We start from the raw sequence: 57,318 nt of genomic DNA on the forward strand, positions 1-57,318 counted from the left end.
GGTAGAGAAACTCCGAACGCAACAGGCCGACACCATCGCCCCCCAGGCTGACGGCCTGCTCGGCCTCCGCCAGGCAGGCAATGTTGGCCGTGACCTCAAGGTGATGACCATCGAGGGTTACCGCCGGCAGCGCCGCCTGGGCCAGGTCCCGGTGCTGGCGCTGGCGTTGTTGTTCGCGCTGGGTAGCCAATTGCCGCAGCAACTGCGGCTCCGGGTCCCGGTGCAGTTCGCCACGGTCGGCATCCAGCAGTACCGGCGTACCGTCGGCCAGTGACAGTACCTGGGGCGACAGGCCACAGAGCGCCGGCAGCCCCAGGGCTCGGGCCAGGATCGCCACATGGCTGGTGGCGCCGCCGCCCACGGTGACAAAACCCAGCACCCTGGTGGTATCCAGGCTCGCGGTTTGCGAAGGGGTCAATTGCTCGGCCACCAGGATGGCCTGGTCCGGCAGGTCCAGGGCCTGTTCCTGCACGCCAAGAATCAGCTCCAATACCCGCTGGCCAACATCCGCCAGATCCACCGCACGCTCGGCCAAGAGGCTGCTGCCCAGGCTTTGGAACAGCTGGGCGGTGACCTCGATGGCGCGGTTCCAGGCAAAGGCGGCACTCTTGCCGCTGGCAATCAGCGACTCGGCCTGCTCCAGCAGGCTCGGGTCGTCCAGCAGCTCCTGGTGCGCGCGGAAGATGTTCTGTTGCGCTTCACCCGGGGCATCGTCCCGCAGCTGTTGCAGGGCACTGGCGGCCTGGCGCAGGGCCCGCGCCAGGACTTGGCGCTCCTGCTGCGGGTTGTCTGCCTGTTCAATGATCTGCAAACGCTGCGGCACCACCTGCAGTACCTGGCCGAAGGCCGAGCCCGGTGAAGCACAGACCCCACGCAGGATGGCCCCGGGTGCAGCATCCGATACAGCTGGGGATACGGCTTTGGGCAGCGCAGCGACCTGCTCCCCACAGCCGGAGGCCAGCAGCGCCACCAGGGCCTGGATCGCCTGCTCGGCATCCGCGCCCACGGCACTGACCTGCAAGGCATCGCCCTGGACCGTCTGCAACGCCATGATCGATACCAGGGACTTGGCGTTGGCCGAGTCGGTGCGCCGGTGCAGGCAGATGTTCGCGGCAAAACCCTTGGCAGCCTGGGCCAGCAAGGCCGCCGGGCGCGCATGCAGGCCCTGGGGGTTGCCCAGGATCAGCGGCTTGGAAAACAGCGCCTCACCCTCGGCCTCAGCGTCCTCGGCAGCGCCCAGGGCCGCTGGAGCGAGCTGCAGCAGCGGCTGGCCCTGCTCCACCAGCCGGCGATCGTCCACCAGCGTGGTCACCGGCTCGCCGCTGACCACCAGCATCAGGGTCAGCAGGCTGCGGGCATGCAGGGCCAGGTAGTCGGCGTCGAACTCGATCAGCGCCTGTCCCGCCACCACCTGCTGGCCTTCATGGACCAGGCAGGTGAATCCCTTGCCCGCCAGGTTCACCGTGTCCAGCCCGATGTGCATCAATACCTGCTGGCCCTGCTCGCCGGTAATGCTCACCGCATGGCCACTGTGCTGCAGGTTGCTGACCACCCCGGACAGGGGCGCGCAAAGGGTCTGGGAGGTTGGGTCGATGCACACGCCGTCGCCGATCACCCGGCTGGAGAACACCGGGTCCGGCACCTGCTCCAGGGGCAGCAGCACCCCGGACAGGGGCGCGAGCAATTGCAAGGGTTGGGTTATGGCCATGACGTCACCTGCTGTTGATTCCTTGAAGTGCCGATGGAGCGCGAGCCCCGACAGCATCGCTTATTTCCACCAGTACTCGACCTGCAAACCGACGTTCGCCCCATGTCGGGCGCTGCCGAACGCACCGCTGTCGGACAGCGCGGAGCCGGCCGCCAGTTGGTTGGCCGCACGCTGGGCCGCCTCGTTCCAGCTGGCATAGGTGTAATACAGGCGCACCTCGGGACGGGCCCAGAACTCCGGTCCCTTGGGCGACCAGGTCGGCGCGAAGGTGAACTTGCTGAGCTTGCGCGTGCCCCCGGGGGCCTCCACCTGATCGTGGCCGAACTCGGCCACCAGCTTGAACTGCTCGGTGATGGCATAGGCCGGACGCACGCCAAGGGAGATCCAGCTCTGGTCCTGGCCGTCGGGGCGAATGTCCTTCTGATAGACCGCCTCAAACTGACCGCCAAAGCGCGGGGTCAGTTGCCAGTCGAAAAACTCCACCAGGCGATAGCTCTTGTTGCTGTCATCCAGGTAGGAGTTGCCGGTATAGCCCAGGCCGGTGCCCGGGCCCTCGCCGTATTGCAGGGCGAGCTTGTTCTTGCCGCCCAGAAAATCCTGTTGCACATGCTGGGTGGTGATCGCCCAACCGTTGTGAGCACCACGGCGGTCGGGCTTTTCCAGGTAGCTCAGGCCCAGCTCCAACTCGCCGCCGGGATTGCTCTGGAAGCCGGCGACGTTGAAGTCATGACGGGTCACCGCCTGTTTCTGGTAGAGGTTGTCCTTGCGGGAAAAGGCATAGCTGTATTTCAGATCGCCGATGCGCACGTCCTCGACCCCACCGCCGGTGGCGCTCTGGTTCCAGTAGTAGAAGTCGGAAATATGGATGTCGTTACGCTTGTAGTAACGACGCCCGGCCCACAGCGAACCGCCATTGAGGCTGGGCAGCTTCGACCACTGGGCATACATCTGCGGCATGCGCGCCGAGCCGTTCTCCCCCTGGAAGGTCAGGTTGCGGTCGTAGCGGTTGTTGAGCGAGGCCATGCCATCGATGCTGAGCACCGAACCGTCCTCGAGGGTGTACAGGTCCTGGCGCAGCTCCAGCTCGGCGTACTGCTCGCACTCGTTGCCCAGGCGGTATTTGGATGGCGCGCCGGGAAGCTGGAAGCACGATTGCCCGCCACTGTTGACCGACGTGCCGAGGCCACTGCGCAGGTAGCCGGCAAACTCCAGGGCCTGGGCCGGATAAGGCAAGGCCAGGCACAGGCAGGACGCCGCCAAACCGCGATTGATCGTTGTTTTCATAAGCCACCCCATTATTTTTATTGTGATATCCGCAGGCGCCGGCAGGCCGGTGCGAGGCCCTGCGCGGGCTCCGGTACAGCGCAGGCCTGGCAAACGGCAAAAGCCACCTGGCTACTAGGTGTCGGCCAGGTACAGGACGAAGGACTCATAGGGCCGCAACAGCAACTGCCGGCTACGCACGGCATCGCCCAGGTAGTTGCTGATCAGCTGCCGCTGTTGCATGCCCGGCGCGATAATCTGCGGCGGCAATTGGACCTCGCACGGCGCGCCATAGAAGTTGTTCACCACCAGCAGGCGCTCGCCCTGCCCTTCGCGCACGTAGATCCAGAGCTGTGGGTGGTCGGGCAGCAATTGGCGGTAGATGCCGTGCTGGATCAACGCCTGTTCCCGACGCAAGGCGATCAGCCGACGATAGTGGTGCAACACCGACTGCGGGTCCTCTTGCTGCGCCTCGACATTGATCCGGTCGGCATTGGCCGCGACCTCGATCCAGGGCTCGGCGCTGCTGAAGCCGGCATTGGCCCCGGTATTCCATTGCATGGGTGTACGCCCGTTGTCCCGGGACTTCTGCTGGATCGCCGCCATGATCTGTTGCGGGTCTTCACCAGCCTCGCGCTTGAGGCGGTAGATGTTCAGGGTCTCGACGTCGCGGTATTGCTCGATGCGCTGGAAATGCGGATTGGTCATGCCCAGCTCTTCGCCCTGGTAGACGAAGGGCGTGCCCTGCAGCAGGTGCAAGGCGGTGGCCAGCATCTTCGCCGACACCGCCCGATGCTCGCCGTCATCGCCGAACCGCGATACCACCCGAGGCTGGTCGTGATTGCACCAGAACAACGCGTTCCAACCGCCACCAGCCTGCATGCCGCATTGCCAATCGGAAAGAATGCGCTTGAGCTCGAGGAAGTCGAAATCGGCCCGCAACCACTTCTGCTGGTTGGGGTAGTCCACCTTCAGGTGATGGAAGTTGAAGGTCATCGACAGCTCCTTCGACTCCGGGCTCGAGTAGCGGATGCAGTGCTCCAGGCGGGTGGAGGACATCTCGCCGACATTCACCAGGTCGTGGCCGGCGAACACCTCCCGATGCATCTCCTGCAGGTACTCATGGACGTTCGGGCCATCGGTATAGAAACGTCGGCCGTCGCTCTGGTCTTCGGGAAAATCCGCCGGCTTGGAGATCAGGTTGATCACATCCAGGCGAAAGCCGCCGACCCCCTTGTCCCGCCAGAAGCGCATCATCTTGAAGACTTCGGCGCGCACCTGGGGGTTGTCCCAGTTCAGATCGGCCTGGGTGTGATCGAACAGGTGCAGGTAGTACTGGCCGGTCTGCGCCTCGTACTCCCAGGCCGAGCCGCCGAACTTGGACTCCCAGTTGTTGGGCTTGTCGCGCCAGATGTAGAAGTCCCGGTAGGGGTTGTCCAGGCTGCTGCGGGCCTGCTGGAACCAGCTGTGCTCGATGGAGGTGTGGTTGACCACGATGTCGAGCATCAACTTGATGCCGCGCTTGCCGGCCTGCTCGATCAACAGTTCGCAGTCGGCCATGCTGCCGTAGCTGGGATCGATGGCGTAGTAGTCGCTGATGTCATAGCCGTTGTCGCGCTGCGGCGAGCGCAGGAACGGGGTCAGCCACAGGCAGTCGACCCCCAGCCAGTGCAGGTAGTCGAGCTTGTCTACCACGCCCAGCAGGTCACCGGTGGCCTGTCCTGAGTGGCTGTGAAAACTTTTCGGGTAGATCTGGTAGATCACCGAGCGCTGCCAGTCTTGCATGGGAAATTCCTTTGGAAAGTGCACAAGCATTCACCGCCCCCTGTTGGGCCGGTCAGGCCACTCGGTAACCGGGACGGATGATCTTCAGGCTCAGGCCGCAAGTGAGGACGAAGGGCACTACCAGCGCCACGACCATGCCCACGACGAACATCGGGATGTATTGGGGAATGATCGAGATGAACCCCGGCAACCCACCGACGCCGATGGCCGAGGCCTGGACCTTGTTCAGCGAAAGAAAGACGCTGCCCAGGGCCGAACCGGTCAGCGCGGCGTAGAACGGAAACTTGTAGCGCAGGTTGACCCCGAACATCGCCGGTTCGGTGATGCCGAAATAAGACGAGATCGCCGAGGTCGAGGCCATGCTGCGGTCCCGGGCGTTACGGCTCATGGTGAATACCGCCAGGGCGGCACTGCCCTGGGCCAGGTTGGACATGACGATCATCGGCCAGATGAAGGTGCCGCCCTGGGTAGAGATCAGTTGCAGGTCGACCGCCAGGAACATGTGGTGCATACCGGTGATCACCAGTGGCGCATAGAGCAGGCCGAAGATCGCCCCGCCCACCATCGGCGCCAGCTCGAACAGCGTGACCACGCCCTCGGTGATCAGGATCCCCAGGTGGCGGGTCACCGGGCCAATGATCGCCAGGGCCAGCACCCCAGTGACCACGATGGTGGTGATGGGTACCACCAGCAAGGTAATGGCGTTGGGCACCCTCGCCCGCAGCCACTTCTCGATCACGCTCATCACGTAGGCGGCCAGCAGGATCGGCAGGATCTGCCCCTGGTAGCCGACCTTCTCGATCTGGAACAGGCCAAGGATGTCGAAGTACGGCAGGCTCTGGCCATCCAGGCCGGCCACGGCCTTGCCGTAGTTCCAGGCGTTGAGCAGGTCCGGGTGGACCAGCATCAGGCCCAGGACGATGCCGAGAATCTCGCTGCCGCCAAAGCGCTTGGCCGCCGACCAGCCCACCAGGGCCGGCAGGAACACGAAGGAGGTGTTGGCCATCAGGTTGATCAGGCTCCACAACCCGTCCAGGTCCGGATGGGCCTCAAGCAAGGTCTTGCCTTCGATGAACATGCCCTTGGCAGCCAGCAGGTTGTTCACCCCCATCAACAGCCCGGCGATGATCAGGGCCGGCAGGATCGGCATGAACACGTCGGAGAAGACCCGCACCAGGCGCTGCATGGCGTGGGCCTTCTGCGCGCCCTTGTGCTTCACATCGGCAATGGTCGAGACGGCAAGGCCGGTCTGCTCGCGCAACGCCGCGTAGACCTTTTCCACCTCGCCGGGGCCGATCACGACCTGGAACAGGCCACCGGTGAAGAACGAGCCCTTGACCAGGTCGATCTGGTTGAGCGTGGCGCTGTCGACCCGGCTTGGGTCCTTCAGGGCCAGGCGCAGGCGCGTCACGCAATGGGCCGCCTGCTCGAGGTTGTCGGCGCCACCGAGGCTGTGCAGCAACTCGCTGGCGATCGTTGAATAGTCGTGGCTCATGCTCGTTCTTCCACCTGAGATTCTTGTTATTGGCAGCACGCCGGAGAGGAAAGCTACTCGTCTGTACGAGTTAAATCAACAACTCGTACAGACGAGTTTGTTTTTTCTTCGGGTCTCCCCACCAGATCCGCCTTCCAGGCTCGCTAGAGCCTGCGTCAGGCGCATGGACAAATGCCCCGCCCAGCCCTTAAGGTGCCTGCCTTGAGCACCGTCCGGCACAGAGCCATCCCATGAGCAAATACAACCGGATCTATAGCGATCTGCTTGCCAGCATCACCACCGAACGCCTGGAACGCGGCGCCCGCCTGCCCTCGGAAACCGAACTGATGGACAGCTACCAGGCCAGCCGCGGCACTGTACGCAAGGCCATCGAACTGCTGCAGGAACGCGGTTTCGCGCAGAAAGTCCATGGCAAGGGCACCTTCGTGCTCTCGTCCGCTCCCATCGAGTTCCAGCTGGGTGGCATCGTCAGTTTCCAGGAAACCTATCCACGGCTGGGGGACGACGTCAGCACCGAGGTGGTGGAGTTCAGCCAGTTTCCTCTCGAAGGATCGCTGCGGGCGCACCTGCTGGCAGAAGAAGGCAGCCTGGTCACCCGGATCAAGCGGGTACGGCGAATCGACGGCAAGCGGGTGATCCTCGACATCAACCACTTCGTCGCGGAGCTGATTCCCGGGCTGGACCGGCAAATCGCCGAACATTCGATCTACGCCTATATCGAACAGACCCTGCAACTGAACATCAGCTACGCCCAACGCACCATCGAGGCCAGCCCGCGCAGCAAGGACGACCAGCAGTTGCTCGACCTGGACGGCCAGAGCCATGTGATCGTGGTCAGCAACCAGACCTTTCTCCAGGACGGCCGGCAGTTCGAGTACACCGAATCACGCCATACCCTGGACAAGTTCTACTTCTCCGATATTGCGCGGCGCTGAGCCGGCGAGCGTAGCGCCAGGAGCCCGGCCAAAGGCCAATCGAGCCAACACGGCACAATGGCGCCGGCGCCGTAGACTCAACTCAGCAAACATTGCAAGGAACAGCGATGAAACGACCGTCTCTGGCTGCAAAGATCACCTCAGGCCTGGCCGGGTGGCACCAGCTTCAAACCGCCCAGAACCTCAACGACCTTTCCGGAGAAGACACCGCCCGGTCCGTCGTTGCCCAGATTATCAACGCACAGGGGCAGTTTCTTCCGGCTACCAGCCAGTTACCGGCCAATTGGGGAACAACCAAGAAACGGGTAGACATTGCCCTGTTGGGGCGCTCGTCCGGAGCCGTTGTCTGGTACGGCGCAATCGAAGTCAAATGGCCACGATCCACCACCGATACGCATCAAATCCGCCAGAACATTGTCCAGGATGCAATGCGCCTGGCGTTCATCACCACCCAGGGAATAGGAGCCAAGTTTCTTGTATTAGGGGGTGGGGCCGGCGATATCACCAAGCTGTTCGACACACCTCATCCGAATGCAAGCAACCGGGAAACTCGTCGGCAGGCCTTTACTGACCTGTTCTCGCGAGACTTGAGACAGCCTGATGGCCACCTCACATTTGACGACTGGTCCGTAGCGTTTCCTGACGCGGGCGATCGAGTGCCCTCCACAACCTTCAATGGATTCAATGGCAAACTGAAAACCGAACTTGTCGCTCTTAGCCAAGCGGCAATAGGTAGCAGCACCGTGGGCTCGGTGTTCGTTTGGCAATGCAGTCGAACTCGCGGTACCGCTCCTGCAAGGGCAGGTAATCAGCGCCCATGAATCTTGTGCTCAAGCATTTGCGGGCATCCATCAAGGATATTCATGAACCATCACGAAGCGTTCAAGGCACACCTGGGCAGTCTCCCGGACTGCGCTGAACTTCTACGGGTATGCAGAAGCTACAAGACCGCCGACAACTGTTATGCCTTTGAACTCAATGGCCGTCTGAAGGCAGGCCTGCCAATCGATAAGTTCATCGATGACCTGCCGCACCTGCAGAAACTCATCTGCGCTACCCCCACCAGCACTCTCACCTTGTTTCGAATGACATCCGGCTTCGAGTTTTCAGTGCCATTACTCCAGGCACTCGAAGGTCATTTCACGTACCAGGCCTTTATGTCGACTACGAGCGATAAACAGGTGTTGCGCAGGTTTATCCCGCCATCTGCTGCTCCGCTGGTTCTGGAGATCGAGTGCCCACCGGGCACTGCGCTCGCTCCCCTCGACTTTTTCCCTGGAATCAGTGAAAGCGAATATCTCCTGGGCTGCGGAACAACATTCCAGATAACGTCCAAACCACGAGTCTTGAGCCCGGAAGAAGCGAGCGAATACGCTCCCGGGCAAAATGAAGTACACCTGATAAAACTCAAGATCCTCAAGAATCCACGCTATGTCGATACAGGCAGCCTGTTCCAGATCGATGCGTGACACAGCGGCTGCAAAGCCCCCGCCCGCATCTGGCAAAAAACTGACCAAGGCCTCTATCGAAGCCATTCAGCCTAGTAAAGCGATCAGTTCACCACTCGATGGCCCAATACGCAGCGACTCCTTGGCGACGTTCACTTGCTGGGCCACCCGCGCCACTTCGATCACCGGATGCTCGAGAGAATAACCGCCTCTGCTGTCCAGCCAGCTCAGGACCTCCGCCAGATGCCACAACGAGGCGCTGCCCTCATGAATCGCCAAGGGAAAACTCTCGGCATGGCCCAGCATCAACTTGCGCATGTTCTGCCGGGACACACCGACAATCTCCGCGATCTCGCTGAGGCCGACGAAATCCGGGCTGGCTTCCACCAAGCGGGCTTCGGGAATGATCCGCTTGATATCCCCCAGGGCACTGAGCAGTGCCGCTTCGGCACTCTCGGCCTCGCGACTGAACTCCAAGGCCAGCCGCCCGGCCAACCCGGTGCCTACCAGGACATCGGTGCAGTCCGCTGCGCCAAGGCGCTCCACCAGTTGCAGGAGGTCGCAATCTTCGGCCGGCAGCAGATAATTGAGGGTAAATAGGTACTCCATGGTCCTTACTCCTGTCGAGGTGCTGGGGGCTTGCCCCCACGCAGCTGGTTCAAGGTGCAGTTGTCGATCACCCGGCAAAGAGCCCGGGCATGCAGGGTCGGATTCTTAGGGGTGCTCCACACGCTGGTGATGCAGAACTCGCCACAACGACACACCTCGTTGTTGTACGGGCAGTAGATTCGGCCCCAGGCATGGCCACCGCCGACCTCAATGCGCCAGCCCTGCCATTCGGCGTAGCGCAGGGCCATTTCAACGTCCTTATTGGGATGAATTGCACGTGCCATCCGTAGCCTCCAGTATCGCCAGGAATACAAGGTTGTCAATTGACAACCAAGAGAATTCCGAACAAACCCGCTCAACGGATAAACCGCGACAGAAACAGCGGGGGAAGACTCAGAGTAGAGAAAAGCTCGGGACAACGCGCCAAACATGTCTTGCGTGATATTGCCGGACGGCTGCAAAGCCTAGTTTGCAAAAAACTCGCAACACAAATGCCGATAGCGCCACATGCACGTGCCCTTGAACGAAAATGGCGATCGGCCCCCAAAGGTTCCGATCGCCATTGTTTACCGCGAATGGATCAAGTGCCGATCACTTGGCGCCGATCATTCCCACTCGATGGTGGCTGGCGGCTTGCTCGACACGTCGTAGGTGACGCGGGAGATGCCTTCGATCTCGTTGATGATCCGGCCGCTGACGGTCTCCAGCAGCTCGTACGGCAGGTGCGCCCAACGAGCGGTCATGAAGTCCACGGTCTCTACCGCGCGCAGGGCCACGACCCAGGCGTAGCGACGACCGTCACCCACGACGCCCACCGACTTCACCGGCTGGAACACCACGAATGCCTGGCTGGTCTTGTGGTACCAGTCGGCCTTGCGCAGTTCTTCGATGAAGATGTGGTCGGCGCGACGCAGGATGTCGGCGTACTCCTTCTTCACTTCGCCGAGGATACGCACGCCCAGGCCCGGGCCCGGGAACGGGTGGCGATAGACCATGTCGTACGGCAGGCCCAGCTCCAGACCGATCTTGCGCACTTCGTCCTTGAACAGTTCGCGCAGCGGCTCGACCAGCTTGAGGTTCATTTCCTCCGGCAGGCCACCGACGTTGTGGTGCGACTTGATCACGTGGGCCTTGCCGCTCTTGGCGCCAGCCGATTCGATCACGTCGGGGTAGATGGTGCCCTGGGCGAGGAACTGGATGTTTTCCAGCTTGCTGGCCTGGGCATCGAACACGTCGATGAAGGTGCGACCGATGATCTTGCGCTTCTTCTCCGGATCGGCTTCACCGGCCAGGTTGTCCAGGAACTGCTTCTCGGCGTCGGCACGGATCACCCTGACGCCCATGTTCTCCTTGAACATGGCCATCACCTGGTCGCCTTCGTGCAGGCGCAGCAGGCCGTTGTCGACGAATACGCAGGTCAGCTGGTCGCCGATGGCGTGGTGCAGCAGCGCGGCAACCACCGAGGAGTCGACACCGCCGGACAGGCCCAGCAGGACGTTGGCCGAGCCCACTTGTGCACGGACCTGGGCAATGGCGTCCTCGACGATGTTCGATGCCGTCCACAGGGCCTCGCAGCCGCAGATGTCCCGGACGAAGCGCGAGAGGATGCGACCGCCTTGCTTGGTGTGGGTCACTTCCGGGTGGAACTGCACGCCGTAGTAGCCCAGGGCGTCGTCGAACATGCCGGCGATCGGGCAGCTCGGGGTGCTGGCCAGGATGTTGAAGTTGCCCGGCATCTGGGTGACCTTGTCGCCGTGGCTCATCCACACGTCCAGGCCCAGTACGCCGTCGTCGTCGACGTGGTCTTCGATGCCGTCCAGCAGGCGGCTCTTGCCGACCACGTCAACGCGGGCATAACCGAATTCGCGCAGTTCGGAACCTTCGACCTTGCCGCCCATTTGCTCGGCCATGGTCTGCATGCCGTAGCAGATGCCCAGCAGCGGGACCTTCAGGTCGAATACTGCCTGCGGTGCACGCGGGCTGTTGGCTTCGTGGACCGACTCCGGGCCACCGGCCAGGATGATGCCGCGCGGGTTGAATTCGCGGATCGCTTCATCGTCCATGTCGAACGGGTGCAGTTCGCAGTACACGCCGATCTCGCGCACGCGGCGGGCGATCAGTTGGGTGTACTGGGAACCGAAGTCGAGGATCAGGATGCGGTGAGCATGAATGTCGAGGGCCATGGTCAGTCTCGTCTAATTTCAGAAACGACACGGGGCTGAAAAACACAGCCCCGGTTACTAGATTCGTCGATCGCCTGCAGGCCTGGACCTGAAGGCGATCACTATCAACCTACGCGATAGTTAGGTGCTTCCTTGGTGATCTGCACGTCATGGACGTGGGATTCAGCCATGCCGGCACCGGTGATGCGTACGAACTCCGGCTTGGTGCGCATCTCGTCGATGGTCGCGCTGCCGGTGTAGCCCATGGAGGACCGCAGGCCGCCCATCAGCTGGTGGATGATCGCGGCCAGTGCGCCCTTGTAGGGAACGCGGCCTTCGATACCTTCCGGAACCAGCTTCTCGGCACCGGCCGAGGAGTCCTGGAAGTAGCGGTCCGAAGAGCCTTGCGCCTGTGCCATGGCACCCAGCGAGCCCATGCCGCGGTAGGCCTTGTAGGAACGGCCCTGGAACAGTTCGACCTCACCAGGAGCCTCTTCGGTACCGGCGAACATCGAACCCATCATCACGCAGGAAGCACCGGCGACGATGGCCTTGGACAGGTCGCCGGAGAAGCGGATACCGCCGTCGGCGATCAGTGGCACGCCAGTGCCTTCCAGTGCCGCTGCCACGTTGGCGATGGCGCTGATCTGCGGCACGCCGACACCGGCAACGATACGGGTGGTGCAGATCGAGCCTGGGCCAATACCGACCTTGACCGCATCGGCGCCAGCGTCGGCCAGGGCCTTGGCGGCGGCACCGGTGGCGATGTTGCCACCGATCACCTGCACTTGCGGGTAGTTCTCTTTCACCCAGCGAACGCGATCGATCACGCCCTTGGAATGGCCGTGGGCGGTATCCACTACCACCACGTCAACACCAGCAGCCACCAGGGCAGCAACACGCTCGCCGGTGTCCTTGCCGGTACCGACGGCGGCGCCGACGCGCAGGCGACCCTGGTCGTCCTTGCTGGCCAGCGGGTAGGCCTTGGCCTTCTCGATGTCGTTGACGGTCATCATGCCCTTGAGGACGAAGGCGTCATCGACGATCAGCACGCGCTCGATGCGGTGCTTGTGCAGCAGCTCGCGAACGGCGGACTTGTCGGCGACAGCCCCATCCTTGACGGTGACCAGGCGCTCTTTAGGCGTCATCACTTCGCGGACGCTGACTTCCAGGCGGCTTTCAAAACGCACGTCGCGGGAAGTCACGATGCCCACCAGGTCGCCGTTGTGCAGCACCGGCACGCCGGAGATGTTGTGGGTCTTGGTCAGGTCGAGCAGGTCGCGCACGGTGGCGTCGGCTTCGATGGTGATGGGGTCCTTGACCACACCGGCCTCGAAACGCTTGACCTTGCGCACTTCGGCAGCCTGCTGCTCGATGGTCATGTTCTTGTGGATGATGCCGATGCCGCCTTCCTGAGCCATGGCGATCGCCAGACGGGCTTCAGTGACGGTGTCCATGGCAGCGGAAACCAGTGGAATATTCAGCTCGATGCCACGGGTCAAACGGGTCTTTAGACTGACTTCGTTCGGCAGTACTTCGGAATAACCGGGCACTAAGAGGATGTCGTCGAAGGTGAGGGCTTCTTGGCTGATACGCAGCATCGCGGGGGCTCCCGGGCGGGAAAATGGAAGCGCGCCATTATACTCAGACAGCCTGCCGGGCTCAATGTAAAACTCGATCTAATATCGTTGGAGTGATGGATGGAGAGCGCCTGCCCTGCTGGCCAGAGCCCACCCGGCCAACCAGGCGCCCTCGCCAAGAATCTACAACTGGACCTTGATCCAGCTCATCGGCTGGTCCAGCCAGTCGGCGAACTCATCGATGAAGCTCTGCTTGAAGCCCGCCTCGGTCCAGTTGTTGAAGATGAAGCCCAGGTTGGAGAACCCGCACGGCTGGAGGAACAGGAAGCCGTTGATGTCGTCTTCATGGCCGCATTCGGGACAGGTGAAGTTGTCGGTGCGCCCGGGCATCCAGTCTTCCAGGCTTTCGAACAAGGCCTCGCCGACTTCCTGGCGACACTCGGCGCAGCCAGCCTCCTCGAGAAACCCCTTGGTCGGGGTATAGATGCAGCGCTTGGTGATGATCTCCAGGCCATTGACCGGCTCACCGAACGGCAGCGCCTCAGGGTGCAACACCACGTCCCGGGCACCTGGCGCGATGGCATGCCCCATGCGGTTACCGGTGCGCCCGCAAGTGGTCAGGGTTTCCTCGACGATATTCTTGCGTACCAGCCAACGCACGATGGCGCGGGCCCGGGGCTCATGCACCGGTAGCGTGGAGATTTTCGGGACGAGGATGCTTTGGGAGTTCATGGTCCAGCCTGGAGCGTCGAGGGACAGGGAAAACGCAGCGCCGGCGAGCCGGCCCCATCACCCAAGTGTAGAAGCCGGTTCGGCGACGAGCAGCGCCGAGGGCCGGCAGCTTAATCCCTGATCCTTGCAGGTCAAGCGCTCAAGTAACGGCCGATCAGGGCAATGCCACTGGCCAATACCAGCCAGGTCACCAGGCGCACGAAGGTTTCCCGGGACAGTTTCATCGCCAAGCGCCGGCCAATCCACAACCCCAACGCCATGGCCGGCAACAAGCACAGTGCCAGCAACAGCAGCGGCAGTTCGGCGTAGACCCCGGCCAGGGCGAACAGGCTCAGGCGTACCACCGTGCTGCAACTGATCAGCGCGCTCTGGGTCGCCCGGGCCGGGTCCTTGGGCAACCGGCTGTTCAGGTAGATCGCATAAAGGAAGCCGCCACTGCCGAACAAGGCACCGAACAGGCCGCCCACGATACCCATCGGCACCGACCAGCCGGCCGCCATCTGCGCCGGACGGGCTTTCACCCAGAGGGTGTAGATGGCATAGGCACAAATAAAAATCCCCATCAGCAGCAACAACACATCGGACTTGAGGTTGAGCAGGAAGATCACCCCCAGGGTGCAACCCACGGCCATGCACGGCAGCAGGCGCAGCAATTCGGGTTTGGCCACGTCCTTGCGCGAGGGCAAGAGGTTGCCGAAGGCGGCGATGAAATCCAGCAGCACCAGCAACGGCACGATCTTCGACAGGGGCATGAACAGGATCAGGATCGGCCCGGCCACCAGGGCCGTGCCGAAACCGGCGATACCGAACACGATGTAGGCCAGGGCAATGCCCAAGCCGATCGCCAGCCAGGCACCTGGCCCGAATGCCCACTGGTTCAATCCTTCAACGAAAAGACTCATTACTGCCACATCCTCGACCTTGTATCCCACGACTTTAGCCATAGGCGAGCCTTGCGACTAATATCGTCGAAGCCGCCCACTCATCGCAAAAAGGCATGACTTGTGATTTCAACCCGTCAACTGCGTTACTTCGTGGAAATCGCCGAATGCGGCAGCTTCAGCGCTGCGGCAGAACGCCTGTTCGTCGCCCAGTCGGCCCTGAGCCGGCAGATCAAGGAACTGGAAGGCCTGCTGCAAACCCCGCTGTTCGAGCGCACCGCACGCCTGCCGCGCCTGACGGCCGCCGGTGAAGCGTTCTTCCCCAAGGCCCGCAACCTGCTGACCGAACTGCACAAGGCCGGCGAGATGGCGACCCAGGTCGGCCAGGGGCAACTGGGGACCCTGCGCCTGAGCCATTCCAGCACCGTGCCCATGAGCGGGCGCCTGCTACGGGGGATCAGCCACTATCTACAGCAATGCCCCGGAGCCTCGATGGACATCGTCAAGCTGTCCTCCGAAGCGCAGTTGGAGGAACTGGCCGAGGGCCGCCTGGACGTCGGCCTGTTGCGCCTGCCAGTGTTGCGCCAACGCGAAGGCGTACAGGTCATCCCGTTGTTCAGCGAACCCTTGCTGGTGGCATTGCCTCCGGCGCACCCACTGGCGCTCGACCCACCGGCCAAGGGGGTCGACCTGGCGCAGCTGCGCGACGAAGCCTTTATCTCCATCCCCCATCCCCAGCGGGGCGGCTTGAGCTACCTGTCGGCCGAGTTATGCATGCGCCAGGGCTTCTTTCCCAAGGCGGCGCGGGTGATGTCGCGCAAGACCACCCAGTTGCAGCTGATCCAGGCCGGTTTCGGCATCGCCCTGCTCCCTGAGTCGATGCAGGACATCGCTCCGGCCAACATTCATTTCCTGCCCCTGGCCGATGGCGATTGCCAGAGCGTCATCGCCCTCGCCTGCCGTCAGGAACCGACACCATTGGTGGCACAATTCGTTAAGTATTTTCGCGACTACCTGTAAGCAATTTGCCTTGGCCCATTGGGAAACAGCCCTTTAAACTGCGCCCCATGATTAAAGATCCCTTTGCACGACTCGGACTGGACCGCGAGGTCCTCACCGTCACCCAGCTCAACGGCCGCGCCCGGGTGCTGCTCGAGGACGTGTTCAGCAATATCTGGGTCGAGGGCGAGATCTCCAACCTCGCCCGTCCGGCTTCCGGCCACGTGTACTTCACCCTCAAGGACAGTGGCGCCCAGGTGCGCTGCGCGCTGTTCCGGCAGAACGCCGCGCGGGTGCGCCAGGCACTCAAGGACGGCCTGGCGGTCAAGGTCCGGGGCAAAGTCTCGCTGTTCGAGGGACGCGGCGACTACCAGCTGATCCTCGATACCGTGGAGCCGGCCGGCGACGGTGCCTTGCGCCTGGCCTTCGAGGCCTTGAAGGACAAGCTCAGTGCCGAGGGCCTGTTCAGTGCCGAGCGCAAGCGTCCGCTGCCGGCCCATCCCCAGCGGATTGGCATCATCAGTTCGCCCACCGGAGCGGTGATTCGCGACATCATCAGCGTCTTCCGCCGCCGCGCGCCTCAAGTCTCGCTGACCTTGATCCCTACCGCAGTACAAGGCCGCGAAGCCACGGCGCAGATCGTCCGGGCCCTGCAACTGGCCGATGCCCGAGGCTTCGACGCCTTGATCCTGGCCCGTGGCGGCGGCTCCCTGGAAGACCTCTGGTGCTTCAACGAGGAGCCGGTAGCTCGGGCCGTAGCCAACTGCGTGACACCGATCGTCAGCGCCGTCGGCCATGAAACCGACGTGTCCATCAGCGATTTCGTAGCCGATGTCCGCGCGCCCACGCCCTCGGCCGCCGCCGAGTTGCTGGCCCCGGATTCCAGCGACCTGCAACGGCGGGTCGACAGCCTGCACCGCCGCCTGATGATGCGCATGCGCGACCGCTTGCTGCGCGAGCGCCTGCGCCTGGATGGCCTGGCCCGGCGCCTGCGCCATCCGGGCGAGCGGTTGCGCCAGCAGGCACAGCGCCTGGACGACCTGGACATGCGCCTGCGCCGGGCTTTCGAGCGCAGCCTGAATACTCGCCGCGAACGCCTGGCCCGCCTGGAAACCCGCCTCGGCGCCCAACATCCCGGACGCAACCTGGCGCTGTTGCGCCAACGCCTGGATAGCCTGGCCGAACGCCTGCCCCGGGCCATGGGCGAAGGCCTGAAGGCCCGCCGCCTGCAACTGCAGAGCCAGATGCAGACTTTGCATGTAGTCAGCCCCCTGGCCACATTGGGCCGTGGCTACAGCATTCTCCTGGATGAGCGTGGGCAGGCTATCCGCAGCGCCACGCAAACCCGTAATGGCCAACGCCTCACGGCCCGCCTGGGCGAAGGCGAACTGCAAGTGCGGGTCGAAGACAACCACCTGACGCCTGTCACCCTTTCTTTACTGGACTGATCCATGCCGCGCTTTATTTGCTCCCTACTGTTGCTGTGCCTGGCTTTCAACGCCCACGCCGACAGCTATATCACCCGCCTGTTGAACAAACCCGTGCCCGGCGGCGTGGCAGTGATCGACCTGGGCCAAGCCACCCAGGCGCCCAAGGCCAGCTACCAGGGCAAGCCGGTGCTGGTGGTGAAGGAACAGGCCAACTGGTTGGCGATCGTCGGTATTGCGCTGACGGCCAAGCCTGGCAACCAGCAGATCACCAGCGCCGGCCGTAGCCTGAGCTTCGTGGTCGGCAGCAAGAAGTACCCGGAGCAGCACATCACCCTGAAGAACCAGCGCCAGGTGAATCCCAACCCCGCGGACCTGAAGCGCATCGACGCCGAGCTGGCCGAACAACTGCGCGCCTATCGCAGCTTTAGCCCCAATACCCCAAGCAACCTGCTGCTGGACAAGCCCGTGAACGGGCCGCTGTCGAGCAAGTTTGGCGTACGTCGCTTCTTCAACGGCGAAGAACGCAACCCGCACTCGGGCCTGGACTTCGCCGTTGGAGCTGGTACACCAATCAAGACGCCGGCCGCAGGCAAGGTAATCCTCACCGGTAATTACTTCTTCAATGGCAATACCGTGTTCGTCGACCATGGCCAGGGTTTCATCAGCATGTTCTGTCATATGTCGAAGATCGATGTGAAGGTCGGCCAATCCCTGGCTCGCGGGGCAGTCGTGGGCAAGGTCGGCTCCACTGGCCGAGCCACCGGACCGCACATGCATTGGAACATCAGCCTGAACGACGCCCGGGTCGATCCGGCGATCTTCATCGGCGCGTTCCAACCCTGAAACGCCCTCCCCCACAGCGGTTTCCTGCAGCCGCACCGGCAAAACACCCAAACCGACAGATTGCGCAGCCAGCCATGGCTGCGCAATACCTGAAAAGACAAAGCACGTTCTAAAGAATAAAATCCCGCAAATAACCAAATTACGAGTATTCCTCTCAATTTTTTCCCATTGCTTGCCATCTCCGAACCCAGTGGTTAGGGTTGAGCACATGAAAACCTCTCACACCCTCATTCAGCGTCGTCAACACCGGAGCCTCTGCCTCGTCAGCGCACGACTGCCAGGCTGAACCGCGGTGCCTCATCCCCCTGCGTCAACATTTGCATTCTTGACTCACCGGCAGGCCGCCTCTCTTCGGCCCGGAACATAAGGATTTCGCCATGACCATGCTCAAAGACCCGTCTTCCAAGTACCGCGCGTTCCCGACCATCAATTTGCCGGACCGCACCTGGCCGTCGAAGACCATCACCAGCGCGCCGATCTGGTGCAGTTCCGACCTGCGTGATGGCAACCAGTCGCTGATCGAACCGATGGATGCGGTCAAGAAACTGCGTTTCTGGAAGACCCTGGTGGCTGTCGGTGTGAAGGAAATCGAAGCTTCGTTCCCTGCCGCTTCGCAAACCGACTTCGACTTCGTGCGGACCCTGATCGAAGACAAGCATATTCCCGACGACACCACCATCCAGGTGCTGACCCAGGCCCGTGAAGACCTGATCGCCCGTACCTTCGAATCCTTGCGCGGCGCGAAGAAGGCCATCGTCCACCTGTACAACGCCACCAGCCCATCGTTCCGCCGCATTGTCTTCAACCAGGACAAGGCCGGGGTGAAGGAAATCGCGGTGAATGCGGCCAAGCTTTTCGTCAAATACGCCGCTCAGCAACCGGAAACCCAATGGCAGTTCGAATACTCCCCGGAAACCTTCAGCGCCACTGAACTGGAGTTCGCCAAGGAAGTCTGCGACGCCGTGGTCGAAGTCTGGAACGCGACCCCCACCAACAAGGTGATCCTCAACCTGCCAGCCACTGTCGAGGTGGCAACGCCGAATATCTACGCCGACCAGATCGAGTGGTTCTGCCGCCATATCAACCGCCGTGACAGCGTGATCATCAGCCTGCATACCCATAACGACCGTGGTACCGGCGTGGCCGCCACCGAGTTGGGCCTGATGGCCGGCGCCGACCGTGTCGAGGGCTGCCTGTTCGGTAACGGCGAACGCACCGGCAACGTCGACCTGGTCACCGTAGCGCTCAACCTCTACACCCAGGGCGTGGACCCCGAGTTGGACTTCTCCGACATCGACGGCGTGCGCAAGGTGGTGGAAGAGTGCAACCAGATTCCCGTGCATCCGCGCCACCCCTATGTGGGCGACCTGGTCCACACCGCCTTCTCCGGCTCCCACCAGGATGCAATCCGCAAGGGCTTCGCCCAGCAGCAAGCCGATGGCGTCTGGGAAGTACCGTACCTGCCGATCGACCCGGCCGACATCGGCCGCAGCTATGAAGCCGTGATCCGCGTCAACAGCCAGTCGGGCAAGGGCGGTATCGCCTACCTGCTGGAGCAGGAATACGGCATCAGCTTGCCGCGCCGCATGCAGATCGAGTTCAGCCAGGTCGTCCAGCGGGAAACCGACCGCCTTGGCCTGGAGATGACGGCCCAGCAGATCCATGCGTTGCTGCACAGCGAGTACTTGCAGGCCAATACGCCTTACGCGCTGGTCAGCCATCGCCTGCAGGAAGAAAACGGCCACAGCTCGGTAGAAGTTGAGGTTTCGGGCAAGGGCCATGGCGAAAACAACCTGCACTGGCGCGGCAAGGGCAACGGTGCCCTGGAAGCCCTGGTGGCCGGCTTGCCGGTTGCAGTGGAGATCATGGACTACAACGAACACGCCATTGGCGCAGGCACCAACGCCAAGGCCGCCGCTTATATCGAGCTGCGAGTCAATGGCGAGCGGGCAGTGCATGGCGTGGGCATTGACGAGAACATCACCACCGCCAGCTTCAAGGCCTTGTTCAGCGCCCTGAACCGCTCGTTGAGCGAGCAACAGGCCAAGGCAGCTTAAAAGCCACTCTTGGTAAAACGGCCCCGGAGAGTCTCCTCTCCGGGGCCGTTTTGTTTAGCCGGCAGGATTCATTCACGGCTGCCGCTCGGCTCAGGCATGCACGTCGACACTGAGCATGGCCTGCAGCAGAGCCGCCTGCAGGACCTGCAGCGTGCTGCTGGTCACGGCGGTCTGCGCCAGGATCTCCATCACCTGCTGAGCCTTTTGTTCCTCGCAGGCCTACCCCTTCTCGGCACCGGCCACTAGGTAAACCTGAAGCTATCGGCGTCGAGGTTAGCCGGGAAACGGGCACGGTAGGCCGCCAATTCCGTAGTACTCAGGCAGACCTGGAACACGCCGTCGGCCTCTCCGGCGCTAAGCAGGGTCTCGCCCTGGAAGTCCAGCACCTGGCTGTCGCCGGTATAGGCGAAGCCTTTGCCATCGGTACCCACTCGATTCACAGCCGCGACATAACACAGGTTTTCAATGGCCCGGGCTGGCAACAAGCGATTCCAGTGCAAACGCCGCGCACCCGGCCAGTTGGCGGTATACAACAACAGGTCGGTGTCCTGGGCGTCACGGCTCCAGACCGGGAAACGCAGGTCGTAGCAGATCAACGGACGAATGCGCCATCCCTTGAGTTCGAACTGCACCTGGCGCTCACCGGGAGTGAAATGGTCATGTTCACCGGCCATGCGAAACAGGTGGCGCTTGTCGTAGTGCCAGACTTCACCATCGGGACGCGCCCACAACAGGCGGTTGCGGTGGCTGCCGTCCGCGGCCTGGATGATCACGCTACCGGTGATCACCGCATCGAGCTTTTTCGCCTGGCAACGCAGCCACTTGCTGGTAGGCCCGTTTTCCGCTTCCGCGAGGGTCGCCGAATCCATGGAGAAGCCGGTGGTGAACATTTCAGGAAGGATGATCAGGTCGGCACCGCGAACCTGCTCCAGCAGTTGCTCGAAATGCTCCAGGTTGGCCTGGCGATCGTGCCAGGCCAGAGTGGTCTGGACCAGGGCCAGGTTGAGGTCGGGTAACGTACTCAGATCACGCATAGTTTCTCTGCTGCCTGACGCAGCGTCTCCTCGCGCTTGGCAAAACACAGGCGTACCAGACGCTGCCCCTGTGGCGGCTGCTGATAGAACACCGACACCGGGATGGCCGCGACGCCATGCTCACGAGTCATCCAGACCGCCATGTCGACATCGCTCAGGTCCGGACGAATCTGTGAATAGTCCACCAGTTGAAAATAAGTGCCGGCCACCCGGGTGAAGGAAAAACGAGAAGAACTCAGCAAGTCGCAGAACAAGTCACGCTTGGCCTGGTAGAAACCAGGCAACTCCTCGACATGTTCCGGGTGCTCGGCCATGAAGTCGGCAAGAGCGTACTGCAAAGGTGTCACGCCACAGAAGCTGACATATTGATGCACCTTGCGCAGCTCGGTACTCAAGGCCGGTGGCGCCACAACGTAACCGGTCTTCCAGCCAGTTACATGATAGGTCTTGCCAAAGGAGCTGACCACGAAGGCCCGCTGGTACAACTCCTCATGAGCCAACACACTGGCATGAGCCACGGCATCGAACACCAGGTGCTCATAGACCTCGTCACTGACCAGGTAGATATCACGTTCACGAATCGACTCGGCCAACCGGTCCAGCTCGGCACGACTGATCAGGGCCCCACTGGGGTTGTGCGGGCTATTGATGATGATCATCCGCGTGCGGGGACTCAGGGCCGCCTCGAACTTCTGCCAGTCGATGGCGAAGTCTCCCAGTTGCAATGGCACATGCACACAGCGGCCGCCTGCCAGCTCCACAGAGGGCTCGTAGCTGTCATAGCTGGGATCGAAGACGATGACCTCATCACCCTGGCGGATCACCGCCTGGATTGCACAGAAGATCGCCTGGGTCGCCCCTGGGGTGATGGTCACTTCAGAATCGGAATCGACCTTGACGCCATAAGCCCGAGCGATTTTCGCCGCTACCTGCTGGCGCAGGAGTGGTAGGCCGGTCATCGGAGCGTACTGGTTATGGCCATTGGCGACGTGTCGGGCAAGCGCATCGCGCAACGCTTGCGGACCGTCGAAATCAGGGAAACCCTGGGACAGGTTGAGCGCTCCGGTCTCGACCGCGAGCTGGGACATTTGCGTAAAGATGGTGGTGCCGACATTCGGCAGCTTGCTGGTGATCATGAGGGTTCCCTGCTGAACACCCGGCTCTACGAAGGCGCGGGAGGTCCCGAGGATAGCCCAAAGGACGGCGATTAAAAAAGGGTCCCTCAAGGACCCTTTTTAATCGCAGCTACAAGCTGCAAGCCATAAGCTGCAAGCCCTTGCCGCTTTTTACTGGCAGCTTGTAGCTTGCAACTCGAAGCACGGTCTCAACGCTTGTCCCGGCGCTTCTTATCGGCCTTCTTGTGGTGCGACATCAAGCGCCGCTTCTTGTTGACCTGGCGGTCGGTAAGCGTGTTCTTGTTGCCTTCGTACGGGTTATCACTGCCTTTGAACTCGATACGAATCGGCGTGCCCACCAGCTTCAGCACGCGACGGTAGGTGTTCTCCAGGTAGCGCACATAGGACTTGGGCACCTTCTCCACCTGGTTGCCGTGGATCACGATCAACGGTGGGTTGGCACCACCCAGGTGGGCATAACGCAACTTGATCCGACGGCTGTTGACCATCGGTGGAGCGTGCTCGCTCACGGCGTCTTCCAGGATCTGGGTCAGGCGGCTGGTCGGCCAGCGGGTCACCGCCGACTTGAAGGAGTTCTGCACCGACTGGTAGAGGTTGCCCACACCCGTGCCGTGCAATGCCGAGATGAAGTGGATGTCGGCGAAGTCGACGAAGAACAGCCGGCGTTCCAGCTCGGTCTTCACGTAATCGCGCTCGCTGGGTTGCATGCCGTCCCACTTGTTCAGGGCAATCACCAGCGCACGCCCCGCTTCCAGGGCAAAGCCCAGCAGGTTCAGGTCGTGGTCCACCACACCTTCGCGGGCGTCCATGACGAAGATCACGACGTTGGCGTCCTTGATCGCCTGCAGCGTCTTGACCACCGAGAACTTCTCGACTTCCTCGTGGATCTTGCCGCGCTTGCGCACACCGGCGGTGTCGATCAGCGTGTACTTCTCTTCGTTACGCTCGAACGGGATGTAGATACTGTCGCGGGTAGTACCGGGCTGGTCGTAGACGATCACCCGATCCTCGCCGAGCATACGGTTGACCAGGGTCGACTTGCCGACGTTGGGACGACCGATAATGGCGATCTTGATCCCGTCCTTCTCGCTCGGACCAGGAATACGCTTGGCTTCCTCGCCCTCGGCAACGACCTCTTCCTCACCCTCTTCAGGCTCGTCGGCGTCATCCTTGGGGAATTCACGCAGGGTGATTTCCAACATCTGGCTGATACCGCGGCCATGGGCACCGGCGATCGGGATCGCGTCGCCCATGCCCAGTGGCGCGAATTCGGCGCGAGCCATGTCCGGGTCGATGTTGTCGACCTTGTTGGCAATCACGTAGGAGGTCTTGTTACGTTTGCGCAGGTGTTCGCCGATCATCTGGTCGGCTGCGGTAAACCCGGCCTTGGCGTCCACCAGGAACAAGACTACATCGGCTTCTTCAATGGCCAGCAGCGACTGCTCGGCCATCTTTTCATCCATGCCATGTTCGTCACCGGAGATACCACCGGTGTCGATGAGAATATAGGTACGCCCTTGCCACTTGGCCTCACCGTATTGGCGATCACGGGTCAGACCGGACAAGTCGCCAACGATGGCGTCGCGAGTCCGAGTCAGGCGGTTGAACAAGGTGGACTTGCCGACGTTGGGTCGGCCCACCAGGGCGATTACGGGAACCATGCGGCTCTCCACTGCGTTAATTGCGAAAATACAAAAGCCGCTGCGAGGCAGCGGCTGGTGCTCGGGGCAGCACCTTGAAGTGCTGCGAACCTTGTCCAGACAAGGCCGCTTGGGGAATCAACCCCAAGCATAGTCAAACCATTACTTGATGGTCAGGGCTTCCAGTTTGCCGCTGTTGCCATACACGTAGATCATGTCGCCCACCACCAGCGGCCGGGCCCGCAGGCCATCGCTGTCGATACGCTCACGACCGACGAAACGACCATCGACCTGGCTCAGCAGGTGCAGGTAACCTTCCAGGTCACCCACAGCCACGTAGCTGGAGAAGACTTCCGGGGCCGACAATTGACGACGGGCCAGGGAATCATTGCTCCACAGGGCAGTGGTCGAGCGCTCGTCGATACCTTCCACGGTGCCCGAGGACAGGCTGACGTAGACGCTACCGAAACCCTGGGCAACACCTGCATAGCTGGAAGCATCACGCTGCCAGAGCGGACGACCGCTCTCCAGGTCCAGGGCCACGACACGCCCCTGGTAGCTGGCGACATACAAGGTACCGCCAGACAACAGCAGGCCACCGTCGATATCCACTACCCGGTCCAGTTCGGAACGGCCTTGGGGGATCGCTACGCGCTGCTCCCAGACCGGCACGCCGTTGCGGATGTCCAGCGCCACTACCTTGCCGGTGGAGAGGCCGGCAAGCGCCAGGCGATTGGTAGCCAATGGTGCACTGGTACCCCGCAAGGTCAGTACCGCTGGAGTGCTGTCATAGAGCCAGAGCTGGTGGCCAGTACTGGCATCCAGGCCAATCACCCGGTCATCCTGGGTCTGGACTACCACCACGTCACCATTGGTGGCTGGCGGCGCCAGCACCTCGCTGGTGACGCGGGCACGCCATTTCTCTTCACCGCTGGAAGTATCCAGGGCCACCACTTCGCCTTTCAGGGTGCCGATCATGACCAGGCCATAACCCACGCCCACAGCGCCGGACACAGGCAGCTCGAGGTCCTTCTTCCATTTGACGTCGCCGTTCATGCGATCCATGGCGACCACTACGCCAGTGACATCGGAGGCGTAGATAGTGCTGCCATCAATGGCCGGAACCAGCATGTTGTAGGTATCGCCCTGGCCGTCACCAATGGAACGGCTCCACTGCTTCTGCAGGACGACCTCTTCCTTGAAGCTGACCAGCTCCGCAGGTGGCAGTTCTTTCTTGCTGTTGCTGCTGCAACCCACAGCCAACAAGGCCAGGGCCAGCAATGCTGCATGTTTCCACCGGATCACGTCACGCATCCCCTTTGGCCAGGTCGTCGAGCTTGATTTGTAGGCCACCGACAGCCGCTTCATCCGACAGCGCCGCCTTGGCTTTTTGGTATGCGGCATGGGCTTCATCGACGCGGCCCAACTGGACCAGCAAATCGCCCTTGAGTTCTTCACGGGTGGCCAGGAAAGCCTTGTCGGTGTCACCGTCGAGCAGTTTCAGCGCCTCATCAACCTTGTTCTGCGCCGCCAGCACCTGGGCCAGACGTTGACGAGCCACTTCGCCCAGGGTCGCGTTCGCCGGCTTGTCCGCCACGGCCTTGAGCTGGGCAACCGCATCGTCCAGCTTGCCGGTATCCACTGCGACCTTGGCCACGAACAGGCTGCCGTACTGCGCGTAGGCGGTACCGCCGAACTCGCTGTTGAGCTTGCCGGCCAAGTCGGTAACACGGGCTGCGTCAGGCTTGCCATCAGGTGTCAGGGTGGTTTCCAGCAATTGCTGGTAGAGCACCGAAGCCCCCTGGGACTGGTTGCCTTGGTATTTATGCCAGGCCTGCCAGCCGAACACGATGACCAGAGCCAGCAGGCCACCGGTCACCAGGGGTTTGCCGTTACGCTGCCACCAGTCCTTCAATTCCGCCAGCTGTTCATCTTCGGTACTCGACACCCCAATACTCCTTATTCGCTAAATCGGCTGTTTGACAGCTTCAACCCTGCACGACGCAGGTGGCCAGGTGCGCAGCGAGTGCATCCCAGGCAATGCTTTGTTGTTCGCCCTGGCCACGCAGGGGCTTGAAACCTACCACTTGCTGGGCCATTTCGTCGTCACCGAGGATCAGCGCATACAACGCACCGCTCTTGTCGGCCTTCTTGAACTGGCTCTTGAAGCTGCCACCGCCGGCGTTGACCTGCAGGCGCAGGTTCGGCAGTTGATCGCGTACCCGCTCGCTCAGGGCCAGGCCTGCCAATTCGGCTGCCTCGCCAAAGGCGCAAAGGTAGACATCCACCTGGCGAGCAATTTCTTCCGGTACCCGCTCCAGGGTCTCCAGCATCAGCACCAGGCGCTCGATACCCATGGCGAAACCCACGCCCGGGGTCGGCTTGCCACCCATCTGCTCGACCAGGCCGTCGTAGCGGCCGCCTGCGCAGACAGTGCCCTGGGCACCGAGCTTGTCGGTCACCCATTCGAAGACGGTCTTGCTGTAGTAATCCAGGCCACGTACCAGCTTCGGATTGATCACGTAGGGGATGCCAGCGGCTTCCAGGCGGGCCTTGAGACCTTCGAAGTGCACCCGAGACTCTTCATCCAGGTAGTCGGCCAGCTTCGGCGCATCCACCAGCACCGCCTGGGTGCCCGGGTCCTTGGTATCCAGGACCCGCAGTGGGTTGGTCTTCAGGCGACGCTGGCTGTCTTCGTCCAACTGGTCGTGGCGAGCCGAAAGGAACTCCACCAGCGCATCGCGATAGCGTGCACGGGCCTCGGAGGTACCCAGGCTGTTGAGTTCGAGCTTCACCGCATCACGGATACCCAGCTCGCCCCACAGGCGCCAGGTCAACACGATCAGTTCGGCGTCGATATCCGGACCGTCCAGGTTGAACACTTCCAGGCCGATCTGGTGGAACTGGCGATAACGACCTTTTTGTGGGCGCTCGTGACGGAACATCGGGCCGATGTACCAGAGTTTCTGCACCTGGCCAGCGCCGGTCAGGCCATGCTCCAGGGCCGCACGCACGCAGGCCGCGGTGCCTTCCGGGCGCAGGGTCAGCGAATCGCCGTTGCGGTCCTCGAAGGTGTACATTTCTTTTTCGACGATATCGGTCACTTCACCGATGGAGCGCTTGAACAGCTCGGTGAATTCGACGATAGGCATGCGGATCTGCTTGTAACCGTAGTTATCCAGCAAACGCGCCACGGTACCCTCGAAGTAGCGCCACAGGGGCGTCTGCTCGGGCAGGATGTCATTCATGCCACGAATGGCTTGCAGAGACTTGCTCACAAAAAATCCTTAATACGTTCGGTTAGCCACGAGCGATCAGCGCTGCGTCGGCTTCGACCTTCTCGGCCGCCTTCTGCCGGATCAGCTTTTCGAGCTCATCCACCAGGTTGTCATTGGTCAGTTTCTGCGATGGCTTGCCATCGATGTAAATCAGGTTCGGCGTACCACCGGTCAGCCCCACATGGGCTTCCTTGGCTTCGCCCGGGCCGTTGACTACACAACCGATCACCGCGACATCCATGGGTACCAGCAAGTCCTCGAGGCGCCCTTCAAGTTCGTTCATGGTCTTGACCACATCGAAATTCTGCCGCGAGCAGCTCGGGCAGGCGATGAAGTTGATGCCACGGGAACGCAGGTGCAGGGACTTGAGGATGTCGTAGCCGACCTTCACTTCCTCGACCGGATCGGCCGCCAACGAGATGCGAATGGTATCGCCAATCCCTTCGGCCAGCAGCATACCGAGGCCGACGGCGGATTTCACCGTGCCTGAACGCAATCCACCGGCTTCGGTGATGCCCAGGTGCAGGGGCTGGACGATTTCCTTGGCCAGCAAGCGGTAGGCTTCGACGGCCATGAACACGTCGGAAGCTTTCACACTGACCTTGAAGTCCTGGAAATTCAGCCGTTCCAGATGCTCGACATGACGCAGTGCCGACTCGACCAGTGCGGCGGGGGTCGGTTCGCCATATTTCTTTTGCAGGTCCTTTTCCAGCGAACCGGCATTGACCCCGATACGAATCGGGATACCGCGGTCGCGAGCCGCATCGACCACCGCCCGAACTCGATCCTCTCGACCGATGTTGCCGGGGTTGATACGCAGGCAATCGACGCCCAGCTCAGCCACGCGCAGGGCGATCCGATAGTCGAAGTGAATATCGGCCACCAGTGGGACCTTGACCAGTTGCTTGATCCGGCCGAACGCCTCGGCGGCATCCATATCCGGGACCGAAACCCGCACGATATCGACACCGGCGGCTTCCAGGCGGTTGATCTGGGCCACGGTTGCGGCCACGTCGTTGGTGTCGCTGTTGGTCATGCTCTGCACCGCGATCGGGGCATCGCCCCCTACCGGTACCGAGCCAACCCAGATCTTGCGGGACTCGCGACGTTTGATTGGAGATTCGCCGTGCATGACTTATTGACCTAACTTCAGGCGAGCAGTCTCGCCAGTGATGAACGGGGCGATATCCACCGCCTGACCGTTGTAGCTGATTTGAGCACCGCGGGCATAACCCAGGCGGACAGCGAAAGGCGGCTTGCCGCTGACATCGACGACTTCACCCTTGCGCTTGAGCGCACTGAGCAGGATCTTGCCATTGCCGTCGCTAACCTGGGTCCAGCAGTCGGCGCTGAACTGGATCTGCACCTGGGCCGAACCGGCAGCCGCGGTAGTGGGAACCGGAGCATTGGTCGCGGCGACTGGCGCAACAGGAGTGGTCGGGGCAGGAGCCGTCGGGGCCGGAAGCGGCGCCGCTGGCACGGTCGCCACCGGTGCAACGGTTTGTGCCGGTGCAGCATGGGTGGGCGCTACAGGTGCAACGGGAACGGGCGCCACTGGAGCTGCGGGGCTGGCTGGAGCCTCAGCGAGCGGATTGGCATATTGCGCGGCATTGGCGTCGGCTTCGCTCTTGGCTTCGGCAACGGCCTGGTCTTCCGGCTCGTCCAGAGGGTGGATCTGGGTCTTGCCGTCGGCGCCCTCCACTTCGACATGCTCAGGATTCAGGGCAACCTGTTCCTTACCACGCTGGGCGGTCTGGTCCTGCCACCAGACGAAACCGCCACCGACCACGGCCACCAACAACAGCAAGCTGACAATCCGCAGGATGGTATGGGAGACCCGCACGGGTTCTTCGATACGGCCCAGGGCGTGGACGGCGCTGCCCTGAGAGTCGGTGCCGGTATATTGATCGAATGCCTGGACCAGGACCGCCTGGTCCAGGCCCAGCAACTTGGCATAGGCACGAATGTATCCACGGGCAAAGGTGTGGCCTGGGAGCTTGTCGAAGGCTCCGGCTTCCAGGTTGCTCAGGGAGCTCACGGTGAGATTGAGCTTGTGGGCCACCTCAGCCAGCGACCAGCCATTGCTTTCACGGGCCTGGCGCAAGGTTTCACCGGGATTGACGCGAGTCGTTGCTTGAACTTCGGGTTGCGCCACTTTCATCATTGCTCCGACAGGTATTGCTGATATTCCGGCGTACCGGGATAAAGTCGTTTTAGTTGCAGACCGTAACTGGAGGCCTTGTCATGATCGTCGAACACCACAGCCAGCCGGGTGCCGAGCAATAGACTACGTGCATTTTGCTCGCCAAGCAGGCTAAAACGATCGTAATAATCACGCGCGGGCACATAATGCCTGTCTTCGTAAGACAACTCAGCCATTTCCAGTAATGCGCGAGGTTGTTGCTGGTTCAAACGCAGGGCTTTCGACAACTGCAACCGGGCCAGTCCACGCTGCCCCAGCTTCGAAGCGGCTACCCCAAGATTCTCGAAAACCCGGGAGCGCTCAGGGTACAGGGTATCGGCCGCCGCTTGCTCGAAGCGCTGATAGGCCTCTTCATAACGTTTTTCTTCGAACAGGAAGCTGCCGTAGTTATTGAGGATCCGGGCATTTTTCGGACTTGCCTCCAGAGCCTTGCGAAATTGCGCATCGGCAAGTGCAGGCTCCATTTCGGCTTGGAACACCAACGCCAGGGCCGCGTTGGCATCGGCATCGGCAGGGCTGAGCTCCAGGGCCTTCTTCAGGGGAACCTTGGCCCGTTCGCCCATGCCTTGTTGCAGATACCCAAGGCCGAGCTGAACATAAGCCTGGCGCGCCTCATCACGTCCCTTGCTGGTGCCCATCGGGCTGGTATCGCCCGACAGGACACAGCCAGCGCACAAGCTGGCAACAAGCAGGAGCAGCGCTAAGCGCAAGGCCATGGAGATCCTCTCTCAGGTACGGGCCGCGGCGCTTTGCGGCATATCGGCGTCGGCACTCAGCTCGCGCACGGCGATATAGCGTTCACTACGACGGGTGCGATCCAGCACCTGGCCTACCAACTGACCACAGGCGGCATCGATGTCTTCGCCGCGGGTGGTGCGCACAGTGACATTGAAGCCAGCGTGGTGCAGCTGGTCCTGGAAGCGCCGGATGGCGTTGTTGCTCGGACGCTCGTAACCGGAATGCGGGAACGGGTTGAACGGGATCAGGTTGATCTTGCAAGGAATATCCTTGAGCAACTCGATCATCTGCGTCGCATGTTCCGGCTTGTCGTTGACGTCCTTGAGCAGGGTGTACTCAATGGTCAGCACGCGCTTTTCGCCCAGGGCCGACATGTAGCGCTGGCACGACTCGAGCAGCATCTTCAACGGATACTTCTTGTTGATCGGTACCAACTGGTTGCGCAGCGCATCGTTGGGAGCGTGCAGGGACAACGCCAGGGAGACATCGATGTGCTTGGCCAGCTCATCGATCATCGGTACCACGCCGGAGGTCGACAGGGTCACGCGGCGCTTGGAGATGCCGTAGCCCAGGTCGTCCATCATCAGGTGCATGGCCGCGATGACGTTGTCGAAGTTCAGCAGCGGTTCGCCCATGCCCATCATCACCACATTGGTGATGGCACGGTCGATGGTCGCGGGAACGCTGCCAAAGGATTTGTTGGCAATCCACACCTGGCCGATGACTTCGGCGGCAGTGAGGTTGCTATTGAAGCCTTGCTTGCCGGTGGAGCAGAAACTGCAATCCAGGGCACAGCCTGCCTGGGACGAAACGCACAAGGTACCGCGCTTGCCCTGGGGAATGTAAACGGTCTCGACACAGCTGCCGGACGCCACGCGCACCACCCATTTACGGGTACCGTCGCTGGAGATGTCCTCGCTGACCACTTCCGGACCGCGAATCTCGGCAACGGCCTTGAGCTTCTCGCGCAAGGCCTTGCCGACATTCGTCATGGCATCGAAATCATCGACGCCAAAGTGGTGAATCCATTTCATTACCTGACCGGCACGGAAACGCTTCTCCCCGATTGAGTCGAAGAATTTCTCCATTTCCGGTTGAGTCAGCCCCAACAGGTTAGTTTTGCCGATCGATGTAGTCATGGTTTCACCTTTCACTCACTGGCCCAATGGCTTAGCGAGTGGTCACCTCGGTAGCTGCGAAGAAGTAAGCGATTTCGCGAGCAGCGGCAGCTTCGGAGTCCGAACCGTGAACGGCGTTGGCGTCGATGGACTCAGCGAAATCAGCACGGATGGTACCGGCAGCAGCTTCTTTAGGGTTGGTAGCGCCCATCAGCTCGCGGTTGCGAACGATAGCGTTTTCACCTTCCAGAACCTGAACGACAACCGGACCGGAAGTCATGAAGGCAACCAGTTCGCCGAAGAAGCCACGCTCGCTGTGCTCAGCGTAGAAACCTTCGGCTTCGGCCTTGGACAGTTGCTTCATTTTCGAAGCTACAACGCGCAGGCCGGCTTCTTCGAAACGGGAAACGATCTTGCCGATAACGTTTTTTGCAACAGCGTCAGGCTTGATGATGGAGAAAGTACGTTGAACAGCCATGGTGTAACTCCAGAAACGGTGATTAAAGCGAAAAATTAAACCCGCGAATTATACGCGGGTTTAAAGGGATTGCCTAACTGCGTAGCCCGCGGATTCAGTCAGTTTCGTCGATCCAGGCAGCCTGAATTGCTTCAAGAACCTTCTCGCCTCCGCGAGCTGGATCGTCACTGAACTCCGGCAACGCCAGAACCCACTTGTGCAGATCGACAAAGTTCACATAACGCGGGTCCACATCCGGCTTCGAATCAGCCAGCTGGATCGCGATTTCCAGTACATCAACCCACTTCAGACTCATGATGGCTCCTTGAATCAGTGCGGCGCTTCGGCCGCGTGGTTGAGCGAGTACTTGGGAATTTCAACGGTCAGGTCTTCATCGCCAACGATAGCCTGGCACGACAGGCGCGACTGGGCTTCCAGGCCCCAGGCCTTGTCCAGCAGATCCTCTTCCAGCTCATCGGCTTCGTTCAGCGAGTCGAACCCTTCGCGCACGATGCAATGGCAAGTAGTGCAGGCACAGACACCGCCACAGGCACTCTCGATCTCGATGTGGTTGTCATGGGCAACCTCAAGCAGCGAAACCCCTGGCTCGACGTCGACGACCAAGCCTTCCGGGCAGAACACGGCATGTGGCAGAAAAATGATCTGCGGCATCAGTTATTCCTCAATCTCATTCAGGTTGCGCCCCGCCAGGGCAGCTTTCACCGTCGAATCCAGGCGGCGGGCCGCAAAGGCGTCGGTCACTTGCGACAGGCGCTTGGTCTGTTGCTCGATGGCATAACCATCGGTACCGAGCATCAATTCGTTAAGTTCCTGCATTTGCAGCTCAATGACCATGCGCTCCTCGGCATCCAGCAGGCGATCGCCATCAGCCTCCAGGGCACCCTGCACCGCCTCGATCAGGCGCTGAGCATCGACCTGCTGCTCACGCAGCACGCGGGCGACCTTGTCGTCGCCGGCATACTGGAAGGAGTCCTTGAGCATCCTGGCGATCTCGCCGTCGGTCAGGCCATAGGAAGGCTTGACCTGGATGCTGGCCTCCACGCCCGAGCCCAGCTCACGGGCAGACACACTGAGCAGGCCATCGGCGTCAACCTGGAAGGTCACACGGATCTTCGCGGCACCGGCCACCATCGGTGGGATACCACGCAACTCGAAACGCGCCAGGGAGCGGCAGTCGCTGATCAGCTCGCGCTCGCCCTGCAGCACATGGATCATCATGGCCGTCTGGCCATCCTTGTAGGTCGTGAAATCCTGGGCACGGGCAACGGGAATGGTGGTATTGCGCGGAATCACCTTTTCCATCAGCCCGCCCATGGTTTCCAGGCCCAGGGACAACGGAATCACGTCCAGAAGCAGCAGTTCGCCACCATCGCGCTTGTTGCCAGCCAGGGTGTCGGCCTGAATGGCCGCCCCAATGGCCACGACCTGGTCAGGGTCGATTTCGGTCAACGGCTGGCGACCGAACATCTCGGCAACGGCCTCGCGCACCCGCGGCACGCGAGTCGAGCCGCCCACCATGACCACGGCCTGAACCTCATCGAGTTCGACACCGGAGTCACGAACAGCACGACGACACGCCTTGAGACTGCGAGCGACCATGGGCTCGATCAGCCCATCGAAGGCTTCACGGGTCAGCACAGAACACCAGTCACCGTACCGGACCTCCACAGAGGCCGCTGCGGTCAGGGTTTCCTTGGCAGTACGAGCGGTTTGCAGCAGGTTACGCTGGACCCCCGGGTCAAGGTCGGCAGACAACCCTGCCCCTTGAATGATCCAGCCCGCGATAGCGTGATCGAAGTCATCGCCACCCAGTGCGGTATCACCGCCGGTGGCCAGCACTTCGAAGACACCGCCCGTCAGGCGCAGGATGGAAATATCGAACGTGCCGCCACCCAGGTCGTAAATCGCCACCACGCCTTCGGCATGCTGGTCCAGCCCATAGGCTACGGCTGCGGCAGTCGGCTCATTGAGCAGGCGCAGCACGTTCAAGCCCGCCAGCTTGGCTGCATCCTTGGTGGCTTGGCGCTGAGCATCGTCGAAATAGGCAGGCACGGTGATCACAGCCCCCACCAGCTCCCCACCCAAGGTTGCCTCGGCGCGCTGACGCAGAACCTTCAGTACCTCGGCAGAAACCTCGACAGGACTCTTGGGGCCCTGGACCGTTTCGATGAACGGCATGTGCGATTCGCCATCGACGAAGCGATAGGGGAGCTGCTCACCCAATTGCTTGACGTCGGACAGGCCTCGACCCATCAGGCGCTTGACCGAGAGCACGGTATTGAGCGGATCGGAGGGGGCAGCCAGGCGGGCGGACTCGCCCACCTCAACGCTGTCGGCGTGATAACGCACGGCAGACGGCAGGATCACCTGCCCCTGCGCATCGGCCAGCGGCTCGGAAAGACCGCTGCGCAAGGCAGCGACCAGCGAATTGGTAGTACCCAAGTCGATCCCCACAGCCAGGCGACGCTGGTGCGGTTGAGGACTTTGGCCGGGTTCAGCGATCTGCAGTAGGGCCATGTCTATCTGGACTTATCTGTATATCAGGCGTGCGACCGGAGCGGCACTAGGTTAATCGTCGAGGCGCTCTTCTAACTGGCGCACTTCGTAGGTGAGCTTGTCGAGGAACTGCATGCGCCGCATCAGGCGCTCGGCCTGTTCGCGTTGCGCTGCATCATCCCAACAGGCTGCGAAGCCTTCGTTCAGTTCATCCTGGGCAACCTTCAGGCGCCGCTTGAAGGCCGCCACCCCTGCCAGGTCAGCACTGTCCTGCAGGTCCTCGAGCTCCTCGCGCCATTGCATCTGCTGCAACAGGAACTCAGGGTCGTGCACCGTGACTTCCAACGGCAGCTCGCCCCCCTTGAGGGCAAGGAGATAGCGAGCACGCTTGGGAGGGCTCTTGAGGGTCTGGTAAGCCTCATTGAGGCTCGCCGAGCGCTCCAGCGCCAGCCGTTGCTCACGCTCGGGAGCATCGGCAAAACGGTCAGGATGAACTCCGCGCGCCAACTCTCGATAACGCGCGGCCAACTGTTCGAGATCCAGGCGGAAACCAGGCTGCAACTCGAATAAAGCGAAATGACAAGGAGTACCCACGAGCCGCCTCAGATGTTGAAGCTTTCGCCGCAGCCACATTCACCGCGCACGTTGGGATTGTTGAACTTGAAACCCTCGTTCAACCCCTCCTTGACGAAGTCAAGCTCGGTGCCATCCAGATAGGTCAGGCTTTTCGGGTCGATGATCACTTTCTCGCCGTGACTTTCGAACACCTGATCGTCCTCGCCGATCTCATCGACGAACTCCAGCACATAGGCAAGGCCGGAACAGCCTGTGGTGCGAACACCCAGGCGAATCCCATCACCCTTGCCGCGCCCATTGAGGGAGCGTCGCACGTGTTGAGCAGCCGCTTCTGTCATGCTGATAGCCATCGTCACTCCTTACTTGTCGCCAAATCTGTGAAAGCCGATCGGTCAGATCAGGCCTTTCTTCTGCTTGTAGTCGCGGACAGCCGCCTTGATAGCGTCTTCGGCGAGCACCGAGCAGTGGATCTTCACTGGCGGCAAGGCCAGTTCTTCGGCCAGCTGGGTGTTCTTGATGGTCTCGGCTTCATCCAGGGTCTTGCCCTTCATCCACTCGGTGGCCAGGGAGCTGGAGGCAATGGCCGAGCCACAGCCGTAGGTCTTGAACTTGGCGTCTTCAATGATGCCCTGCTCGTTGACCTTGATCTGCAGGCGCATCACGTCGCCACAGGCAGGAGCACCGACCATGCCGGTGCCGACATCCGGATCTTCCGCGTTCATCTTGCCGACGTTACGCGGGTTCTCGTAGTGGTCGATGACCTTTTCGCTGTAAGCCATGATTCTTAATCCTCACTCATCAGAGAGTCGCTCTTGGGTCCTGCAAACCGCTTAGTCGATACGTCCTGCAGAACCCCGTGCGGCGACTTAAATTCAGTGTGCCGCCCACTCGATCTTCGAGATATCGACACCGTCTTTGTACATGTCCCACAGCGGCGACAGGGCGCGCAGCTTGGTAACGGCCTCGCAGACCTTCTGGGCCGCGTAGTCGATTTCCTCTTCGGTGGTGAAACGGCCGAAGGTGAAGCGGATCGAGCTGTGCGCCAGTTCGTCGTTACGGCCCAGGGCACGCAGCACGTACGAAGGCTCCAGGGAGGCCGAAGTACAGGCCGAACCGGAAGACACCGCCAGGTCCTTGAGCGCCATGATCAACGACTCGCCTTCGACGTAGTTGAAGCTCAGGTTCAAGTTGTGCGGCACACGAGCAGTCATGCTGCCGTTGACGTACAGCTCTTCCAGGTGCTCGACCTGCTTGTAGAAACGATCGCTCAGGGCCTTGATGCGGGCGTTCTCGGTTGCCATGTCTTCCTTGGCAACGCGGAAGGCCTCGCCCATGCCGACGATCTGGTGGGTAGCCAGGGTCCCGGAACGCATGCCGCGCTCGTGACCGCCGCCGTGCATGGTGGCCTCCAGGCGCACACGAGGCTTGCGACTCACGTACAGTGCGCCGATGCCTTTGGGGCCGTAGGTCTTGTGGGCAGAGAACGACATCAGGTCGACTTTCAGCGCTTGCAGGTCGATTTCGACCTTGCCGGTGGACTGGGCACCATCGACATGGAACAGGATGCCCTTGGAGCGGGTCAGCTCGCCAATGGCGGCGATGTCGTTGACGGTGCCGATTTCGTTGTTCACGTGCATGATCGAAACCAGGATGGTGTCGTCACGCAGAGCAGCTTCCACCATGGCCGGAGTGATCAGGCCGTCTTCACCCGGCTCGATGTAGGTCACTTCGAAGCCTTCGCGTTCGAGTTGGCGCATGGTGTCCAGGACAGCCTTGTGCTCGATCTTCGAGGTGATCAGGTGCTTGCCCTTGGTGTGATAGAAATGCGCGACGCCCTTGATGGCCAGGTTGTCGGACTCGGTGGCACCGGAAGTCCAGACGATTTCACGCGGATCGGCGTTGACCAGGTCAGCCACTTGGCGACGGGCGTTCTCCACCGACTCCTCGGCCTTCCAGCCAAACACGTGGGAGCGGGACGCCGGGTTACCGAAGTTCCCGTCGACCAGCAGGCACTCACTCATTTTTTGCGCAACACGCGGATCGACCGGAGTGGTTGCTGAGTAATCAAGGTAAATCGGCAATTTCATGGACTCTCTCCTAAATCAGGCTGGCTGGCGTGCCGCTAGCTCTTTGGCTGTCATTCGACGGCGGACGCTTCAATCTTGTCCAGGCGCGGCGCCTTGCCATTACAACGGCGCTGGTCCTGACGCTGGGCTACTTCTTGCACCTCACGGCGGGTGACAAGGTCAGCCAAGCTGATACCGCTCAGAAATTCGTGAATCTGCAGGCTTAGATCGCACCACAGGTGATGAGTAAGACAGGTGTCACCGGCATGACAATCGCCCAATCCTTGGCATTTGGTTGCATCGACCGATTCGTTCACCGCATCGATCACCTGAGCCACCTGGATTCCCTGCATGTCACGCGATAGCTGATAACCGCCACCAGGACCACGAACACTGGAAACCAGGTTACTGCGGCGCAGCTTGGCGAAAAGCTGTTCGAGATAGGACAGGGAGATGCCTTGGCGCTCAGAGATATCGGCCAGGGAGACCGGGCCATGTTGCGCGTGCAACGCCAGATCAAGCATGGCGGTCACCGCATATCGGCCTTTAGTAGTCAGTCGCATGGACAAGTACCACGGAGTTTCGGAATGGAGGCGAGTATGCAATACCCGAGTAATCGAGTCAACTATAAGACCAACTACTTTAGTCGGATTTACCCGTAAAAGAGCGCGCGAATCATAGCAAAGCCTGCGACGTAATGGCACAGCAGGATGGCAGCAGCTGACCTACGGGTCATTCGCCGGTCGGATCAGCCCTTCAGCAGTGATCCGACCGGCACAGGAAAGCCATGCCCGAGGCAATCAACCGACCTGACTACCGCCCTTTTCCTTGACCTCGGCGAAGTCTTCTTCCCGCAGCGCCGGCAGATCCTTGGCACAGTACTCACTTCCCAGATCCTTCAGTGCTCCGCACATACCCTCCAAGCGCACATCGACGGCCTGCAGGTGATCGAGCAATTGGCCAATGGCGCGCGCCACCGGATCCGGCATGTCTTCGCTGACGCCATAAGCATCGAACCCGAGCTTTTCCGCCATGGCCTTGCGCTTGGCGTGCTGCTCATCACTGGACTTCATGATGATCCGCCCCGGTATGCCGACCACCGTCGCACCCGCGGGCACCGCCTTGGTCACCACCGCATTGGAGCCGACCTTGGCCCCGGCACCGACAGTGAAAGGCCCAAGCACCTTGGCGCCCGCCCCGACCACGACGCCATCCTCCAATGTCGGATGACGCTTGCCCTTGTTCCAGCTTGTGCCGCCCAGGGTCACTCCCTGATAGAGAGTGACGTCATCACCAATCTCGGCGGTTTCACCAATGACGATCCCCATGCCGTGATCGATGAAGAAACGACGCCCGACCTTGGCCCCTGGATGAATCTCGATCCCAGTCAGCCAACGCCCGAAGTTCGACACCAGGCGTGCCAGCCACTTCCACCCCATGCCCCACAAGGCGCCGGACAAACGATGGATCCAGATCGCGTGCATGCCCGGATAGCAGGTCAGCACCTCGAAGGCATTGCGCGCCGCCGGGTCTCGATGGAATACGCTCTGGATATCTTCACGCAGACGCTCGAACATCACTGATCCTTCCGTTTCAGCAGCTCCCCACGCGCCGCTTTCTGGGTCTCCGTGAGGATGCCGCGCAATATATTCATTTCCGCCCGGGTGACCGAGCTGCGACCAAACAGCCGGCGCAAGCGCGCCATCAGGTGCCGGGGCTTCTGCGGATCGAGGAAATCGATTTCCACCAGCGCTTGCTGCAGGTGCTCGTAGAATCGCTCAAGCTCATCCATGGTCGCCAGCTCATCACTGGGAGCGACCGTCTCATCCTTGCCCACCCCGCCCGACCGGCCCTGTATCGCCAGCCAGGACATGCGCACCTCATAGGTCAGCACCTGTACCGCCGTCGCCAGGTTCAGCGAGCTGAACGCCGGGTCCGACGGGATATGCACATGGAAATGACATCGCTGCAACTCGTCGTTGGTCAGGCCGGAATCCTCACGACCGAACACCAGGGCAATCTGGGCGCCCTTGCCCGCCTCCTCCACCACCTTGCCCCCGGACTCGCGAGGATCGAGCAGCGGCCACGGAATGCTCCGCTCGCGAGCACTGGTGCCGAACACCAGGGTGCAACCGACCAAAGCCTCTTCAAGTGTGGCGACCACCTGGGCCCCCTGCAGGATATCCGTGGCACCGGAGGCTCGCGCATCCGCCTCGTGAGATGGAAACACCCGAGGGTCCACCAGCACCAGGCGCGACAACCCCATGTTCTTCATGGCGCGCGCAGCCCCACCGATGTTGCCGGGATGACTGGTATTGACCAGGACGACACGAATGTTCTGCAGCAAGGGAAGTGCTCTCGGACAGGGAAAAGGGGAATAAATCTTACAGAACAGCCCGTACTCCCGCCTTAAAAATAACCAGCTCGCTACTTCTGGACTCGAACCAGGCTGCCCCTTTTCTTAGATACCATACGGCGGAGCAATACGATCAAAGCGAACGACGAACTTCATCTGCAAAAGTTTTCTGCTACAATGCTCGGCTTTCTTTAACAACCTTAGGTGACCTATCCATGCAGCCAATGCTGAATATCGCGCTGCGCGCCGCCCGCAGCGCCAGTGAACTGATTTTCCGCTCCATCGAGCGCCTGGATACCATCAAGGTCGATGAAAAAGACGCCAAGGACTACGTGTCCGAGGTGGATCGCGCCGCCGAGCAGAAGATCATCGATGCGCTGCGCAAGGCCTACCCAAATCACTCGATCATGGGCGAAGAGACCGGCCTGCATGCCGGCACCGGGATCGAAGGCGAAGAATACCTGTGGATCATCGACCCACTGGACGGCACCACCAACTTCCTGCGTGGCATCCCCCACTTCGCCGTGAGCATCGCCTGCAAATACCGTGGTCGCCTGGAGCACGCCGTGGTCCTGGACCCGGTTCGCCAGGAAGAATTCACCGCCAGCCGCGGTCGTGGCGCACAGCTGAACGGCCGTCGCCTGCGAGTCAGCGGCCGCACCAGCCTCGACGGCGCCCTGCTGGGTACCGGCTTCCCGTTCCGCGATGATCAAATGGACAATCTGGACAACTACCTGGGCATGTTCCGCTCCCTGGTCGGCCAGACCGCCGGCATCCGCCGCGCCGGCGCCGCCAGCCTGGACCTGGCCTATGTTGCTGCCGGTCGTTTCGATGCCTTCTGGGAGTCGGGCCTGTCCGAGTGGGACATGGCAGCAGGCGCCCTGCTGATCCAGGAAGCCGGCGGCCTGGTGAGCGACTTCACCGGTGGTCACGACTTCCTGGAAAAAGGTCACGTGGTCGCAGGCAACACCAAGTGCTTCAAGGCGGTACTGACCGCCATCCAGCCGCACCTGCCGGCCTCGATGAAGCGCTAAACAGCAATACAAAAAAAAGCACCCATCGGGTGCTTTTTTTACGCCTGAAAATCCGCTCCTACAGGAGTCGAACTGCCAGCGAAAAGGGAACTTTGGCCGCCGTCGCCGACGAGCAGACTATTGGCCGGGCTGATTCTGGTTTTGCCCCAGGATCAGGCGCCCATCCTTGTCCACCGGGATCTGATTGCCCGGATCACGATCCATCCGGACCTGACCCTGCTTGCCACCCAGGTCGTACTTCACGTCATAACCCACGACCTTCTCGCTGATGTCATTGACCGTATTGCAACGAGTCTGCGTCGTGGTGTAGGTATCACGCTCCTGCATGCCCTCCTGCACCTTGTTACCTGCATAACCGCCACCCACGGCACCGGCCACCGTAGCCAGCTTGCGACCATTGCCATTGCCGATCATGCTGCCCAACAACCCGCCACCCACAGCACCGGCCACGGTCCCGAGGATCTGATGCTCATCCTTGACCGGGCGCTGACGAGTCACCGCGACATCCTTGCACACTTCACGAGGAGTCTTGATCTGTTGCTTGACCGGCTGCACAGCCAGCACTTGCGCATACTCAGGGCCGCTTTTAACCAGGCTGTAGGTAGCCACAGCACCCCCGGCGGTGACACCGACAGCACCCAATACCGCACCAACCAGCAACGACTTGTTCACGTGAACCTCCTGACCATACATACGGGTCATAACCCGCGCTTCTCCCAGCCTTGGAGCAAAAAAAAAGGCGCGAGTTCAACACTCGCGCCTTTTTTGCTGACCGCCGGAACAGGCTCAGTCGATCATGGACGATCGTCCACTTCCTTCTCGGTGTTGGCCGGAGGAATCAAGTCTTCGCTGCTCAGCTTCAGCCAGATCAGCACCACGTTGGCGATGTAGATCGACGAGTAGGTACCCGCCAGGACACCGACGAACAGGGCGATGGAGAAACCGTGCAGGTTATCGCCACCGAAGAACAGCAACGCAATGATCGCCAGCAAGGTGGAGATCGAGGTCGCCATGGTCCGCAGCAGGGTCTGGGTGGTCGAGATATTGATGTTCTCGATCAGGCTGGCCTTGCGCAGTACGCGGAAGTTCTCACGCACCCGGTCGAACACCACGATGGTGTCGTTGAGCGAGTAGCCGATGATCGCCAGTACCGCGGCCAGCACCGTCAGGTCGAAGGTGATCTGGAAGAACGACAGGATACCCACGGTCACCACCACGTCGTGGATCAGCGACACGATCGCACCGACCGCGAACTTCCACTGAAAGCGGAAGGCCAGGTAGATGAGGATGCCGCCCAGTGCCATGAGCATGCCGAGGCCACCCTGGTCACGCAGCTCTTCACCCACCTGCGGGCCAACGAACTCGACTCGCTTGACCTGCGCCGGGTTGTCGCCGCCGACTTTCTGCAGTGCGGCTGCCACCTGGTGGCCCAGTTGCGGGTCTTCACCCGGCATCCGCACCAGCAGGTCGGTGGTCGCACCAAAGCTCTGCACGATGGCTTCGTGATAACCGGCTTCGTTCAGCTGCGAACGAACCTTCATCACATCCGCCGGACGCTCATAGGTCAGCTCGATGAGCGTACCGCCAGTGAAGTCCAGGCCGTAGTTCAAACCCTTGTGGAACCAGCTGAACAACGCCAGAACGGTCAGGAGCACAGTGAGGCCGAACGCAACGTTGCGCACGCCCATGAAGTTGATAGTACGTAACATGGCAGCCCCTTAAATCCACAACTTCTTGAAGTCACGACCGCCGAAGATCAGGTTGACCATCGCGCGGGTCAGCCAGATGGCCGTGAACATCGAGGTAAAGATCCCGAGGGACATGGTCACCGCAAAGCCCTTGACCGGACCGGTACCCATGGCGAAGAGGATGCCACCCACCAGCAATGTGGTCAGGTTGGAGTCCAGGATCGCCGTGAATGCCCGGCCAAAGCCTTCGTTGATCGCCCGCTGTACGGTCATGCCGGCTGCGATCTCCTCACGGATCCGCGAGAAGATCAGCACGTTGGCGTCCACCGCCATACCCATGGTCAACACGATACCGGCGATACCCGGCAGGGTCAGCGTTGCCCCCAGCAGGGACATCAGGGCCAGCAGCAGCACCATGTTCAACGCCAGCGCCACGGTGGCAATCAGGCCGAAGAAGCGGTAGATGGCGATGATGAACAGCGACACGAACAGCATGCCCCACAACGACGCATCGATACCCTTGGTGATGTTGTCGGCACCCAGGCTAGGACCGATTGTGCGCTCTTCAGCGAAGTACATCGGTGCCGCCAGACCACCGGCGCGCAGCAACAGCGCCAACTCCGAGGACTCACCCTGGCCGTTCAAGCCGGTGATGCGGAACTGGCTGCCCAGTGGCGACTGGATGGTTGCCAGGCTGATGATTTTCTTCTCTTCCTTGAAACCCTGCACCGGCACGTCTTTCTCGACACCGTCCACCACTTGCTTGGTGTAGGTGGTGACCGGCTTCTGCTCGATGAAGATCACCGCCATGCCGCGACCGACGTTATTGCGAGTCGAACGGTTCATCAGCTCGCCACCGTGACCATCGAGCTTGATGTTCACCTGTGGACGGCCGTGCTCGTCATAGCTGGCCTGGGCATCGGTCACCTGGTCACCGGTGATGATCAGGCCACGCTCGATCAGCGCAGGAGGACGATTGCCCTCGCGGAACTCGAAGGACTCGGAAGTGGCCTTGGAAGCCCCCGGCTCGGCGGCCAGGCGGAATTCCAGGTTGGCGGTCTTGCCCAGGATCCGCTTGGCTTCGGCCGTGTCCTGCACGCCCGGCAGCTCAACCACGATCCGGTTGGCACCCTGGCGCTGGACCAGAGGCTCGGCCACGCCCAGCTCGTTGACCCGGTTACGTACCGTGGTCAAGTTCTGCTTGATGGAGTATTCACGGATTTCCGCCAGCTTGGCCGGGGTCATCGCCAGACGCAGCACCGGTTGGCCATTGAGGTCGGCCGGCACGATGTCAAAATCATTGAAATTCTTGCGGATCAGCGCACGAGCCTGTTCACGGCTGTCTTCGTCGCTGAAGCCCAGTTGGATCGCACCATTGAGCTGCGGCAGGCTGCGATAGCGCAGACGCTCTTTGCGCAGCAGGCTCTTGACGTCGCCTTCATAGACTTTCAGGCGCGCATCGAGGGCTTTATCCATGTCCACTTCCAGCAGGAAGTGCACGCCACCGGACAGGTCCAGGCCCAGTTTCATCGGATGCGCACCAAGGTTACGCAGCCATTGCGGAGTGGTTTGCGCCAGGTTCAACGCCACCACATAGTCATCGCCCAGCGCCTTGCGCACTACATCCTTGGCCGGAAGTTGGTCTTCCTTGTTGATCAAGCGCAGCAGGCCACCCTTGCCATTGGCGGCAATGGAGGAAGCCTTGACGTTGATGCCGGCGTCGGTGAGCGCCTTGCTCGCACGATCCAGGTCCGCCTGAGTGACCTGCAACGCAGTGCTCGCACCGCTGACCTGAATGGCCGGATCATCAGGGTATAGATTGGGAGCGGAATAAATAAAACCGATCGCCAGCACCGCCAGGATCAGTAGGTACTTCCACAGAGGATATTTGTTCAGCATCACGCCGCCCGTTTATGACGCGGGGCGCCTTGCGCGCCCCGTCGATTGGTAAAAGATGAAACTTAGATCGCTTTCAGCGTGCCTTTTGGCAGAGTGGCAGCGATTGCGCCTTTCTGGAACTTCAGTTCAACCGAGTCCGATACTTCCAGAACCACGAAGTCGTCGGTCACTTTGTTGATCTTGCCGGCGATACCGCCAGTGGTCACAACTTCGTCGCCTTTCTGCAGGCTGCCCAGCAGGTTCTTCTGCTCCTTGGCGCGCTTGGCCTGTGGACGCCAGATCATCAGATAGAAGATGACCAGGAAGCCCACCAGGAAAATCCACTCGAAACCAGTGCCCGCAGGACCGGCAGCAGCAGGAGCAGCGGCATCCGCATAAGCGGCAGGGATCAAAAAGCTCATTTAGCACTCCGATAGTTGCAAAATTAGTATCTGACGCTTTTGGAACTCAATCCAAAGGCGGCACGGGTAAACCGCGCTTGGCATAGAAGGAATCGACAAAGGCGGCCAATGTACCTTGTTGAATAGCCTCGCGCAAACCAGCCATAAGACGCTGGTAATGGCGCAAATTATGGATGGTATTGAGCATACTTCCGAGCATTTCCCCGCACTTGTCCAAGTGGTGCAGATAAGCACGGGAGAAGTTCTGGCAGGTATAGCAATCACAAGTTGGATCCAGCGGCGAATCATCATGGCGATGGAACGCGTTACGGATCTTCAGCACGCCTGTATCGATGAACAGATGCCCATTGCGGGCATTACGGGTTGGCATCACGCAATCGAACATGTCCACACCGCGGCGCACACCCTCAACCAGATCCTCCGGCTTGCCAACTCCCATAAGGTAACGAGGTTTGTCGGCAGGCATCTGGCCTGGCAGGTAGTCCAGGACCTTGATCATTTCATGCTTGGGCTCGCCTACTGACAAGCCGCCGATGGCCAGGCCGTCGAAGCCGATCTTGTCCAGGCCTTCCAGGGAGCGCATGCGCAGATCCTGGTGCATGCCGCCCTGGACGATGCCGAACAAGGCAGCCGTGTTATCGCCATGGGCGTTCTTGGAACGCTGGGCCCAACGCAGGGACAACTCCATGGAGATCCGCGCCACATCTTCATCGGCCGGGTACGGCGTGCATTCGTCGAAGATCATCACGATGTCCGAGCCCAGGTCGCGCTGCACCTGCATCGACTCTTCCGGCCCCATGAACACCTTGGCGCCATCCACCGGCGAGGCGAAGGTCACGCCCTCCTCCTTGATCTTGCGCATGGCGCCCAGGCTGAACACCTGGAAGCCACCGGAGTCCGTGAGAATCGGCCCCTTCCACTGCATGAAATCATGCAGGTCACCGTGGGCCTTGATCACTTCGGTGCCCGGACGCAGCCACAGGTGGAAGGTATTGCCCAGGATAATCTCGGCGCCGATGGCCTCGATATCCCGCGGCAGCATGCCCTTGACCGTGCCATAGGTACCCACCGGCATGAACGCCGGGGTTTCCACCGTACCGCGGGGGAAGGTCAGGCGACCGCGACGAGCCTTGCCATCAGTGGCCAGGAGCTCGAAGGACATACGACAGGTGCGACTCATACAGTTTCCTCGGGGGCCAGGTCCTTGGGAGCGGTTGGCGCAGGATTACGGGTGATGAACATCGCATCACCGTAGCTGAAGAAGCGGTATCCATGCTCGACCGCCGCACGATAGGCGGCCATGGTCTCGGGATAACCGGCGAATGCCGAAACCAGCATCAACAACGTGGATTCCGGCAGATGGAAATTGGTCACCAGGGCATCGACCACATGGAACGGGCGGCCCGGGTAGATGAAGATATCGGTGTCGCCACTGAAGGGCTTGAGCACGCCATCGCGGGCGGCGCTCTCCAGGGAGCGCACACTGGTGGTGCCCACCGCCACTACGCGACCACCACGGGCCCGGCACGCGGCCACCGCATCCACCACGTCCTGGCCGACTTCCAGCCATTCGTGATGCATATGGTGATCCTCAATACGCTCCACCCGTACTGGCTGGAAGGTTCCGGCCCCCACGTGCAGGGTCACGAACGCCGTCTCCACGCCCTTGGCGGCAATCGCCTCGAGCAACGGCTGGTCGAAATGCAGCCCTGCCGTCGGCGCGGCCACCGCCCCCAGGCGCTGGGCATAAACCGTCTGGTAGCGCTCGCGATCGGCGCCCTCGTCCGGACGATCTATATAAGGAGGCAAGGGCATATGCCCGACCCGATCCAGCAGTGGCAGCACTTCCTCGGCGAACCCCAACTCGAACAACGCATCGTGGCGGGCCAGCATCTGGGCCTCGCCACCGCCCTCGATCAGGATCTTCGACCCCGGCTTGGGCGACTTGCTGGAGCGCACATGGGCCAGCACGCGGTGGCTGTCCAGCACCCGCTCGACCAGGATCTCCAGTTTGCCGCCCGAGGCCTTCTGGCCGAACAGGCGAGCCGGAATCACCCGGGTATTGTTGAACACCATCAGATCGCCCGGGCGCAAATGCTCAAGCAAATCAGTGAATTGACGGTGGGCCAGGGCGCCAGTTGGCCCATCCAGGGTCAACAGGCGGCTACCGCGACGCTCAGCCAATGGGTGGCGGGCGATCAGCGAATCGGGAAGCTCGAAAGTAAAGTCAGCAACGCGCATGATGGGGTTCGTCTAGCAGGGCCGGAAAGTTTAGCGGAATAAGCAAAAATTGACCACGAAAGCCGATTGACCAACGGTAATCGTCTCTCTATACTTCGCCGCCATTGAGCCCTGATGGCGGAATTGGTAGACGCGGCGGATTCAAAATCCGTTTTCGCAAGAAGTGGGAGTTCGAGTCTCCCTCGGGGCACCAAAATCGAAAAAGACCTTGAATATCAAGGTCTTTTTTTTCGCCTGCAGAAAAGTGCCCCAGGCCATCGAGGGGCACAGTCCCTAGCGATTTCAGCGACTCCTCAAGCTACCGAGGCCTCTCGGGAATCTGCCAGGCCGGCCTTTACCGCGGGCCGCGCTTCGATGCTCTCCAACCAGCGCAGGACATGACGGAAGTCGCTGATATCCAGGTTCAACTCCTCATGGGTTCGCAACCAGGGAAAGGCGGCGATGTCAGCAATGGAGTAATGGTCCGACGCCAGGTAGACACTCCTGGCCAACTGCCCATCGACCACGCCATAGATCCGCAATGACTCCTTGCGATAGCGCGCGATGGCCTCCTGGTTGTAAGTCTTGCTGCCATGGAGGAACCACCAGAGTTGGCCAAGCATAGGTCCGATGGACCCGACCTGGAAAAACAGCCACTGCTGGATCGTCAGTTGCTCTTTCGGAGAACGGGCCTGCAGGCAGCCGTACTTTTGCGATAGATAACCAAGGATCGCCGCCGATTCGAATACCGATACCCCCGCCTCGTGATCGACGATGGCCGGGATCTTGCCGTTGGGGTTGATCTGCAAGAACTCCGGCAAATGCTGGCGCCCTTCGGCCAAGTTGAATTTCACTCGCTCACAGTCGATGCCCGCCTCCTTCAGGAAGATGCTGATCTTCTGCCCGTTGGGCGTATCGGCTGTATAGAAAGTGAGGGAGTTTGCCGTGTTCATGAGTCCTCCATTGACTGCTTCGGATGCCACTGCATCGCACATGATTGCATTTGCAATGATATTGAGACGTGCAGTATGGTGCAACACCGAAGGTACGCACGGAGAGCTTTGAAGTGATGATGGGTTTTTCCAGTTTCAGGACTTCGCAGGATACCGGCCTGGCAGCCCAGGCCTGCATCGACAAGATCCAGGCGCTCAGCGACCAGGTGAACGCAGGGATGTCTTCCCCCCTCTACACCATGATCGATATCGCCAATCGCCTGGAACGGGACCCGGGCACGGCGAAGAACATCTGGGTCGTGCGCTCCAACCAGCGTCCCGATACCGCCCAGGCTCACACTCGTATCAGCGCCTGGCCCTTGCGCTTGAGCCCCCGGACCCTGGCCAGCGAGAAACCTCTGCTGTACCTGACCAGTTCCTCGACCTCGGCCCAACTCTGCGCCCTGTCGAGCGAATCCTGCCAGCGCGGCATCCTCTGCAACGACATCGAGACCCTGCCCTCACCCTGGCCCAAGGGCGCCCATCCCTGGGTACCTCTCTGGTTGTCGAGCAACCCGCATTGCCTGCCCTTCGACCCGGCCAATGGCGCCGAGGCCCAGGCGATTGCCCTCGCGGCCCTGAAGAGTCTTTATGTAGAGGGTCGCGATGGCTTCTACTACATGGCGCTGCACGATGAGCCCAATGACTTCGTCGAACCCATGGACGAGCACCGTGCCAACCATGCCATGCAAGGCATGTATCAGCTGGGCGAACTGCAAGGCGCGCCCCAAGGGCCACGGGTTCGCCTGCTGGGCGCGGGCTTGAGCCTGCGTACCGTGGTGGCTGGCGCACGGCTATTGCATGAGGACTGGGGCGTAAGCTGCCAGCTGTGGAGTTGCCCCAGCTATACCCGCCTGGCCCGGGACGCTGACAGCGCGCAACGCTGGAACCGCATGCACCCACAGCATCCCAGGCGCTCCTCTCATCTACGCGATTGCCTGGCAGGCGATGACTCTCCCGTGATCGCTGTAACCGGCTACTTCCAGCATGTGGCCGAACAGATCGGCGCCCATGTGAACACCCGCTTCGTGGCACTGGGTGCCGACTCCATCGACTCCCTGTCGCCAGGGCCAAACGCCAACCATTGCCTGGATAAATACTGGATCGCTGCCCTGGCCCTGCGCGCCCTGGCCCAGGAGGGAAAGGTGCCAGCCAAGTACGTCAAGCAAGCCATGCAACGCTACCTGCGGCAATGAGCCTAGGCCTGCCGCCCACTCGTCCGCGCGGCGCTGGCCGCACGTTCCAGGGCGTCGCTGAAAATGCGCTGCTGCTGATCATCGAACTGCGCCAGGAACAGCTCGTCGACCGCCGCTTCGTAGATACGCCACATTTTCTTGCGTAATTCCCTGCCTGCCTCGGTGATCGAGGCACAGGCCCCACGACCGTCTTCGCTGGCACGACTGCGCTCGACCAGGCCCTCGGCCTCCAGGCGATCCACCAGGCGCGTCAGGTTGTAGCGCTCGATGGCCATGACATCGGCCAGTTCGTTCATTCGCCGAGTACCGCCGGAACCGCTTTCCAGCCCCCAAAGTGCGTCGTACCAGGCATAGGACGGAAGCCCGGCAGCCGCCAGGCGCCGCTCGACTTCACGGATCAGGCAACGGTGGGCCCGGACGAATCTGAACCAGGTATCCGGATCGCTGGAAGACATGCATCACCTTTTTCAAAAATCGATTTAGTTGCAATTGTAACGCCGAGAAGGATAAATTCCTGAATCTAATTGCAATTGCAATGAATTAAATTCCGAACAGGGTCGGCCTCGCCGACGCCCTTCGCGATGGCACTGGACAACCCGGTGCTCCCCGCCCCACTGCCCAGGAGACGACGATGGCACAACAATCCGTGTTTCTCGACGAGGACCCACAAGAGACTCGTGAATGGCTCGAATCCATTGAATCGGTTCTGCATGTCGAAGGCCGCCCCCGGGCGCATTACCTGATCGACCAACTGCTGGATTTCGACGTTGCCCAACATGGCGACTTCTACGGACGCGTGACCACGCCCTACGTCAACACCATCGCGGTCAGCCGCCAGCAGCCCTACCCTGGCGACCTCGCCGTCGAGAAGCGGATCAACGCCTACATCCGCTGGAACGCCCTGGCCATGGTGCTGCGTGCCGGCAAGCATTCCAACGTCGGCGGGCACATCGCCTCCTACGCCTCGGCGGCAGTGCTCTACGACGTAGGCTTCGACCACTTCTTCCGTGGTCGCACCGAGCAGTTCGCCGGCGACATGGTCTACATCCAGGGCCACTCCTCCCCAGGCATCTATGGTCGCGCCTTCCTCGAGGGCCGCCTGAGCGAAGAGCAACTGGACAACTTCCGTCGCGAAACCGACCGCGATGGCATCTCGTCCTACCCCCACCCCCGGCTGATGCCCGACTTCTGGCAGTTCCCCACCGTGTCCATGGGCCTGGGCCCGATCACCGCCGCCTACCAGGCGCGCTTCATGCGCTACCTGGAGAACCGTGGCCTCAAGGAACACCAGGGCCGCAAGGTCTGGGCCTTCCTCGGCGATGGCGAGATGGACCAGCCCGAATCCCTGGCGGCGATCTCCCTGGCCGGCCGGGAGAAACTCGACAACATCATCTTCGTGGTCAACTGCAACCTGCAGCGCCTCGACGGCCCGGTACGCGGCAACAGCAAGGTGGTCCAGGAATTCGAAAGCCTGTATCGCGCCGCAGGCTGGAACGTGATCAAGGTGATCTGGGGCAGCGGCTGGGATGCCCTGCTGGACAAGGACAAGAGCGGCCTGCTGCGCCGACGCATGATGGAATGCGTGGACGGCGACTACCAGAACTACAAGTCGCAAAACGGCGCCTACGTGCGCGAGCATTTCTTCGGCAAGTACCCCGAACTGCTGGAACTGGTCAGCGACATGACCGACGAGCAGATCTGGAAACTCTCCCGTGGCGGCCACGATCCGGAAAAGGTCTACAACGCCTACGCCGCGGCCATGCGCCACACCGGCGGCCCGACCGTGATCCTGGCCAAGACCGTCAAGGGCTTCGGCATGGGTGAGGCCGGCGAAGGCCAGAACATCAACCACCAGCTCAAGAAGATGGGGGACCAGGCGGTCAAGGCCTTCCGCGACCGTTTCGGCCTGGAGCTCAGCGATGAGCAGCTGGGCGACATGCCATACCTCAAGCCGGCGCCGGACAGCGTCGAGGCCAACTACCTGAAGGCCGCGCGCGGTAAGCTCGGTGGCCATATCCCGGCGCGCTTCAGCGCTGTCCAGTCCCTGCAGATCCCGCCGCTGTCGGCCCTGGAGACGCAACTCAAGGGCACCGGCGAACGGGCGATCTCCACCACTATGGCCTTCGTGCGCATCCTCGGCACGCTGCTCAAGGACCCGAACATCGGCAAGCTCATCGTGCCGATCGTGCCCGACGAGTCTCGTACCTTCGGCATGGAAAGCCTGTTCCGCCAGATCGGCATCCACTCCCACGTGGGCCAGTTGTACACCCCGCAAGACGCCGGCCAGCTCAGCTACTACAAGGAGAGCAAGGACGGCCAGATCATGCAGGAGGGGCTCAACGAATCCGGGGCCATCTCGTCGTGGATCGCCGCCAGTACCTCCTACAGCAACCACGGGGTGATGACCGTCCCGTTCTACATCTTCTACTCGATGTTCGGCTTCCAGCGAGTCGGCGACCTGGCCTGGGCCGCCGGCGATGCCCGGGCCCGCGGCTTCCTGCTCGGCGCCACCTCCGGGCGCACCACCCTGATGGGCGAAGGCTTGCAGCACGATGACGGCCACAGCCATGTGGTGTCGTCCACCATCCCGTGCTGCGTCTCCTACGACCCGACCTATGCCTACGAGCTGGCGGTGATCATCCAGGACGGCATGCGCCGCATGTATGTCGAGAACGAGGACATCTACTACTACATCACCCTGCTCAACGAGAACTACGCCCACCCGGACATGCCCGAAGGCGTCGAGCAAGGCATCCTCAAGGGCATGTACCGCTTCTCGGCCCCGACCAAGCAGCACAAGGGCAAGCACGTGCAGCTGATGGGTTGCGGCTCGATCCTGCAAGAAGTCAACGCCGCCGCCAAACTGCTGGAGGCCGACTTCGGCGTCAGCAGCGAGGTCTGGAGCGTCACCAGCCTGACCGAGCTGCGTCGCGACGGCCAGGAAGCCGAGCGCTGGAGCCTGCTGCATCCCCAGCAGGAGCCTCGCGTGAGCTACGTGGAAAGCTGCCTGCAAGACAAGGAAGGCCCGGTGGTGGTCGCTACCGACTACATGAAGATCTTCGCCGACCAGATCCGTCCCTTCGTTCCCCAGCGCCGTTTCGTCGCCCTGGGCACCGACGGTTTCGGTCAGTCGGATACCCGTGAGTCCCTGCGCCGGTTCTTCGAGGTCGACCGTCACTTCATCGCCGTGGCCGCCCTCAAGGCTTTGGCCGACGAAGGCAGCCTGCCACGGGAGAAGGTCGCCGAGGCCATCGCCCTGTACGGCATCGATCCGGAGAAAAAGAACCCCGCCAAGGTCTGACGCGGCACACTGCCTTGCCCTCCCCGGGCAAGGCACTCCCTCGCTGTATCCCCTTCCAACGCCTAGCGCCATCTCCCGAACACAACCTTGATGGAGGTCAACGAGCAGCGCTTTGCGCTCCCTACACTGGTCGGTACCCCTTTGAACAAGATCCGCAGGCCCCGTCCATGAGTGAAGATTCCCACGCGCTTCCCCTCCCCGAAGTGCTGCCCAAGACCAGCGCAACCAGCCCCGCCAAGACTCCAGCCCGCAAGAGCGCCGCACCCCGCACCCGCCGCCCGCGCAGCACGCCCGCCAAGGCTGCGGCAGTGAAGGCCATCAAGGTCGATCTCGAGCAGAACCCCATGGCCCTGCAGATCGCCAGCGCACCTCGCGGCTCCAACGAAGACAGCGTCTCGGCCAAGCTCCCGGGCAACTATCCCTATCGCAACCGCATGCGCCGCGCCGAATACGAGAAGGCCAAGCACGAGTTGCAGATCGAATTGCTCAAGGTGCAAAGCTGGGTCAAGGAAACCGGGCAACGCATCGTGGTGCTGTTCGAAGGCCGCGATGCCGCGGGCAAGGGCGGCACCATCAAGCGCTTCATGGAACACCTGAACCCCCGCGGCGCGCGGATCGTTGCCCTGGAAAAACCCTCCGAGCAGGAAAAGGGCCAGTGGTACTTCCAGCGCTATATCCAGCACCTGCCGACGGCGGGGGAAATGGTCTTCTTCGACCGCTCCTGGTACAACCGCGCCGGCGTCGAGCGAGTCATGGAATTCTGCTCGCCCCTGCAATACCTGGAGTTCATGCGCCAGACTCCAGAACTGGAGCGCATGCTGTGCAACAGCGGCATCCTGCTGTTCAAGTTCTGGTTCTCGGTCAATCGCGAAGAGCAACTGCGGCGCTTCATCTCGCGCCGTGACGACCCGCTCAAGCACTGGAAACTCTCGCCCATCGATATCAAGTCCCTGGACAAATGGGACGAATACACCGGCGCCAAGCAGGCGATGTTCTTCCACACCGACACCGCCGACGCACCATGGACGGTGATCAAGTCCGACGACAAGAAACGCGCCCGGATCAACTGCATCCGCCACTTCCTGCACGAGCTGGACTACCCGGGCAAGGACCCCAAGGTCGCCCATGCTCCCGATCCGCTGCTGGTGGGTCGTGCCTCGCGAGGGCTGGAAGAAGATGAGCGCCCCGGCCAGTTGGTAGCGGACATCGACACCACAGGCCCCGCACTGTCGTTCTAAGACCACCCTCGCCCGCGGCACTCGGGCCTTAGGGCCTGTGTCGCCGCGCGCCTGGTCCAGGCCCTCGTCAGGTGTTAAATTGCCGGCCCGGCAATGACCGCATATTGCACAGACCGGACTTGGACATGGATGCCCAGCAACGCCCTCCGATACCCGCGCCCCCCTGGCGCCCGCTGTTTCGCCCGCCCCGCAAACCTTGTGTGCGGCAGGCTACTCGCGACCACCCGACTGCTTCCGGCCACCAGCGCCCGGAACCTGCGTCGCACCCGCTCACCCGGCAAGCGTCAGCCCTGCTGCTCGAGCGCTTGCCATGTGTTCTTCCTGAATCGCGCAGTGGCTTGCGCACGTTAATCGCCCGATACCAAGGATGCTCCATGCCCACTATCCCAACCCCGGAATTCAACCAGCTGCCGGCTGGCGCCGTGGCCTACCCCGAAGCCCGTGACCTGTTCGTCGCCGACCAGCAAGAGCTGGCCGAACACCTGCTGCCGCTGCTGTCCTTCGATGCCAGCCTGATCAACCCAGAGTGGTCCGCTCGCCTGCACCTGCTCAACCCCATCGAACCCAGCGGCGGCCTGGTCGGCATGTTCACCGAGGGCCAGGGCTTTGGCAGCGACTTGCTGAAAACCAACTGGATCGGTTTCAAGATCGAGGACGGTCGCTATCGCCTGTGCGGTGATCCGCGCTATTTCTTCCTGCACCCGGACAACGCCCACCTGGCCGACCCCGAGCACAACGCCCGCGCCGACCTGGAACAGCACTACACCGAACAACGCGCCGCCTACCAGGCCGCACGCCAGCGCTACCAGGAACTCGGCCACCTGACCTGGCCCCGGGACAACGGGCAAAAGCTCAACTTCATCGAGGAAGTCGGTGGCGTGGCCGAGGGTTATGGCAACTGGGTGGAAACCGTGGAATTCCCCATGGACGTGGTCGAGGCCGAGGATGACAGCGGCGACATCGACGTCTGGCCCCTGAGCCCGGCAGGCCGCCGCTTCCAGCACGTCCTGGGGGTACCGGCCTACAACTACGGCATCCGCGGCGCCGACCTGATCGTGATGTTCTACGAGCCGGTTGAAGGCCTGGTGCTGTTCTGCTTCGACTGGTCCTGACCCGCGACACCTGTAGCCGCTATCGAGCGACGCGAGGCTGCGACAAGGTCCGCAGGGCCTTCAACCAGGACGGCCGCTACGCGCCCGTACGCAGGCTCGGCAGCGGCGACAAGAAGCACCCAGGTACAAGGGTTAGAGCGGCAGTTCCACCCGGGCCTCGAGCCCGCCGCCCTCGCGGTTGAACAGGCGCAAGCTGCCGCCATGCTCACGCACGATGGCCCGGGCCGCCGACAGGCCCAGGCCAACGCCGCCGGTGCTCTTGTTGCGTGACGTCTCCAGGCGGAAGAACGGCTCGAACACCTGCTCCAACGCCTCGGGTGCAATGCCCGGGCCACGATCCAGCACCCGCACCCGCACCTGCTCAACACCCTGCTCGAGCACGATGGCCGGTTCGACGCCGTACTTGAGGGCGTTGTCCAGCAGGTTGGTCATCACCCGCTTGAGCCCCAGGGGCCTGCCGCCATACACCAGGCGCGGCGGGCCGCTGAAGGTGATTTCCAGGCCCTGGTCGCGATAATCGTCCACCAGGGTTTGCAGCAGTTCCGCCAGGTCGAACTGGGTCGCCTGTTCCAGGCGTGCATCGTCGCGAAAGAACTCCAGGGCCGAGTTGATCATGGCCTGCATCTCGTCCACATCGCGGAACAGCCGTTGCTGCTGGTCGGCATCCTCGATGAACTCGCCGCGCAGACGCATGCGAGTCAAGGGCGTGCGCAGGTCATGGGAAATGGCCGCGAGCATCTGCGTACGGTCCTTGATGAAGTGCTGCAACTGCGCCTGCATGGCGTTGAACGCCAGGATCGCCTGGCGGATCTCGTGGGGGCCCACCGGCTCGATGGGTGGCGCGTGAAAGTCCAGGGCAAAGCGTCGTGCACCCAGGGCAAACTGCTGCAACGGCCTGGCCAGGCGGCGGGTGGCGATCAACGCCACCAGGCCGGTGGACACCAGCACCAGGGCGATGACGATCAGGTTGCGGGTACTCACATCCAGCCCCCAGCTGCGGGATGCCGAGGAAAACATCAGCCAGGATTGGTCGGTCAACTGCACCAATAGCGCGTAGCGGCCATTGGGCCCCGGCCAGTCGCTGGGCATGTAGGCCTCCATGCGCCGCGTAGGCGGTTCCAGCGCCTGGCGGATGCCCTCTCCCACGTACTCAGAGTCCTCGACGACCGGCAGATTGAAAGCCTCGCGAGTCGGCTGCCAGACCACGCTGGAATACTCATGGCTGACCGCTGCCGCCAGCCGTGCACGCTGGCCCGGCTCCGAGGCCTCGATCATCAGCACGATGGACGCCGAGTTCTCCAAAATTCCCGACTCTTCCAGGGACGGATAGGCCCAGACCCCGGCCAACTGCACGAACAGCGTATTGAAGGCCAGGGCCGTGAGCATGGCCATGATGATGGTCAGGGCGATCCAGCGCGCCACCGTATCGCGCAACCGATAGCGCCACAGCGACTTGAGGGCCTTCACTGGCGGGTCACGCTGGGGGTGAACAGGTAGCCGCCATTGCGTACCGTGCGGATCATCGCCGGGCGCTTGGTATCGAACTCCAGCTTGCGCCGCAAGCGGCTGACCTGGACATCGATGCTGCGGTCGAAGGCGTCATGGGCCTGGCCCCGGGCCAGGTCGAGCAATTGCTCGCGGGGGAGGATGCGCTGCGGGTGCTCGACGAACACCAGAAGCAAGTCGAACTCCCCCGCCGACAGCGGGATCATCACCTGGTCCGGCGAACGCAGTTCGCGCCGGGTCAGGTCCAGTTGCCAATCGGCGAAGCGGATCAACGGCCGTGGAACTTCGCTGGCCAGCGGCCGGCTCTCGCCGGAGCGGCGCAACACCGCGCGCACCCGCGCCAGCAGCTCGCGAGCATCGAAGGGTTTGCCCAGGTAATCGTCGGCGCCCATCTCCAGGCCCACCACCCGGTCGCTCAACTCGCCCATGGCGGTGAGCATGATCACCGGCGTGGCATGCTGCAGCCGCAGGCGCTGGCACAGGGTCAGGCCGTTATCGCCGGGGAGCATCAGGTCGAGGATGATCAGGTCCGGCACCTCCCGTTCCAGGGCCGCCCACAACCCAACGCCATCGGTGGCCACGCTGACTTGGTAGCCCTGTTGGACAAAGAATTTCTTCAGCAGGGCGAGGACTTCGACGTCGTCGTCCACGATCAAGAGACGGCTCACCGGCGGGGATCACTTCAACTGGAAAGGAGCGTTATCTAAAACCATTCGCCGCGTCACGTCATATATTTCAACCCGGTAACAAACCTGCAACGCTGCAATAAAGCAGACATCTTTGCGCAAGGTTCGGCTGTCAGCATCGGCCTCCCACTACTGGAGAACAGCCGACCATGCACCTGATCAAGAACACCTCGGCGCCCGCCCCAGCCATTCGCGAAGAACTGCCCGAACCCTGCCTCACCCAACCGGCCCTGACGCTGCTGCAACGGGTGACCAAGCTCGACGACGCCAGCCTGCATTGCCGCGAGGTCAGCCTGCGCCTGTCGGACGATCAGAACCACCTGGTGCTGACCCGCTACAGCGAGCACTACAGCCCCCAAGGCATGGAATGGGTGGAGCGCAAGCATCGGGTCTCGGTCACCGACCTGCTGCGCTGGGTCATCGAACAGGGCCAGCCCCAAAGCGTCGAACGCGGCGACGACCGACAGGCGTAAAGACAGCGGCAAGCTTCAAGATTAAAGCTTGGAGCTTGGAGCTTGGAGTTTAGATTCCGCTGTTTGCATCGGGCTTCCGGCACGCCAACGCACTCAGTGCCAGGCACACTGCCGCCAGCGAATACACCCACGCCGTGGAGGCCACCGGCAGTAACATGCCGGCGATCAGCGGGCCGAGCCCGGCGCCGATATCCCGCCATACCGCATTGGCCGCCAGGGCTCGCACTCGTCCCGCGCCCGGGTGCCGCTGGGCCACCACTGTCACGACTAGCGGCAGTTGCAGGGCCCGCAGTATCAATACCAGGGCGCCGCCGACGATCAGCCAGTGGCAACCGAACCCCACCAGGGCCACGCAGGTCAGCAGCGAAAAGACGATCAGCATCCGCGTCGCGCCAAAGCGTTGCGCGGCGATGCCGCCCAGGGGGCTGAGGAGCATTTCCGAGACGTAGCGCAGGGCCAACAGCGCACCCGCCACCAGCAACGCGTTGCCGGCCATTAGTTGTTCGGCCTGCAACGACAGGCCAAT

General features: G+C 61.6%; 55 protein-coding genes and 1 tRNA gene (2 of these 56 running past the window's edge). 14 read left to right on the forward strand and 42 right to left on the reverse strand.

Translation table 11 applies throughout. From position 1 onward, the window contains the following. From ptsP to treP, 4 genes are all read right to left on the reverse strand, one after another. Positions 1-1,708, reverse strand: the 5' portion of a protein-coding gene (gene ptsP / locus I9018_RS26035; protein ID WP_241107885.1) for a phosphoenolpyruvate--protein phosphotransferase. It extends 824 nt beyond the left edge of the window; the window shows 1,708 of its 2,532 coding nt (coding positions 1-1,708); its start codon is at positions 1,706-1,708; its stop codon lies beyond the left edge, outside the window. A gap of 60 nt (positions 1,709-1,768) precedes the next feature. Continuing rightward, complete coding sequence (locus I9018_RS26040) at positions 1,769-2,992, reverse strand: carbohydrate porin (RefSeq protein ID WP_241107886.1); 1,224 nt, start codon at positions 2,990-2,992, stop codon at positions 1,769-1,771. 114 nt (positions 2,993-3,106) lie between these two features. Then, positions 3,107-4,756: an alpha,alpha-phosphotrehalase gene (gene treC, locus I9018_RS26045; protein WP_241107887.1), complete on the reverse strand. Its 1,650-nt coding sequence runs from the start codon at positions 4,754-4,756 to the stop codon at positions 3,107-3,109. Between the two features lie 52 nt (positions 4,757-4,808). Next, positions 4,809-6,251 (reverse strand): PTS system trehalose-specific EIIBC component, encoded by a 1,443-nt coding sequence (gene treP, locus I9018_RS26050; protein ID WP_241107888.1) that lies wholly within the window; start codon positions 6,249-6,251, stop codon positions 4,809-4,811. A 230-nt stretch (positions 6,252-6,481) separates the two neighbouring features. Between treP and treR the strand changes: the two genes are divergently transcribed. The 3 genes from treR to I9018_RS26065 all read left to right on the forward strand — a co-directional run bounded on the left by treR (position 6,482) and on the right by I9018_RS26065 (position 8,655). After that, positions 6,482-7,186, forward strand: coding sequence for a trehalose operon repressor (treR, locus tag I9018_RS26055; protein WP_241107889.1), 705 nt, complete (start codon positions 6,482-6,484; stop codon positions 7,184-7,186). 107 nt (positions 7,187-7,293) lie between these two features. Then, positions 7,294-8,007, forward strand: coding sequence for a hypothetical protein (locus tag I9018_RS26060; RefSeq protein WP_068584789.1), 714 nt, complete (start codon positions 7,294-7,296; stop codon positions 8,005-8,007). A 42-nt stretch (positions 8,008-8,049) separates the two neighbouring features. Further along, positions 8,050-8,655 (forward strand): ADP-ribosyltransferase, encoded by a 606-nt coding sequence (locus I9018_RS26065; RefSeq protein ID WP_241107890.1) that lies wholly within the window; start codon positions 8,050-8,052, stop codon positions 8,653-8,655. Positions 8,656-8,721: 66 nt separating this feature from the next. On the opposite strand, the gene I9018_RS26070 is transcribed toward I9018_RS26065, so the two are convergent. From I9018_RS26070 to I9018_RS26095, 6 genes are all read right to left on the reverse strand, one after another. Then, entirely contained in the window at positions 8,722-9,243 is a 522-nt protein-coding gene (locus I9018_RS26070) for a DNA-binding protein (RefSeq protein WP_068584782.1), read from the reverse strand. Positions 9,244-9,248: 5 nt separating this feature from the next. Further along, a complete protein-coding gene (locus tag I9018_RS26075) occupies positions 9,249-9,527 on the reverse strand; it encodes a hypothetical protein (protein ID WP_068584780.1) in 279 nt (92 codons plus the stop codon). Positions 9,528-9,848: 321 nt separating this feature from the next. Further along, positions 9,849-11,426 (reverse strand): glutamine-hydrolyzing GMP synthase, encoded by a 1,578-nt coding sequence (gene guaA / locus I9018_RS26080; protein ID WP_241107891.1) that lies wholly within the window; start codon positions 11,424-11,426, stop codon positions 9,849-9,851. Between the two features lie 104 nt (positions 11,427-11,530). Further along, positions 11,531-13,006, reverse strand: coding sequence for an IMP dehydrogenase (guaB, locus tag I9018_RS26085; protein ID WP_022640682.1), 1,476 nt, complete (start codon positions 13,004-13,006; stop codon positions 11,531-11,533). A gap of 162 nt (positions 13,007-13,168) precedes the next feature. Then, positions 13,169-13,717, reverse strand: coding sequence for a sugar ABC transporter ATPase (locus tag I9018_RS26090; protein WP_068584777.1), 549 nt, complete (start codon positions 13,715-13,717; stop codon positions 13,169-13,171). Positions 13,718-13,848: 131 nt separating this feature from the next. Beyond that, positions 13,849-14,619 carry a sulfite exporter TauE/SafE family protein gene (locus I9018_RS26095; RefSeq protein WP_241107892.1) on the reverse strand — a complete coding sequence of 257 codons (771 nt, stop codon included), beginning with the start codon at positions 14,617-14,619 and terminating at the stop codon, positions 13,849-13,851. A gap of 102 nt (positions 14,620-14,721) precedes the next feature. On the opposite strand from I9018_RS26095, the gene I9018_RS26100 reads away from it, so the two are divergent. The 4 genes from I9018_RS26100 (at position 14,722) to leuA (ending at position 19,927) form a co-directional block, all read left to right on the forward strand. After that, a complete protein-coding gene (locus I9018_RS26100; RefSeq protein ID WP_241107893.1) occupies positions 14,722-15,618 on the forward strand; it encodes a LysR family transcriptional regulator in 897 nt (298 codons plus the stop codon). A 47-nt stretch (positions 15,619-15,665) separates the two neighbouring features. Beyond that, on the forward strand, positions 15,666-17,045 hold the full coding sequence (gene xseA / locus I9018_RS26105; RefSeq protein ID WP_068584771.1) for an exodeoxyribonuclease VII large subunit: 1,380 nt from the start codon (positions 15,666-15,668) through the stop codon (positions 17,043-17,045). A gap of 3 nt (positions 17,046-17,048) precedes the next feature. After that, positions 17,049-17,870 carry a M23 family metallopeptidase gene (locus tag I9018_RS26110; protein ID WP_068584769.1) on the forward strand — a complete coding sequence of 274 codons (822 nt, stop codon included), beginning with the start codon at positions 17,049-17,051 and terminating at the stop codon, positions 17,868-17,870. 377 nt (positions 17,871-18,247) lie between these two features. After that, entirely contained in the window at positions 18,248-19,927 is a 1,680-nt protein-coding gene (leuA, locus tag I9018_RS26115) for a 2-isopropylmalate synthase (protein WP_241107894.1), read from the forward strand. Between the two features lie 242 nt (positions 19,928-20,169). Here leuA and I9018_RS26120 read toward each other — a convergent pair whose 3' ends face one another. The 21 genes from I9018_RS26120 to trmJ form a co-directional block, all read right to left on the reverse strand. Further along, positions 20,170-20,961 (reverse strand): amidohydrolase, encoded by a 792-nt coding sequence (locus tag I9018_RS26120; protein ID WP_241107895.1) that lies wholly within the window; start codon positions 20,959-20,961, stop codon positions 20,170-20,172. Then, positions 20,949-22,097, reverse strand: coding sequence for a pyridoxal phosphate-dependent aminotransferase (locus tag I9018_RS26125; protein WP_241107896.1), 1,149 nt, complete (start codon positions 22,095-22,097; stop codon positions 20,949-20,951). Before I9018_RS26125 ends, I9018_RS26120 begins: the two co-directional genes overlap by 13 nt. 188 nt (positions 22,098-22,285) lie before the next feature. Beyond that, the gene (gene der, locus I9018_RS26130) at positions 22,286-23,758 is read right to left on the reverse strand and encodes a ribosome biogenesis GTPase Der (protein ID WP_068584764.1); all 1,473 of its coding nucleotides are present in this window, start codon (positions 23,756-23,758) and stop codon (positions 22,286-22,288) included. A 141-nt stretch (positions 23,759-23,899) separates the two neighbouring features. Beyond that, positions 23,900-25,051: an outer membrane protein assembly factor BamB gene (gene bamB, locus I9018_RS26135; RefSeq protein ID WP_068584762.1), complete on the reverse strand. Its 1,152-nt coding sequence runs from the start codon at positions 25,049-25,051 to the stop codon at positions 23,900-23,902. After that, positions 25,044-25,685 carry a tetratricopeptide repeat protein gene (locus I9018_RS26140; protein WP_068584760.1) on the reverse strand — a complete coding sequence of 214 codons (642 nt, stop codon included), beginning with the start codon at positions 25,683-25,685 and terminating at the stop codon, positions 25,044-25,046. The genes bamB and I9018_RS26140 overlap by 8 nt, the downstream gene beginning before the upstream one ends. A 40-nt stretch (positions 25,686-25,725) precedes the next feature. Then, entirely contained in the window at positions 25,726-27,015 is a 1,290-nt protein-coding gene (hisS, locus tag I9018_RS26145; RefSeq protein ID WP_068584757.1) for a histidine--tRNA ligase, read from the reverse strand. Positions 27,016-27,037: 22 nt separating this feature from the next. Beyond that, a complete protein-coding gene (gene ispG / locus I9018_RS26150; protein WP_068584755.1) occupies positions 27,038-28,147 on the reverse strand; it encodes a flavodoxin-dependent (E)-4-hydroxy-3-methylbut-2-enyl-diphosphate synthase in 1,110 nt (369 codons plus the stop codon). A gap of 3 nt (positions 28,148-28,150) precedes the next feature. Beyond that, positions 28,151-29,176: a RodZ family helix-turn-helix domain-containing protein gene (locus tag I9018_RS26155; protein ID WP_241107897.1), complete on the reverse strand. Its 1,026-nt coding sequence runs from the start codon at positions 29,174-29,176 to the stop codon at positions 28,151-28,153. Beyond that, entirely contained in the window at positions 29,176-29,934 is a 759-nt protein-coding gene (gene pilW, locus I9018_RS26160) for a type IV pilus biogenesis/stability protein PilW (protein ID WP_068584742.1), read from the reverse strand. Before pilW ends, I9018_RS26155 begins: the two co-directional genes overlap by 1 nt. A gap of 12 nt (positions 29,935-29,946) precedes the next feature. Next, complete coding sequence (gene rlmN / locus I9018_RS26165) at positions 29,947-31,095, reverse strand: 23S rRNA (adenine(2503)-C(2))-methyltransferase RlmN (RefSeq protein WP_241107898.1); 1,149 nt, start codon at positions 31,093-31,095, stop codon at positions 29,947-29,949. A 31-nt stretch (positions 31,096-31,126) separates the two neighbouring features. Further along, on the reverse strand, positions 31,127-31,552 hold the full coding sequence (ndk, locus tag I9018_RS26170) for a nucleoside-diphosphate kinase (RefSeq protein ID WP_068584736.1): 426 nt from the start codon (positions 31,550-31,552) through the stop codon (positions 31,127-31,129). Positions 31,553-31,646: 94 nt separating this feature from the next. Then, positions 31,647-31,847: a Fe-S cluster assembly protein IscX gene (iscX, locus tag I9018_RS26175; RefSeq protein WP_022640701.1), complete on the reverse strand. Its 201-nt coding sequence runs from the start codon at positions 31,845-31,847 to the stop codon at positions 31,647-31,649. A gap of 14 nt (positions 31,848-31,861) precedes the next feature. Next, a complete protein-coding gene (gene fdx / locus I9018_RS26180) occupies positions 31,862-32,203 on the reverse strand; it encodes an ISC system 2Fe-2S type ferredoxin (protein ID WP_068584733.1) in 342 nt (113 codons plus the stop codon). A gap of 3 nt (positions 32,204-32,206) precedes the next feature. Further along, on the reverse strand, positions 32,207-34,069 hold the full coding sequence (gene hscA, locus I9018_RS26185) for a Fe-S protein assembly chaperone HscA (protein ID WP_241107899.1): 1,863 nt from the start codon (positions 34,067-34,069) through the stop codon (positions 32,207-32,209). Positions 34,070-34,120: 51 nt separating this feature from the next. Next, entirely contained in the window at positions 34,121-34,642 is a 522-nt protein-coding gene (gene hscB / locus I9018_RS26190; protein WP_068584722.1) for a co-chaperone HscB, read from the reverse strand. Positions 34,643-34,650: 8 nt separating this feature from the next. Beyond that, positions 34,651-34,974, reverse strand: coding sequence for an iron-sulfur cluster assembly protein IscA (gene iscA / locus I9018_RS26195; protein ID WP_007929524.1), 324 nt, complete (start codon positions 34,972-34,974; stop codon positions 34,651-34,653). Between the two features lie 42 nt (positions 34,975-35,016). Next, positions 35,017-35,403, reverse strand: a complete 387-nt coding sequence (gene iscU, locus I9018_RS26200; protein WP_007929523.1) for a Fe-S cluster assembly scaffold IscU — start codon at positions 35,401-35,403, stop codon at positions 35,017-35,019. Positions 35,404-35,496: 93 nt separating this feature from the next. Next, positions 35,497-36,711 (reverse strand): IscS subfamily cysteine desulfurase, encoded by a 1,215-nt coding sequence (locus I9018_RS26205; RefSeq protein ID WP_068584719.1) that lies wholly within the window; start codon positions 36,709-36,711, stop codon positions 35,497-35,499. A gap of 50 nt (positions 36,712-36,761) precedes the next feature. Further along, complete coding sequence (gene iscR, locus I9018_RS26210; RefSeq protein ID WP_011063217.1) at positions 36,762-37,253, reverse strand: Fe-S cluster assembly transcriptional regulator IscR; 492 nt, start codon at positions 37,251-37,253, stop codon at positions 36,762-36,764. A gap of 237 nt (positions 37,254-37,490) precedes the next feature. Then, complete coding sequence (gene cysE / locus I9018_RS26215; RefSeq protein ID WP_124347492.1) at positions 37,491-38,267, reverse strand: serine O-acetyltransferase; 777 nt, start codon at positions 38,265-38,267, stop codon at positions 37,491-37,493. After that, a complete protein-coding gene (gene trmJ / locus I9018_RS26220) occupies positions 38,267-39,037 on the reverse strand; it encodes a tRNA (cytosine(32)/uridine(32)-2'-O)-methyltransferase TrmJ (protein ID WP_241107900.1) in 771 nt (256 codons plus the stop codon). The genes cysE and trmJ overlap by 1 nt, the downstream gene beginning before the upstream one ends. 224 nt (positions 39,038-39,261) lie before the next feature. On the opposite strand from trmJ, the gene suhB reads away from it, so the two are divergent. Beyond that, positions 39,262-40,080: an inositol-phosphate phosphatase gene (gene suhB / locus I9018_RS26225; protein WP_068584709.1), complete on the forward strand. Its 819-nt coding sequence runs from the start codon at positions 39,262-39,264 to the stop codon at positions 40,078-40,080. A gap of 117 nt (positions 40,081-40,197) precedes the next feature. On the opposite strand, the gene I9018_RS26230 is transcribed toward suhB, so the two are convergent. The 6 genes from I9018_RS26230 to queA form a co-directional block, all read right to left on the reverse strand. Next, entirely contained in the window at positions 40,198-40,752 is a 555-nt protein-coding gene (locus I9018_RS26230; RefSeq protein ID WP_068584700.1) for a glycine zipper 2TM domain-containing protein, read from the reverse strand. 122 nt (positions 40,753-40,874) lie between these two features. Next, positions 40,875-41,789 (reverse strand): protein translocase subunit SecF, encoded by a 915-nt coding sequence (gene secF, locus I9018_RS26235; protein ID WP_068584697.1) that lies wholly within the window; start codon positions 41,787-41,789, stop codon positions 40,875-40,877. Positions 41,790-41,798: 9 nt separating this feature from the next. Further along, on the reverse strand, positions 41,799-43,667 hold the full coding sequence (gene secD / locus I9018_RS26240; protein WP_068584694.1) for a protein translocase subunit SecD: 1,869 nt from the start codon (positions 43,665-43,667) through the stop codon (positions 41,799-41,801). 62 nt (positions 43,668-43,729) lie between these two features. Continuing rightward, on the reverse strand, positions 43,730-44,068 hold the full coding sequence (yajC, locus tag I9018_RS26245; RefSeq protein ID WP_011063224.1) for a preprotein translocase subunit YajC: 339 nt from the start codon (positions 44,066-44,068) through the stop codon (positions 43,730-43,732). A gap of 46 nt (positions 44,069-44,114) precedes the next feature. Then, positions 44,115-45,230 (reverse strand): tRNA guanosine(34) transglycosylase Tgt, encoded by a 1,116-nt coding sequence (gene tgt, locus I9018_RS26250; RefSeq protein WP_022640715.1) that lies wholly within the window; start codon positions 45,228-45,230, stop codon positions 44,115-44,117. A gap of 14 nt (positions 45,231-45,244) precedes the next feature. After that, positions 45,245-46,309, reverse strand: coding sequence for a tRNA preQ1(34) S-adenosylmethionine ribosyltransferase-isomerase QueA (queA, locus tag I9018_RS26255; RefSeq protein ID WP_068584691.1), 1,065 nt, complete (start codon positions 46,307-46,309; stop codon positions 45,245-45,247). Between the two features lie 108 nt (positions 46,310-46,417). Between queA and I9018_RS26260 the strand changes: the two genes are divergently transcribed. Beyond that, positions 46,418-46,502 (forward strand) — tRNA-Leu (locus I9018_RS26260). 100 nt (positions 46,503-46,602) lie between these two features. Here the strand turns inward: I9018_RS26260 and I9018_RS26265 are convergent. After that, the gene (locus I9018_RS26265; protein ID WP_241107901.1) at positions 46,603-47,241 is read right to left on the reverse strand and encodes a glutathione binding-like protein; all 639 of its coding nucleotides are present in this window, start codon (positions 47,239-47,241) and stop codon (positions 46,603-46,605) included. 116 nt (positions 47,242-47,357) lie between these two features. Here I9018_RS26265 and I9018_RS26270 point away from each other — a divergent pair, with 116 nt between their 5' ends. Then, positions 47,358-48,476, forward strand: a complete 1,119-nt coding sequence (locus I9018_RS26270) for a pyruvate dehydrogenase (RefSeq protein ID WP_241107902.1) — start codon at positions 47,358-47,360, stop codon at positions 48,474-48,476. A gap of 2 nt (positions 48,477-48,478) precedes the next feature. Here I9018_RS26270 and I9018_RS26275 read toward each other — a convergent pair whose 3' ends face one another. Next, positions 48,479-48,931 carry a MarR family transcriptional regulator gene (locus I9018_RS26275; protein WP_068588845.1) on the reverse strand — a complete coding sequence of 151 codons (453 nt, stop codon included), beginning with the start codon at positions 48,929-48,931 and terminating at the stop codon, positions 48,479-48,481. Between the two features lie 176 nt (positions 48,932-49,107). On the opposite strand from I9018_RS26275, the gene aceE reads away from it, so the two are divergent. The 3 genes from aceE (at position 49,108) to I9018_RS26290 (ending at position 54,127) form a co-directional block, all read left to right on the forward strand. After that, positions 49,108-51,777, forward strand: a complete 2,670-nt coding sequence (aceE, locus tag I9018_RS26280) for a pyruvate dehydrogenase (acetyl-transferring), homodimeric type (RefSeq protein WP_068588847.1) — start codon at positions 49,108-49,110, stop codon at positions 51,775-51,777. A 344-nt stretch (positions 51,778-52,121) separates the two neighbouring features. Further along, the gene (gene ppk2, locus I9018_RS26285; protein WP_164487362.1) at positions 52,122-53,015 is read left to right on the forward strand and encodes a polyphosphate kinase 2; all 894 of its coding nucleotides are present in this window, start codon (positions 52,122-52,124) and stop codon (positions 53,013-53,015) included. Between the two features lie 374 nt (positions 53,016-53,389). Next, a complete protein-coding gene (locus I9018_RS26290) occupies positions 53,390-54,127 on the forward strand; it encodes a hypothetical protein (RefSeq protein WP_124347487.1) in 738 nt (245 codons plus the stop codon). A 132-nt stretch (positions 54,128-54,259) separates the two neighbouring features. Here the strand turns inward: I9018_RS26290 and I9018_RS26295 are convergent, their stop codons facing one another. Both I9018_RS26295 and I9018_RS26300 read right to left on the reverse strand, forming a co-directional pair. Beyond that, on the reverse strand, positions 54,260-55,594 hold the full coding sequence (locus I9018_RS26295) for an ATP-binding protein (protein WP_068588858.1): 1,335 nt from the start codon (positions 55,592-55,594) through the stop codon (positions 54,260-54,262). Next, a complete protein-coding gene (locus I9018_RS26300; protein ID WP_241107903.1) occupies positions 55,591-56,301 on the reverse strand; it encodes a response regulator in 711 nt (236 codons plus the stop codon). Before I9018_RS26300 ends, I9018_RS26295 begins: the two co-directional genes overlap by 4 nt. 167 nt (positions 56,302-56,468) lie before the next feature. Here I9018_RS26300 and I9018_RS26305 point away from each other — a divergent pair, with 167 nt between their 5' ends. Next, entirely contained in the window at positions 56,469-56,792 is a 324-nt protein-coding gene (locus I9018_RS26305; RefSeq protein WP_241107904.1) for a hypothetical protein, read from the forward strand. A gap of 49 nt (positions 56,793-56,841) precedes the next feature. Here I9018_RS26305 and I9018_RS26310 read toward each other — a convergent pair whose 3' ends face one another. Further along, positions 56,842-57,318 carry the 3' end of an MFS transporter gene (locus I9018_RS26310; RefSeq protein ID WP_124347485.1) on the reverse strand. 657 nt of this gene lie beyond the right edge of the window, so 477 of the gene's 1,134 nt are visible here — the last part of the coding sequence; its start codon lies beyond the right edge, outside the window — the gene reads right to left on this strand; the stop codon is at positions 56,842-56,844.

The organism is Pseudomonas sp. MPFS (genome assembly GCF_022537035.1).
Taxonomy (GTDB): Bacteria; Pseudomonadota; Gammaproteobacteria; order Pseudomonadales; family Pseudomonadaceae; genus Aquipseudomonas; species Aquipseudomonas sessilinigenes.

Excerpts from the sequence above, each read along its gene's own strand:
- I9018_RS26070 (WP_068584782.1), bottom strand. The coding sequence starts at position 9,243 with ATGGAGTACCTATTTACCCTCAATTATCTGCTGCCGGCCGAAGATTGC.
- I9018_RS26290 (WP_124347487.1), top strand. The coding sequence starts at position 53,390 with ATGCCCACTATCCCAACCCCGGAATTCAACCAGCTGCCGGCTGGCGCC.
- I9018_RS26275 (WP_068588845.1), bottom strand. The coding sequence starts at position 48,931 with ATGTCTTCCAGCGATCCGGATACCTGGTTCAGATTCGTCCGGGCCCAC.
- I9018_RS26205 (WP_068584719.1), bottom strand. The coding sequence starts at position 36,711 with ATGAAATTGCCGATTTACCTTGATTACTCAGCAACCACTCCGGTCGAT.
- guaA (WP_241107891.1), bottom strand. The coding sequence starts at position 11,426 with ATGGCCCTCGACATTCATGCTCACCGCATCCTGATCCTCGACTTCGGT.
- ppk2 (WP_164487362.1), top strand. The coding sequence starts at position 52,122 with ATGGCCCTGCAGATCGCCAGCGCACCTCGCGGCTCCAACGAAGACAGC.
- aceE (WP_068588847.1), top strand. The coding sequence starts at position 49,108 with ATGGCACAACAATCCGTGTTTCTCGACGAGGACCCACAAGAGACTCGT.
- bamB (WP_068584762.1), bottom strand. The coding sequence starts at position 25,051 with ATGCGTGACGTGATCCGGTGGAAACATGCAGCATTGCTGGCCCTGGCC.
- I9018_RS26110 (WP_068584769.1), top strand. The coding sequence starts at position 17,049 with ATGCCGCGCTTTATTTGCTCCCTACTGTTGCTGTGCCTGGCTTTCAAC.
- I9018_RS26270 (WP_241107902.1), top strand. The coding sequence starts at position 47,358 with ATGATGGGTTTTTCCAGTTTCAGGACTTCGCAGGATACCGGCCTGGCA.
- I9018_RS26125 (WP_241107896.1), bottom strand. The coding sequence starts at position 22,097 with ATGATCACCAGCAAGCTGCCGAATGTCGGCACCACCATCTTTACGCAA.
- ispG (WP_068584755.1), bottom strand. The coding sequence starts at position 28,147 with ATGCACGGCGAATCTCCAATCAAACGTCGCGAGTCCCGCAAGATCTGG.
- iscA (WP_007929524.1), bottom strand. The coding sequence starts at position 34,974 with ATGGCTATCAGCATGACAGAAGCGGCTGCTCAACACGTGCGACGCTCC.
- queA (WP_068584691.1), bottom strand. The coding sequence starts at position 46,309 with ATGCGCGTTGCTGACTTTACTTTCGAGCTTCCCGATTCGCTGATCGCC.
- rlmN (WP_241107898.1), bottom strand. The coding sequence starts at position 31,095 with ATGACTACATCGATCGGCAAAACTAACCTGTTGGGGCTGACTCAACCG.
- I9018_RS26120 (WP_241107895.1), bottom strand. The coding sequence starts at position 20,961 with ATGCGTGATCTGAGTACGTTACCCGACCTCAACCTGGCCCTGGTCCAG.
- I9018_RS26265 (WP_241107901.1), bottom strand. The coding sequence starts at position 47,241 with ATGAACACGGCAAACTCCCTCACTTTCTATACAGCCGATACGCCCAAC.
- iscX (WP_022640701.1), bottom strand. The coding sequence starts at position 31,847 with ATGAGTCTGAAGTGGGTTGATGTACTGGAAATCGCGATCCAGCTGGCT.
- I9018_RS26095 (WP_241107892.1), bottom strand. The coding sequence starts at position 14,619 with ATGAGTCTTTTCGTTGAAGGATTGAACCAGTGGGCATTCGGGCCAGGT.
- iscR (WP_011063217.1), bottom strand. The coding sequence starts at position 37,253 with ATGCGACTGACTACTAAAGGCCGATATGCGGTGACCGCCATGCTTGAT.
- guaB (WP_022640682.1), bottom strand. The coding sequence starts at position 13,006 with ATGCTGCGTATCAGCCAAGAAGCCCTCACCTTCGACGACATCCTCTTA.
- iscU (WP_007929523.1), bottom strand. The coding sequence starts at position 35,403 with ATGGCTTACAGCGAAAAGGTCATCGACCACTACGAGAACCCGCGTAAC.
- I9018_RS26305 (WP_241107904.1), top strand. The coding sequence starts at position 56,469 with ATGCACCTGATCAAGAACACCTCGGCGCCCGCCCCAGCCATTCGCGAA.
- I9018_RS26040 (WP_241107886.1), bottom strand. The coding sequence starts at position 2,992 with ATGAAAACAACGATCAATCGCGGTTTGGCGGCGTCCTGCCTGTGCCTG.
- treR (WP_241107889.1), top strand. The coding sequence starts at position 6,482 with ATGAGCAAATACAACCGGATCTATAGCGATCTGCTTGCCAGCATCACC.
- I9018_RS26155 (WP_241107897.1), bottom strand. The coding sequence starts at position 29,176 with ATGAAAGTGGCGCAACCCGAAGTTCAAGCAACGACTCGCGTCAATCCC.
- cysE (WP_124347492.1), bottom strand. The coding sequence starts at position 38,267 with ATGTTCGAGCGTCTGCGTGAAGATATCCAGAGCGTATTCCATCGAGAC.
- treP (WP_241107888.1), bottom strand. The coding sequence starts at position 6,251 with ATGAGCCACGACTATTCAACGATCGCCAGCGAGTTGCTGCACAGCCTC.
- xseA (WP_068584771.1), top strand. The coding sequence starts at position 15,666 with ATGATTAAAGATCCCTTTGCACGACTCGGACTGGACCGCGAGGTCCTC.
- I9018_RS26060 (WP_068584789.1), top strand. The coding sequence starts at position 7,294 with ATGAAACGACCGTCTCTGGCTGCAAAGATCACCTCAGGCCTGGCCGGG.
- tgt (WP_022640715.1), bottom strand. The coding sequence starts at position 45,230 with ATGTCCTTCGAGCTCCTGGCCACTGATGGCAAGGCTCGTCGCGGTCGC.
- treC (WP_241107887.1), bottom strand. The coding sequence starts at position 4,756 with ATGCAAGACTGGCAGCGCTCGGTGATCTACCAGATCTACCCGAAAAGT.
- ndk (WP_068584736.1), bottom strand. The coding sequence starts at position 31,552 with ATGGCTGTTCAACGTACTTTCTCCATCATCAAGCCTGACGCTGTTGCA.
- I9018_RS26090 (WP_068584777.1), bottom strand. The coding sequence starts at position 13,717 with ATGAACTCCCAAAGCATCCTCGTCCCGAAAATCTCCACGCTACCGGTG.
- leuA (WP_241107894.1), top strand. The coding sequence starts at position 18,248 with ATGACCATGCTCAAAGACCCGTCTTCCAAGTACCGCGCGTTCCCGACC.
- secF (WP_068584697.1), bottom strand. The coding sequence starts at position 41,789 with ATGTTACGTACTATCAACTTCATGGGCGTGCGCAACGTTGCGTTCGGC.
- hscA (WP_241107899.1), bottom strand. The coding sequence starts at position 34,069 with ATGGCCCTACTGCAGATCGCTGAACCCGGCCAAAGTCCTCAACCGCAC.
- I9018_RS26075 (WP_068584780.1), bottom strand. The coding sequence starts at position 9,527 with ATGGCACGTGCAATTCATCCCAATAAGGACGTTGAAATGGCCCTGCGC.
- fdx (WP_068584733.1), bottom strand. The coding sequence starts at position 32,203 with ATGCCGCAGATCATTTTTCTGCCACATGCCGTGTTCTGCCCGGAAGGC.
- der (WP_068584764.1), bottom strand. The coding sequence starts at position 23,758 with ATGGTTCCCGTAATCGCCCTGGTGGGCCGACCCAACGTCGGCAAGTCC.
- pilW (WP_068584742.1), bottom strand. The coding sequence starts at position 29,934 with ATGGCCTTGCGCTTAGCGCTGCTCCTGCTTGTTGCCAGCTTGTGCGCT.
- suhB (WP_068584709.1), top strand. The coding sequence starts at position 39,262 with ATGCAGCCAATGCTGAATATCGCGCTGCGCGCCGCCCGCAGCGCCAGT.
- secD (WP_068584694.1), bottom strand. The coding sequence starts at position 43,667 with ATGCTGAACAAATATCCTCTGTGGAAGTACCTACTGATCCTGGCGGTG.
- yajC (WP_011063224.1), bottom strand. The coding sequence starts at position 44,068 with ATGAGCTTTTTGATCCCTGCCGCTTATGCGGATGCCGCTGCTCCTGCT.
- I9018_RS26065 (WP_241107890.1), top strand. The coding sequence starts at position 8,050 with ATGAACCATCACGAAGCGTTCAAGGCACACCTGGGCAGTCTCCCGGAC.